Origin of the sequence: Nocardia sp. NPDC047648, from assembly GCF_040642815.1 — a bacterium.
Classification (GTDB): Bacteria; Actinomycetota; Actinomycetes; order Mycobacteriales; family Mycobacteriaceae; genus Nocardia; species Nocardia gamkensis.
Window position 1 is genome coordinate 114,428 of record NZ_JBEYSX010000014.1, and the last position, 57,671, is coordinate 172,098.

A 57,671-nucleotide genomic window follows, 5' to 3' on the forward strand; every position below is an offset into this window, starting at 1 on the left:
CCAGAACATCAACGTGGTCTTGCCGGTCGGCGGCATGTCGAGCTTCTACGCCGACTGGATCGCGCCGAGCGAGTTCCTGGGCATCCCGGCGGGTAGCGGCTCGAGCACCGGTTCCGGCGGGCTGGACGGGTTCGCGGGCGGGCCGGGCAAGAGCTACCGCTACCAGTGGGAGACCTTTCTGACCAACAACCTGCGCTGGGCGCTGCGCGACCGGCTCGGGTTCAACCCGAATCGCAACGGCGCCTTCGGGTTGTCCATGGGTGGCAGCGCGGCACTGACCTTGGCCGCCTACCACCCGGACCAGTTCAGCTTCGCCGGCTCGTTCTCCGGGTACCTGAACAACTCGGCGCCGGGCATGCGCGAGGCGATTCGCGCCGCCATGCTGGACGCGGGCGGCTACAACGTCGACTCGATGGCCCCGCCGTGGAGTCCGCAGTGGCTGCGGATGGACCCGTTCGTGTTCGCTCCCAACCTGGTCCGCAACGGCACCCGCCTGTGGATCGCCGCGGCCAGCGGCCTGCCCTCGGCCACCGACCCGCCCAGCTTCAGCACCCTCAACGGCATGGGTCTGGAGACCCTGGCACTGGCGAACACCCGCGCGTTCCAGGTCCGGATGGCGACACTCGGCGGCGGCAACGCCGTGTACTCCTTCCCGCCGTTCGGGATTCACGCTTGGAACAACTGGTCCGACGAGGCCATGCGAATGATTCCGGATATGTCGGCGAACATCGGGTGAGTTGGATTTCCAGCGCCTGCGGCGCTGGATGTTCGCGGCCCTTTTCGGCTCGCGCCAGAGCGGATGAGACTCGCCCCTGCGGCGCATGCGCTTCCGTTCGCTCTGACGCGAGCCGGGCCGCGAACGGCGCTCGTATGACTCGCACCCCGGGGAGGGTGAGTGAGTGGGGATCTCGCGCCTGTGATGCACCCGTGGTTCGGGAACATTTGTTCGCGTTTGTGCAGTCGTGTTCCTCCTCGGTGAGTGGAGTGCTGTAGGGGCTGGCCCTAGGGGGTATGGGGGTTTTGGGCGGCCGAACTCGGGGACTAGAGGTTGGGCAGAGTAGGGGATTTTAGGGGCGGGAGGGGAGGGCGCGACTGCCCCCGTTTCGTTTGCTGTGGAATCGCTGCGATAAGATCTTCGGAGCTAGAACTGTTAGCTCGAGATCATTCTCGTGGCTATCACGGCAGATCTCGGGGCCGATCACATCTCGGTCAACGGTCCTGCCGGGTCTTCGCGTCGTCGACCGCATGCGCGGTGCGCCGGTTCGGGGGCGAGCCGGACGCCGGGATTGCGAAGATCTCGGGTCGGTGACAGTTCCCGCCAGGAGCGCGAATATCTTGCGATCCAAGACGACATCACCGCGAGAACGCGATAAGGTCACCGCATCATTACCTTGCGCAAACGGACGGATTTCGGCCAGTGGAAAGACCTCGGATCTTGCTAAAGCGAGGACCGTCGAATATCGTCCAGCGAGCGCAAGTGTGACCAGATCGTTGTAGCGCCGTCACGGGGATCGGATTGTCGGGACCATGTCCGTGACGCGCGTCTCGTTGGCAACACGGGTGCCGCTTCGCCCTTCGGGTGGCGAGGTGGGACCACAACAGCAGAAAGAGAGCAGGATTCATGCGTTTCGGCAGGGCGGCCGCGCCGAAGAGAACAGAGTCGGGACGACGAGGCGCGCCTCGCGGTTGGCGTAATCGAATTCTGGCTGTCGGTGCCGCCGCATTGGCGCTACCGATCGCCGCGGGCCTGGCGACCCCGACGCTCGCCACCGCGGCGCCGTCGGCGCACGCGCCGGTGTTGCGAGCGCCCGCGGGTGGCTTCGAGGACCTGATGGTCCCCTCCAGCATGGGCCCGATCAAGGTCCAGGTCCAGTGGGCCGCGCGCGGCGGTAACGCGGCGCTCTACCTGCTCGACGGCCTGCGTGCCCGCGACGACCGCAACGCGTGGTCGTTCGAGACCAACGCGCTGCAGCAGTTCGGCAACGACAACATCACCCTGGTGATGCCGGTCGGTGGCCAGTCCAGCTTCTACACCGACTGGTACGCGCCGTCGAACCTCAACGGCCAGAAGACCACCTACAAGTGGGAGACCTTCCTCACCAAGGAGCTCCCGGCCTTCCTGGAGGGCTACGGCGTCTCGCGCACCAACAACGCGGTCGTCGGCCTGTCCATGGGCGGTAGCGCTGCGCTGGCTCTCGCGGCCTACCACCGCGACCAGTTCAAGTTCGCCGCCTCCTACTCGGGCTACCTGAACATCTCCGCGCCGGGCATGCGCGAGGCGATCCGCGTCGCGATGCTGGACGCGGGCCGCTTCAACGTCGACTCGATGGCCGCGCCGTGGAGCCCGCAGTGGCTGCGGATGGACCCGTTCGTGTTCGCGCCGCAGCTGAAGGGCCTGCCGATGTACATCTCGGCCGCCAGCGGTCTGCCGGGTCAGTTCGACCAGCCGAACTCGGCGGTCGGCGTGTTCAACACCGGTAACGCGATGGCGCTGGAAGCCCTTTCGCTGGTCAACACCCGTGCGTTCCAGGCTCGCCTGAGCTCGCTGGGTATCCCGGCCCGGTTCGACTTCCCGGCCGCGGGCACCCACTCCTGGAAGTACTGGGAGGGCCAGCTGTTCGCCTCCCGCAACATGATCCTGGACGCCACCGGCGCCTGGTGATCTGATCCACCTTCTCGCATTCAGGCCGCACCGTTTCGGTGCGGCCTGAATTGCGTTCGGGGCCAGTGCTGATCGCGGGGCAGCGAACATAGTTTGCTAGGCAGCGCGTGTCTCCCGTAAAGGTCGCTATAACGGGAGTACAAAGCTTCTGTGGCAGGGATTACGCGCGGTAGCTGTGGCATACGCGGGCGTCTCGTCGCTCGTTCGGCACGCGAGCGGCTGATGCTGCTCGCCACCGCGCTGGTGGTCCCCCTAGCCGCGGGCACGTCCGTGCAGGTGCCCGCTGCCGCGGAACCCACGGCGGCCGTGGCCGCGCCTGTGCTGGAGAAGGTCCAGTGGCTCAGCGACCGTCGCGTCGCGCTGTGGGTGACCTCGCCGTCCATGGGCGCGCCGATCCAGGTGCAGTTGCTGCTGGCCAGGGACTGGAACGCCCGCCCTGAGGCCCGGTTCCCCGTCCTGTACCTGCTCGACGGCCTGCGCGCGACCGACGACGAGAACGGCTGGACGAAAGAGGCGGGGGCGGTCGATTTCTTCGCCGACAAGAACGTCACCGTCGTACTGCCCATCGGCGGGCAGTCCAGCTTCTACACCGATTGGCTGGAGCCGGACAACGGCCGCACCTACAAGTGGGAAACCTTCCTGACCAAGGAGCTTCCGCCGCTGCTGGAGAGCCATTGGCGGGCGACGAGCGTGCGGGGCATGGAAGGGCTGTCGATGGGCGGCACGGCCGCGATGCTCCTGGCTGCCCGCAACCCCGGCTTCGTGCGGCACGCCGCCTCGTACTCCGGCTTCTTGACCACCACGACGCTGGGCATGCCCCAGGCCATCGAGTTCGCGATGCGCGACGCGGGCGGGTTCGACTCCGCCGCCATGTGGGGTCCGCAGACCGGACCGGAGTGGGAGGCGCACGACCCGTACATGCTGGCCGACAAGCTGCGGGGCGTCAGCCTGTACATCTCCAGCGGCAGTGGCGCGATCGGACCCTACGACCAGGCGCTCGGCATACCCGGGGTGAGCACGAATATCGCCGGCATGGGTTTGGAGATCCTCGCGCGGCTCACCTCGCAGAATTTCGTGACCAAGCTGTCCAAGCTGGCCATCCCGGCGCAGGTGAACTATCGCCCGTCCGGCACCCACTCCTGGCCGTACTGGGATTTCGAGATGCGCCAGTCCTGGGCCCAGGCCGCCTCCGCGCTGGGTGTCGACCAAGGCAAGCCGGACTGTCAGCCGGGCGGTGCGATCGGCCCGGTGGCCGCCGCGGCGAGCTGGCTTCGCCAATGCCTCACCGGGGAGTACGCGGTGGCGGGAGGCACCGCTCAGGACTTCGCGGGCGGCCGGGTGTTTCACACGCCGGGCAGCGGCGCGTATCCGGTCGGTGGTCTGTTCGGTGCGGGTTACCAGGCGGCAGGGGGGCCCACCGGACCGCTCGGCCTGCCGACCGGCGAGGAGCGCGCGCTGGACGATGGTCGCGGCAAGTACCAGTCCTTCCAGAACGGCTCGCTGTACTGGACGCCGCAGACCGGTGCCCAGGTGGTCCGCGGCGCGATCCTGGAGGAATGGGGCAAGCAGGGGTTCGAACGCGGCCCCGCCGGTTATCCGGTCGCGCCGGAGATCAAGACACCGAGCCGCGACGGCGTCGTGCAAGCCTTCGAGAACGGCCCGTTCTACTACAGCGCAGCCACCGGCGTGCATCGTGTCCAGGGGCTGATCCTCGGCAAGTACGCCCAGCTCGGTTTCGAGAACAGTCCCCTCGGCTTCCCGGTCGACGAGGAACAGGCGCTGAAGGAACTGGGCCGGTTCAGCCGATTCGAAGGCGGCAACATCTACTGGAGCCCCGTCTCCGGCGCTTGGGCGGTGCGCAACGGCCCGGTGCTGGACGCCTGGCGCGAGACCGGCTACGAGAACGGCAAACTCGGCTACCCCACCGGCGACGAGTTCCCCATCTCGGACGGCATGCAGCAGAACTTCCAAGGCGGCTTCATCACGGTGCGCGACGGCAAACCGGAAGTCCACAGCCTCTGAGACGCTCGGATCGTCCGACTCCCGACGGCACCGGCCGAAGGCGCGGCGAAGCCGACCCAGCTAGCCTGGTGGGCGACCCGACCCCCGCTCAGCGACAGATCGAGGACAAGAATTCATGCATCGGACCCGTGGAAAGGTATTCGGCGTAGTCGTGGCGCTCGCCGCGACCGGCCTGCTCGCCGCGTGCGGCGACAATGATTCGACCGCGACGAGCACTCCGTCGACGCCTGCCCGCACCACGACGGCGACGACGACGTCGCCGGCCGCATCGACGCCCGCCGACACCGGTCAGCCCGCTCCCGCGCCGGAGCAGTCCACGACGACGGTGGCCCCAGAGCGTCCGCAGCCGGTGCCGACCGAAGCCGTCCCGCCGGCGGACACCTCGAAGCTCACCGACAAGGACAAGCGGTTCCTGGACGAGCTGGCCAAGCAGGGTGTCACCCCGTCCACCCCGGACATCGCGTTGAGCATCGGCGCGTACGTTTGCCAGGGCACCGCCGCCGGTGCGTCCGATCAGGATCTGATGACCTTCGTCAACGCCATGGCGGGTTCCGATCCGTCCTTCGACCCGGCCAAGATGCCGGTGGAGAAGGCCGGGCAGATCTACATCACCACCGCTCGCGCCACGTACTGCCAGTGAGTTCGCGTTCCCGTTCGACCTCCCGCCGGTTCCGGCCGGCGGGATGTCTGGTCGTGATCGGCGTCGTGCTGCTGATCGTCCTGGTGGTCCTGCTGCTGTGGTATCTGCTGGCGGGGCGTCTGCGCCCGCCCGGCCCCGGCCCGAAGCCGCCGGAGCGGCCGACTTCGCAGCCGGCCAGTTGTCCTGACGTGCAGATGATCTCGGTGCCCGGCACCTGGGAGTCGAACAGCTTCGACGATCCGCACAATCCCACCGCGAACCCGGTGTCGCTGATGCTCAACGTCTCCGGTCCGATCACCCAGCGGTTCCCCAGCGAGCGGGTGGACGTGTACACCGTTCCCTACGTCGCGCAGTTCTCCAATCCGATCGCGATCCCGCCGGACGGCCAGCAGTCCTACAACAACAGCCGGTCCGAGGGCACGGCGCGGATGGTCGACGCCATGGCCGCACGGCATCAGGAGTGCCCGTTGACCACCTACGTGCTCGCCGGGTTCTCCCAAGGTGCGGTGATCGCGGGTGACGTCGCCGCGCGGATCGGCGCGGGCGACGGCCCGGTGCCCGCCGATCTGGTGCTCGGCGTGACGTTGATCGCCGACGGACGCCGCACCGGCGAGAGTGGCCCGGGTCAGGCGATCCAGATCGGCACACCGGTGCCCGGCGTGGGTGCCGAAGTCGCGCTGAAGGGGTTGAACGTGCCCGGCATCACGATGACCGGTCCGCGTCAAGGGGGCTTCGGCGGGCTGGCCGACCGCACCTACACCATGTGCGCGCCCGGGGATCTGATCTGCGATGCGCCACGGGAGGCACTGAGTCCGTGGAACGTCCTGGGCAGCGTGAACACGCTGGTCCGGGCGGCGGGCAACCCGGTGCACACCCTCTACAACAGTTACGTCGTAGACGGCGACGGCACCACCGCGACGCAGTGGACCACCAACTGGGCGGCGGCCCTCATCGAGGCAGCGCCGCATCCGGCCCATTCGTGAGAATTCACAGGCCGTGAGATACCCCGCACCCCCTTGGCGTGACAAGCGCAACTCGAGTTGGGTAGCACGCTGTAAAGTGCGCTGGTGATCGCGACGCCGGGCACCACCGCAGCGCAGACCCCGGGCGGGCGTCGCGCCCGTATTTTCCTTACAGCCAGGAGCATGAGTTCATGACAGAAGCCGCCGCACCGGCCACCACGGCGAGCCGTGACGCGGATGCTGCGTTGTCCGCGCTGGGCACTCCGTTGCGTCCGTTCCGCTTCGCGGCGGCCGGCGAGGGAAACAAGCAGGAGGGCGGTGCGCGCAAGTTCGTGCAGACCGCTCAGCAGGCCGAGGAATACGGCTTCGACACCTTCGTCGTGCCCGATCACCTCGGTGAGCAGATCGGGCCGATCGCCGCGCTCGGCGCGCTGACCCAGGCCACCGAGAAGATCCGGCTCGGCACCTCGGTGCTGGCCAACGGTTTCCGCCACCCCGTCGTGCTGGCCAAGGACCTGGCGACCATCGACGTGCTGTCCAAGGGCCGACTCGAGGTCGGCCTCGGCGCGGGCTGGATCAAGGAGGAGTTCGACAACGCGGGCATCACCTACGAATCGCCCGGTGTCCGGCTGGAGAAGCTGGACGAGGCGCTGACCATTCTCGACGTGCTGCTGCGCGGCCAGGAGTGCACCTTCGAGGGCAAGCACTACCAGGTCCGTGGCATCAAGGGCACCCCGAGGCCACGGCAGGGCCCGCGCCCGCCGATCTGCACCGGCGGTGGCGGTCCGAAGATGCTGCGCTTGGCCGCCAAGCACGCCGACATCATCTCCGTCGTTCCGGTGACCACCAAGAACGGCAAGGGCCTGCTCTCCGGCATCACCATCGAGAAGGCCGTGGAAAAGGTGAATCTGATCAAGGAGGCCGCCGGTGACCGGTTCGCCGACATCGAACTGAACTGGGCCGTCACCGCGGTCGTGATCACCGACGATCGCGAGAAGACCGCGGAGATGGCGCTGTCGGCGTTGGACCGGGGACTGCACCCGAACCTGGAAGTCGATGTTCAGCTGTCCGTCGAGGACATCCTGAACTCGCCCTACGTGGCGATCGGCACATTCGAGGAGATCGCCGAGCAGATCCGCCGTGTGCGGCAGCTCACCTCGATGTCCTACGTCGGTGTATTCCCCACCCAGATGGACGCGTTCGCCCCCGTTATTCCCCTGCTGCGGGACGAGTGAGCCGGTCTTCTCTGTAACATGACTCTGGTTTGAGTACATCTAGCCGATAAGCGGTCACCGCGCAGACCGCACAAAATCTGCAGGCTGGCTCTGCACTTGGAGCACCCGCGGGCGAAAGCGAGTCGGGGCCTCACAGGTAATAGCGGCGATTCGCCGTCTTGCTGCGTGTGCCTCGGAGGAGAAGAAGGAATGGAAGAGACTTTCGACGACTACCTGGACGAAACCGGGAACATCCGTATTCCCGAGGATCACACCCTGGTTGATCACGTCGAGAAGCACACCCGGAACGACGCGAACACCCTGGCGTATCGCTACATCGACTACTCGCGTGAGCGCGACGGCGAGGCGCAGGAGCTGACGTGGCGTGAGTTCGGTATTCGGCTGCGCGCGGTGGCCGCTCGACTGCAGCAGGTGACCAACCCGGGCGACCGGGTCGCGATCCTCGCGCCGCAGGGCTTGGACTACGTGATCTCCTTCTTCGCCGCGATCTACGCGGGCACCATCTCGGTCCCGCTGTTCGACCCGGACGAGCCCGGCCACACCGATCGCCTGCACGCGGTGCTCGGCGACTGTGAGCCCTCGGCCATCCTGACCGCGAGCTCCTCCGCGGCCGGGGTCCGGCAGTTCTTCCGCTCGCTGCCGGCCGCTCAGCGCCCGCGCATCATCGCGGTGGACGCGATCCCCGACAGCGTCGGCGAGAGCTGGGTGCGCCCGGACATCGCGATCGACGACATCGCCTACCTGCAGTACACCTCGGGTTCCACCCGGGTGCCCGCGGGTGTGGAGATCACCCACCGCGCGGTGGGCACCAACCTGCTGCAGATGGTCGACGCGATCAAGCTGGACTGGAACTCGCGCGGTGTCACCTGGCTGCCGCTGTTCCACGACATGGGCCTGCTGACCGTGATCCTGCCCGCGGTGGGCGGCAAGTACATCACCATCATGTCGCCGAGCGCGTTCGTCCGGCGTCCGTACCGGTGGATCAAGGAACTGGCCGCGGTCTCCGACGGCGCCGGAACCTTCGCCGCGGCACCCAACTTCGCTTTCGAGCACGCCGCGGCGCGTGGTCTGCCGAAGAACGGCGAGTCGCTGGACCTGTCGAACGTCATCGGCCTGATCAACGGCAGCGAGCCGGTGACCACCTCGTCGATGAAGAAGTTCAACGAGGCGTTCGCCCCGTACGGCCTGCCCAAGACCGCCATCAAGCCGTGCTACGGCATGGCCGAGGCGACGCTGTTCGTCTCCGCGACCAAGCACGAGGACGAGGCGAAGGTCACCTACGTCGACCGCAAGGAGCTCAACGCGGGCCGCATGGTGAAGGTCGACCAGAGTCACGAGGACGCGATCGCGCAGGTGTCCTGCGGTTATGTCGCGCTCTCGCAGTGGGCGGCGATCGTCGATCCGGAGTCCGTCGAGTCCGGTGGCGGCCGCGAGGTGCCCGACGGGCACGTCGGCGAGATCTGGCTGCACGGCAACAACATGGGCATCGGTTACTGGGGTCGTCCCGACGAGACCGCGGCGACGTTCCAGAACAAGGTCACCGAGCGTCTGTCGGAGGGCAGCCACGCCGAGGGCACCGAGCCGGACGCGAACTGGATGCGCACCGGCGACTACGGCGTGTACTTCGAAGGCGAGCTCTACATCACCGGCCGGGTGAAGGACCTGGTGATCGTGGACGGCCGCAACCACTACCCGCAGGACCTGGAGTTCTCCGCGCAGGAGGCCAGCACCGCGCTGCGGCCCGGCTTCGTCGCGGCGTTCTCGGTGCCGGCCAACCAGCTCCCGGCGGAGGTGTTCGAGCAGGGCAGCCACTCCGGCCTGCAGTTCGACGCCGACGACGCCTCCGAGCAACTGGTGGTCGTCGGCGAGCGTGGCCCGGGTGCGGGCAAGGCCGATCCGCTGCCCATCGCCGACGCGGTGCGCGCGGCGATCTCCCAGCGCCACGGCGTGACCGTTCGAGATGTGCTGCTGGTGCCCGCGGGGTCGATCCCGCGCACGTCCAGTGGCAAGATCGCCCGCCGCGCGTGCCGGGCGGCCTATCTGGAGGGAACGCTGCGGGGTGGTTACACCCAGCAGGCTTTCCCCGATGCACTGGAAGAGTAATTGCCAGGGGCGGCCTCGGACCGACCATCGACGCTCGGCGCCGACCTTCCCACGCGCCGGGCGTCAATTCACGGTACGCCCGGTACGGACACAGGTAGCTTGAGGAATTGATGGCTGACAACGAGGGCACGCCCACCCAGACGACCGACACCACGCCCGTCGAGACCGGCGCCGACGCGGCGGCCCCGGCCGAGTCCGCGAAGGGTGGCGCGCAGACCGACATGTCGGTGGCGGAGCTGCGTGAGTGGCTGCGGCGCTGGGTCTCCGAGGCGACCGGGCAACCGATCGAGCAGATCACCGTGGACCGGCCGATGGAGGAGTTCGGGCTCGCCTCGCGCGATGCCCTCGCCCTCGGTGGGGACATCGAGGAACTGACCGGCGTGATGCTGAACGCGACGGTCGTGTACCAGCACCCGACCATCGCCTCGCTGGCCGAGCGGATCGTCAACGGCGAGCCGGACGTGCCGGAGGAAGCCGCGGACGACGCCTTCTACACCGCGGGCTACCGTCCCGGCGAGGCGCACGACATCGCCATCGTGGGTTTGTCGACCCGGCTGCCCGGCGCGGGTGACACCCCGGAGTCGACCTGGGATTTCCTCATCGGCCGCGGTGACGGCATCCGGGAGCTGCCCGAGGGACGCTGGTCGGAGTTCCTGGCCGAGCCGCAGCTGGCCGAGGCGATCGCGCAGGCGAACACCCGGGGCGGCTACCTCGACCAGGACGTCGTCAAGGGCTTCGACGCGGAGTTCTTCGCCATGTCGCCGGTCGAGGTCGAGCGTGTCGATCCGCAGCAGCGACTGGCGATGGAACTGACCTGGGAGGCGCTGGAACACGCGCGGATTCCGGCCAGCGATCTCAAGGGCGAGCCGGTCGGCGTGTTCATCGGCTCCTCGGGCAACGACTTCATGCTGCTCGCGGCGCTCGGGCTGGGCAGCGAGCGCGATCCGAACGTGCCGGTGTCGGCCGAGGCGTACGCGATCATGGGCAGCGTCAGCTCGATCATCCCGAACCGGGTCTCCTACTTCTTCGACTTCCGTGGCCCGTCGGTGTCCATCGACACCGCCTGCTCCTCGACCCTGGTCGCGGTGCACGAGGCGGTGCAGGCGCTGCGCGGCGGCGAGGCCGACCTGGCGTTGGCCGGTGGCGTGAACATGTTGCTCGCGCCGATGGCCACGCTCGGTTTCGACGCCAACGGCGGCCTCGCCAAGGACGGGCACATCAAGGCGTTCTCCAGCGACGCCGACGGCATGATCCGCTCCGAGGGCGGCGGTCTGGTGGTGCTGAAGCGCCTCGCCGACGCCGAGCGCGACGGCGACACGATCTACGCCGTGATCAAGGGCTCGGCGGTCAACAACGACGGGCGGTCCAACGGCCTGCTCGCCCCGAACCCCGACGCTCAGGCCGAGGTGCTGCGCCGCGCCTACCGCGACGCGGGTATCGCGCCGTCCTCGGTCGACTACGTCGAGGCGCACGGCACCGGCACCCTGCTCGGCGACCCGATCGAGGCGGACGCGCTCGGCCGGGTGGTCGGCCGCGGCCGCGACGCCGACAAGCCCGCGCTGCTCGGTTCGGCCAAGACCAACTTCGGTCACCTGGAGTCGGGCGCCGGTGCGGCGAGCCTGGCGAAGGTGGTCATGTCGTTGCAGCACAACGTCATTCCGCCGAACATCGGCTATGCCGGTCCGAACCCGTACATTCCGTGGGACCAGGCGCACCTGAAGGTCGTCGACGAGCCCACCGAGTTCCCGCGCTACAGCGGCACGGCGACCATCGGCGTCTCCGGCTTCGGCTTCGGCGGCACCAACGCCCACGTCGTCGTCCAGGAATACGTGCCTGCCGCCGCCGACACCCAGGCTCCGTTCTCCGAACTCGAGACCCAGTTGGACGAGGACGCGGTGGAGGAGACCACCGACACGCTCGCGGCGTCCGATGCCCTCGTCGCCGTGGCCGAGGCGGCCGAAGCCGCCGCGCCCCCTGCCGAATGGACCGCCGAGCGCACCGAGCCGCTGCCGCAGATCCTGCCGGTGTCGGGCTACCTGCCCTCGCGGCGCCGCCGTGCCGCGGCCGAGCTGGCCGACTGGCTGGAGTCCGAGGCGGGCGCGAAGACCCCGCTCGCCGATGTGGCGCGGTCGCTGGCCAAGCGCAGCCACTGGCGTTCGCGCGGCGTGGTGCTGGCCAAGACGCACGAGGAGGCGGTCGCCGGACTGCGCGCCATCGCGGCGGGCAAGCCGGGTACGGGCGTCTTCACCGCCGACGCGCCCGCGGCCATGGGCCCGATGTGGGTGCTTGCCGGTTTCGGCGCACAGCACCGCAAGATGGGCAAGCAGCTCTACCTGGAGAACTCGATCTTCGCCGGGGCCGTCGACGAGGTCGACGAGCTGGTGCAGGACGAGGCCGGATACTCGGTGCGCGAGCTGTTCCTGGACGACAGCCAGGACTACAACGTCGGCACCTCGCAGGTCGGCATCTTCACCATCCAGATCGGCCTGGCCGCGCTGCTGCGTGCGCACGGCGCCGAACCCGACGCGGTGGTGGGCCATTCCATGGGCGAGGTCGCGGGCGCGTACATCGCCGGTGGTCTCTCGCTCGAGGACGCGGTGCGCGTGATCTGCGCCCGTTCCCGCCTGATGGGCGAGGGCGAGCAGATGATCAGCGACGACGACGTGCGCAACATGGCGCTCATCGAGTACAGCGCCGAGGACGTCGCGAGCCTGCTGCCGGACTACCCGGACGTCGAGGTCGCGGTGTACGCGGCGCCGACCAACACGGTGATCGGCGGTCCGCAGGATCAGGTGGCGGCGATCGTGGCGCAGGTGGAGGCGGCGGGCAAGTTCGCCCGGGTGCTGCAGACCCGCGGCGCGGGCCACACCTCGCAGATGGACCCGCTGCTCGGCGAGCTGGCCGCGGAACTGGCCGGCATCGAGCCGACCAAGCTGAAGACCGGCTTGTACTCGACGGTGCACAAGGAAGAGTTCTTCCGCGCGGGCAACGACCCGATCCACGACGAGGACTACTGGGTCAAGAACATGCGCCACAGCGTGTACTTCACCAACGCGGTGAAGCTCGCGGTGGACGCCGGCCACACCACGTTCCTGGAGCTGGCGCCGAACTCCGTCGCGTTGATGCAGGTGCTGGGCACCACCTTCGCCGCAGGCGTGCACGACGCGCAGCTCATCCCCACGCTCAAGCGCAAAGAGGACGAGTCCGCGGGCGTTATCGCCGCACTCGCCCAGCTCTACGTGCACGGACACAAGGTCGATCTGTCTTCGCTGCTCGGCCCGGGTGAGTACGCCGACGTTCCGCGCACCACGTTCGTGCGCAAGGAGTACTGGCCGAATGTCCGGCTGGCCACGGGCGGCAACGGCCGGTTGCCCGGCGCGCACGTCGCGCTGCCCGACGGCAGGCACGTCTGGGAGGTCCAGGCGTCCTCGGTCACCGATCTCGCCGGACTGGTGCGTGCCGCGTCGGCGCAGGTGCTCAGCGACGTCTCGCTGGGCGCGTCGATTCCGCACGCGCCGATCCCGGCGGCGGGCACGCTCACCACCACGCTCACCCCGCATCCCGGCGGCGCCTCGGTGCAGGTCCACGCCAAGGAGGGCAACGCCTTCCGCCTGGTGTTCGACGCCGTGGTGACCTCCGGCGCCCCGCTGCCGGAACCCGTCGCGGCCGAGCCGGTCCCGGCGATCGCCGCGCAGACGAGCAGCGACGCCGACCTCGAGGTCGTGGAGACCTTCGGTGACCGGTGGGATCCGAACGGCACGCAGACCGTCGAAGAGCGGCTCGCGCTGATCGTCGCGGAGTCCATGGGTTACGCGGTCGAGGATCTTCCGATGGAGATCCCGCTGATGGAACTCGGCTTGGACTCGCTGATGGCGATGCGCATCAAGAACCGGGTCGAGTACGAGTTCGACATCCCGCAGCTGCAGGTGCAGGCCGTGCGGGACGCGAGCCTGCACGAGGTCGGCAAGGTGCTGCGGTACGCCATCGAGCACCGCGACGAGGTGCAGGCGATGGCCGACCAGCAGGCTGCCGACAAGGCGGCGGGCGGCACGGGCGAGCTGGCCGTGGACGCCGATTTCATCGCCACGGCCCGTGCGGCCCTGGCCACCGGCGCCGATCCGGTCGCCGCGGTGGCGGGCGCTGCGCCGGACACCGGTATGGCCGACGAGTCCGCCGGCGCAACGGAAACCGCTGCGGCCGAGGCCGATCCGGCTTCGGCGGCAGCGCCTACCGCGAGTCCGGAGAAGGTCGTCGAAAGTGACGCTTCCGCCGGGCAACCGGTCGCCGCGGCTGCGGCCGCGCCCGCCGCCGTCTTCGGCGGCGCTGGGCAGACCGCCGACGAGGACGACGTTCCGCCGCGCGACGCCGCCGAGCGCCTGACCTTCGCCACCTGGGCGGTGGTCACCGGGAAATCGGCCGGAGGCATCTTCAACACGCTGCCGATCCTGGACGAGGACACCGCGGAGAAACTGGCCGCGCGCCTGACCGAACGGGTCAAGGCCGAGGTCACCGTCGACGACGTACTCGACTGCGAGACCATCGAGCAGCTCTCCGACATCGTCCGCGACCTGCAGGACAGCGGCGCGGATGTGGACGGCTTCGTCCGTCCGCTGCGGCCGCGCGCGGAGGGCTCGAACGCGGTGCCCGTCTTCGTGTTCCACCCCTCGGGCGGCAACACGCTCGTGTACGAGCCCCTGTTGAAGCGGCTGCCCGCCGAGACGCCGATGTACGGCCTCGAGCGGGTCGACGGTTCGATCGAGGAGCGGGCGCGCCAGTACCTGCCCGAGCTGCGCAAGATCCAGGGCGACGGTCCGTTCGTGCTGTACGGCTGGTCGCTGGGTGCGGTGCTGGCCATGCAGACCGCGCAGTTGCTTCGCGCCGAGGGCGCGGACGTGCGCACGGTCGGCTTGATCGATCTGGCCATCCCGACTCAGGGCGAGGACAACAGTCCCGAGGAGCGCGTGCGGCGGATCGAGCGCTACCAGGTGTTCGCCAAGAAGACCTATGGCGTCGACGGTGAATTGGACCGCGAGCAGCTGGAGACGCTGGCCGCGGCGTCGGACGAAGAGCAGTTCAAGATGATCAGCGACCTGATCAAGATCAGCGGCGCGAAGATCCCCGGCGGCGTGCTCGAACACCAGCGCACCTCGTGGATCGATAGCCGTCATCTCGCCCGGACCCAACCCACGCACTACGACGGCAACGTCGTGCTCTACCTCGCCGATCGCTATCACGACGGGATGATCGAGCTCGAGCCACGCTTCGCCGTCCGGGTGCCTAACGGCGGCTGGGACGAGTACATCCCGAATTTGGAGGTCGTCCACATCGCCGGCGACCACCTGCAGATCATCGATGAACCGCGGATCGGGAAGATCGGGGCCGACCTGACCGCGAAGCTCGCCGCGATCGAGGCGAAAGGGGCCAAGTGAGCACGACTGCCGAAAAACTCGCCGACCTGCGCAAGCGCCTGGATTTGGCGCAGGAGCCCGCGGGTGAAGCGGGGATCGCCAAGCGGGCGAAGAAAGGCATACCCAGCGCCCGCGACCGGATCAACATGCTGCTCGATCCGGGAACCTTCGTGGAGATCGGCGCGCTGGTACGTAAACCGGGCGATCCCGCCGCGCTCTACGGCGACGGCGTCGTCACCGGGCACGGCCTGGTCGAAGGCAGGCCCGTGGCGGTGTTCTCGCACGACCAGACCGTCTACGGCGGTTCGGTCGGCGAGATGTTCGGCCGCAAGGTCGCCGGGATCCTGGAGTACGCGGCCAAGGTCGGCTGCCCGGTGGTCGGTATCAACGACTCCGGCGGCGCCCGCGTGCAGGAAGCGGTGACCTCGCTGGCCTGGTACGCCGAGCTGGGCCGCCGCCAGGAGCCGCTGTCCGGCCTGGTTCCGCAGATCTCGATGATCCTCGGCAAGTGCGCGGGTGGCGCCGTCTACGCCCCGATCAACACCGACGTGGTGGTGGCGACCGAAGAGGCGTACATGTTCGTCACCGGCCCGAAGGTGATCCGGGAGGTCACCGGCGAGGACGTCAGTCTCGAGGAACTCGGCGGGGCGCGCAGCCAGGCGGAGTACGGCAACATCCACCACGTGGCCAAGGACGAGGCGGCCGCGTTCGAGTGGGTGCGCGATTACCTGGGCTACCTGCCGACCAGCTGCCAGGAGCTGGCGCCGGTCGTGAATCCCGGCCTGGAGCCGGAGACCACCGACAGCGACCTGGAACTGAACTCGATCGTCCCGGACTCCGACAACTCCGGGTACGACATGCACGAGATCCTGTTGCGCATCTTCGACGACGGCGCCTTCCACGAGGTCGGCGCGTCGGCGGGCCGCAACGTCATCACCGGATTCGCCCGGGTGGACGGGCGCAGCGTCGGCGTGGTGGCCAACCAGCCGATGGTGTACGCGGGAGCGCTGGACGCCCGCGCCTCGGACAAGGCCGCGCATTTCGTGCGGCTGTGCGACGCGTTCGAGATCCCGCTGGTGTTCGTCGTCGACACACCCGGGTTCCTGCCCGGTGTGGAACAGGAGAAGATCGGCGTCATCAAGCGTGGCGGACGGTTCCTGTTCTCCTATGTGGAGGCGTCGGTCCCGAAGGTCACCGTGGTGATCCGCAAGTCCTACGGCGGCGGCTACGCCGTGATGGGCTCCAAGCAGCTGGGCGCCGACGTGAACCTGGCCTGGCCCACCGCGCGGATCGCCGTCATGGGCGCGGAGAGCGCGGTCAGCCTGATCGGAGCCAAGCAGATCGAGGCCGCGCCCGAGGACCAGCGCGCCGCGATCCGCCAGCAGATGATCGACTTCTACAACGCCACCGTGGCGACCCCGTGGGTGGCCGCCGAGCGCGGATACGTCGACGCGGTCATCGAGCCCGCGACGACCCGGCTGGAAATCCGTCGTGCGCTCCAGTTGTTGCGGGACAAGGCTATTGCCCGCAACCCGCGCAAGCATCACCTGCTGCCGCTGTAGGCTGTGGAACACGATCGGGCCGCACCCCTCTGGGGCGCGGCCCGATTCGCGTCATGGGCGCCGAATGATCAGCTGACGGTGGCAGATTCGATGACGACGTCGCTCACCGGGACGTCCTGGTGCCCGCCGGCCGAGGCCGTGGCGACGCCCGCGATCTTGTCGACCACGTCGGTACCTTCGGTCACCGCGCCGAAGACGGTGTAGCCCCAGCCCGCCGCGGTGGGCGCGGAGTGGTTGAGGAAGTCGTTGTCGGAGACATTGATGAAGAACTGCGCGGTGGCCGAGTGCGGGTCGTTGGTGCGGGCCATCGCGACGGTGTACTTGTTGTTCTTCAGGCCGTTGTTCGCCTCGTTCTGAATGGGCGCCTGCGTGCCCTTCTGGCGCAGGCCGGGCTCGAAGCCGCCGCCCTGGATCATGAAGCCGGGAATGACGCGGTGGAAGATCGTGCCGTTGTAGTGGCCCGCGTTCACGTAGTCCACGAAATTGCGCACCGTGTTCGGCGCTTTCTGGTCGTCCAGTTCGAGGACGATCTGTCCGTAGTTCGTCGAGAGATTCACCTTGGTCATAGGCCCACCTTTCCATTGTGGTCGGTTGCGGTCAGCAGGACGGGGTCGATTGGTCGTCGGACGCCGTTTCTCCGGCCCGTCGGCACAACATTCTGGCAGTCTGCTCCGAACATACTGAGGACCCGCGATTTCTCCCGGCGGCGCGACGCCCGCGCGGACAGACGGGCAGATAGCATTGCCAACCGTGCCCGACGCCGCAACCGCTGTTCTCACGAAACCCCCCGCCGCCCCCGCGGTGACCCCGAACGATTTCCGGACCGCTCGGCTCATCGGATTGCTCGCCGGTCTGCTCGGCGCGCTTTTCGCGCTGGCGACTCCGTTCCTGCCGGTCACGCAGACGACCGCGGTGCTGAAGTGGCCGCAAGGCGGGACGCTCGGCAACGTGCAGGCGCCGCTGATGTCGCAGGTCCCGATCGACCTGACGGCGACGATCCCGTGCGAGACCATCGCCCAGCTGCCCGAGCGGGGCGGCATGCTGCTGGCCACCGCGCCGCCGCAGGGCGACCGGGCCGCGCTGGAGGCGATGTTCGTGCGGGTCTCGGAGACCTCGGTCGACGTGATCGATCGCAACGCTGTGGTGGTGTCGGCCGACCGCAGCCGAATGGGCGAGTGCACGTCGCTGACCATCAGCTCGGACAGCGAGCGCACCCACGCCGCGTTCGCCGGGCTCACCAAGCAGGTGGAGCGGCCGGTCGAGGGTGCGGCGCCCGGCACGACCGAGCTGGTCACCGTGCCGGTGGAGGGGCAGCTCGGCGGCGATCTGCGGCCCCAGGTGGTGGGTGTGTTCTCCGACCTCAAGGGCGCGGCGCCCGCGGGGTTGTCGTTCGACATGACGGTGGACACCCGTTTCTCGTCCAGCCCGACCGCGATCAAGCTGATCGCGATGATCGCGGCGGTGTTGTGCACGCTGATCGCCCTGGCGGCGCTGGCCCGGCTGGACAGCAGTGACGGGCGCGGGCACCGCCGGTTCCTCCCGGCGAACTGGCTGAAGCCGACCTGGGCGGACGGCGCGGTGATCGGCACGCTGCTGCTGTGGCATTTCGCGGGCGCCAACACTTCCGACGACGGCTACATCCTCAGCATGGTGCGGGTGGCGCCGCACGCGGGCTACATGGCCAACTACTTCCGCTGGTACGGCGTGCCGGAGGCGCCGTTCGGCTGGTACTACTACGTGATCCAGGTCTTCTCGGAGATCTCCACGGCCAGCCCCTGGGTGCGGTTGCCCGCCCTGGCCTGCGCGATCCTCTGCTGGCTGGTGATCAGCCGCGAGGTGGTGCCGCGCCTGGGCCGTGGTGTGCGCACCAGCAAGGTGGCGCTGTGGACCGGCGGACTGGTGTTCCTGGCGTTCTGGCTGCCGTTCGACAACGGATTGCGCTCCGAGCCGGTCGTCGCGCTCGGCGCGCTGCTGACCTGGGTGTCGATCGAGCGGGCCATCGCGACCGGGCGGTTGCTGCCCGCCGCGGTGGCCATCCTGGTGGCCGCGTTCACCCTGGCGGCCGCGCCGACGGGCCTGATGTGCGTGGCGGCGCTGCTGGCCGGTATCCGTCCGATGGTGCGCATCGTGGTGCGCAAGCACCGGCACTTCGCCGCGCTGGGCGCCGGGCGGTGGGGCTCGACGCTCCCGTTGCTCGCGCCGATCGCCGCGGCGGGCGTTCTCGTGCTCACCGTGGTCTACAGCGACCAGACCTTCGCGGGCATCCAGGAGGCCAACCGGGTGCGCCAGGTGACCGGGCCGAACCTGGCCTGGTACGAGGACTACCTGCGCTACTACTACCTGTTCGTGGAGACCGTCGACGGTTCGCTGTCGCGCCGCTTCGCCTTCCTGGTGATGCTGCTGTGCCTGTTCACCACCATGCTGGTGCTGCTGCGGCGCAGGCAGGTGCCGGGTATCGCGAGCGGGCCGACCTGGCGGCTGATGGGCGTGGTCTTCGGAACCATCTTCTTCATGATGTTCAACCCGACCAAGTGGACCCACCACTTCGGCGCGTACGCGGGCATCGCGGGCTCGCTGGCGGCGGTCACCGCCGTCGCGGTCTCGGCGAGCGCCCTGCGGGCCCGCAAGAACCGGGCCATCTTCCTGGCCGGATTGCTGTTCGTGCTCGCGATCGCGTTCTCCGGCATCAACGGCTACTGGTACGTGTCCAGTTTCGGCGTGCCCTGGTTCGACAAGCGCATCTCGCTGCACGGTTACCAGTCCAACACGGTCATGCTCGTGCTGTTCGGCCTGGCACTGGCGCTGGTCGGCTGGTACGCGCTGCGGGAGGACTACACCGCGCCGCAGCCGTCGGCGAAGACGGCGCGCGGCAGGCGGATCCGCCGGTTCGCGGCGATCCCGCTGACCGTGGTCGCCGCGCTGATGGTCGCGCTCGAAGTGCTCTCGCTGGTCAAGGGCGCGGTCGCGCAGTATCCGGCGTACTCGCTGGCGCGGTCGAACTTCGACGCGCTCGGCGGCAGCACCTGCGGTCTGGCCAACGACGTGCTGGTCGAGCCGGACCCGAACGGCGGCAGGCTCGCGCCGATCACCGATCCGGCGCATCCGCCGACCGATCCGGCCGACCCGCTGGCCGGCGTCGATCCGGTCGGCTTCGCTCCGAACGGCGTGCCCAACGATCTGTCCGCCGACAGCGTCGAGGTGAAGCCGGGCACCGGCAACACCTCCACCCAGTCGGTCGGCGCGGCGTTCGCGGAGGGGCAGAGCGCGGGCACCGGCGGCGGTCAGGGCGCGCTCGGCGTCAACGGCTCCACCGTCGCCCTCCCGTTCGGCCTCGACCCGGCCACCACGCCGATCCTCGGCAGCTACCAGAACGGTGTGCAGCAGCCGGCGAACGTCACCTCGAGCTGGTATGAGCTGCCCGCTCGTTCGGCGGACAGGCCGCTGGTGGTGATCTCGGCCGCCGGTCGCATCCTCTCCTTCGACGACACCGGCGCGATGAAGTACGGCCAATCGCTGACCGTCGACTACGGCAAGCACCTGCCCGACGGCAGCGTGCAGAAGCTCGGCACCTATCTGCCGCGCGACATCGGCCCGTTCCCGTCCTGGCGCAACCTGCGGGTGCCGTTGGACGAGATCGCGCCCGACGCCGACGCTGTGCGCATCGTCGCCAACGACCCGATCCTGATCGGGGACCAGTGGCTGGCGTTCACGCCGCCGCGGATGCCGAAGTTGCAGACGCTCAACAGCCTGCTGGGCTCCCAGCAGCCGATCCTGCTGGACTGGGCGGTGGGCCTGCAGTTCCCGTGCCAGCGCCCGTTCGACCACGAGAACGGCGTGGCCGAGGTGCCCGGCTACCGCATCCTGCCGGACCGCCCGCTGGCCATCAGCTCGACGAACACCTGGCAGGCCGAGGAATTCGGCGGCCCGCTGGGCTTCTCCCAGATGCTGGCCAAGTCGGTCACCGTGCCCACCTACCTGAAGGACGACTGGGCGCGCGACTGGGGCTCGCTGGAGCGCTACGACCAGTACGACCGCAACGCCGTCCCCGCGAAGCTGGAGACCGGTACGACCACTCGTTCCGGGCTCTGGTCGCCGGGTAGTTTGCGGGTCTTCTGATCGCTCGGACGAGCTGACGGGGCCGCCGCGTCGGACACTGATTCTGCACGGCGGTCCTGCCCTCTCCTGGCGCGGCCGCGTGGCGCCCGCGCCACCCACCTGGGTGCGTGTACACATTTCGGGTATGCATACTCCTCGTATGGCTCGGCTCGAAAAGACCGCGACCTCGGCTTGGCTGGCCGAGTTCGGCGACGATCGCCCCGACGTCCCACACGACGCCATCGCGGCCGCGATCGACTCCGCGCGGGACGAGTTGGACGGGGGAACCGGCATCGGACAGTGAGCGGTGCAGTCCGTACCGTGATCTGCCCCAGCCTGCCGGTAGTCTCAGGGCATGACGAGCGGTGCACCCAGCGACTGGTACCGCTGGATCCCCGACCAGATCACGGCGCGGGACTACGAACTGCTGCCCGTTGAGTTCTGCCGGACCATCGAGGTTATCGACGGCCATATCGTGAAGTGCGAAAGTCCATCACGTCTGCACAATCGCGTGGCGCGGCGCATGGCCGCACATATGGAAGCGGCACGGAAGCCGGAGCCGTGCTTGATGGTCGAGACCGACGTGGACGTCCGGCTCAGCGATGTTCCGCTCAGCCTCCGTCGACCGGATGTCGTCGTGTATCGCTGTCTGGACGACGACGCACGGTTGTATGCCGATGACACTGTGCTCGTAGTGGAGATCGTTTCTCCCGATAGTTCTCACCACACCGACACGGTGGAGAAGAAAGCCGCATATGCCGCGGCCGGTATCCCGGTCTACCTCATCGTCTTTCTCACCGAGCCCGGCGATGGCATCGAGCAGATCGAGGAGTACCGCCTGTCCGAAGGCCGGTATCACCTCGTGTACTTGCACACCCGTCGACTGACCGTGGACGTGCCGATACCCGTCGATGTCGCTTTCGGCGAGCTGGCTACGGGATAGATACCCGAACACAGGGCCGCCGCGCAGGTGAACCCTGCGCGGCGGCCCTGCCGTATTCAGCCGGTGCGAACCGGGCGCTCAGACCTTCAGTCGAAGACCGAGCTCGCGCCGGAGCACCTCTTGCGAAGGGAGGCGGCCGAGCACGCGCAGCACCGCAGGCCGCAGCTCCCGTTGTTCCTCTTCGCTGAGCAGTCCGACAAGATCGCGCAGATCCATTTCATCGAATGCCGTTGTCATGGCAATCAGATTAAGGCCATCGACCCGATTCGTCCTGCGATGTTTAGCCACAGGTGGGAGCACATTTTCAGACCGGACAACCGGTTTACTTACCGATCCCGTCGTAGCGTGCCCGCGCGGCGATGACGTCGTCCATGCGCGCCTCCGCCCAGGTTTTGACGGCGCTCATGACCGGCTGGAGGCTGTGCCCGAGCGGGGTGAGTTCGTAGTCGACGCGCACCGGCACTTCGGCGGTGATCCGCCGCTCCACCAAGCCGTCGCGTTCCAGTCCTCGCAGCGTCTGGGTGAGCATCTTGGGGCTCACGCCCGCGATGATCCGGTTCAGTTCGGCGTAGCGCAAAGGGCCCTCGGCCAGCGCGGCGAGCACGAGGCTAACCCATTTGTCGCTGATCCGGTCCAGCAGCTGCCGGGTCGGGCACTCGGCGATATACGCGTCGTAATGCTGTTTGGCCAGTTCACGGCGCTGCGCCGCGGTCTTCGTCGCCATCGGGGATACCTCGCCACCTCTAACGCACTCTCGGGTAACTACTACCCGGCAGATAGTAACGCCTCGTAAGTTGGTCGACAGCCGAGAGGAAGGAACGTCATGCGCGCAGTAGTGGTTCACCGGCCGGGACCGGAAGCCGAGGTGGAGATCGTGGAAGTGCCGACGCCGCAACCGGGGCCGGGCGCGATCAGGATCGCGGTCGCGGCGGCGACGGTGAATCCGGTCGACCTGATGGTGCGTGCGGGCGTGGGCGGCACGCCGTTCGCCGCGCCGCGCGACCGATGGGGCGTCGGCTGGGACGTCGCGGGCACGGTGGACGCGCTCGGCGCGGGCGTCACGGGGTTCACGGTGGGGCAGGCGGTGATCGGCATCAGCGACCGGCTCGACGTCTCGCTCGGCGCGCAGGCCGACTACGTGGTGCTCGAGGCCGGAAACGTCGCGCCCGCTCCGGTTTCCGTGCCTCCGGTGCAAGCGGCCACCATCCCGCTCAACGGCCTCACCGCGATCCAGGCACTCGACGCGCTGGATCTCACCTCCACCGACACGCTGCTGGTGACCGGCGCGGCGGGGGCGGTCGGCGGCTTCGCCGTCGAACTCGCCGCCGCGCGAGGCGTGCGGGTGATCGCGTCGGCCTCGCCCGCCGACGAGCACACGGTCCGCGCGTTGGGCGCCACCGATTTCGTGCCGCGCCAGGCCTACCTGCCGGATGCCGTCCGCGCCCTCGTCCCCGGCGGAGTGGACGCCGCCCTCGACGCGGCCGCACTCGGCCCCACGACGCTCGCGGCGGTGCGCGGCGGCGGACGGTTCGTGTCCATCAGCGTCCCGAACACCCCGATCCCGTTGCGCGCGACCGTGGTCCGCACGGTGCTGGTCCGCGCCGATCGCGCACAACTCGACCAACTGGTCGCCCACGTCGACGCGGGCGAACTCACGCTCCGCGTAGCCGAAACCCTTCCACTCGCCTCCGTCGAAGCCGCCCAGAAGCGCCTCGCGGCAGGCGGCCTACGCGGTCGCCTCGTCCTCTATCCCGTGACGGACCACGGGTGGCACGTGTCCCGTGCCACCCGTGGATAGCGGAGTCCGGATGCCGGTCAGCGGATGCGGATGGGGTCGTCGGTGTCGAGGCCGGTGCGGGTCTGGGGAGAGATGTGGATGGTGGCGGGGGTGGCGTCGGGGGCGTAGAGGGTGAATTTCTCGAGGGAGCCCCAGTCGCGGGCCCAGTCGTGGTCGAGGTAGGCGGGGACGGTTTGGGACTTCAGCAGCAGGCCGGTCCAGCCGAGGGGGCCGCCGCCGATGTCGTCCTGCCAGGCGTTGGAGGCGTCGGAGCCGACCCGGTCGGGCAGGATGCGCCACCGCGGGATCTCGCCGACGCCGTCCTTGTGGTCGAACGGCCGCTGGCACGGGAAGGCCAGGCCGACGTGCCAGTCGAGCAGCACCGGATCCTGCGAGCCGACCACGGAATTCAGCGTGGCCAGCTTGGGCAGCCGGGGCGGGGTGACGGCCAGCCACTGCTTGGGCGTGATGTCGTTGTCGACCGCGACCAGCCGCACCGCGTTCACTTCCCCCGGCAGTCGATCCAGCGGCACCCGCAGGTTGCGCCAGGACGGCGCGGGGCCGATGTCCAGCGGATCGATCGAGCCGAGCGTGCGCACCTCGCCGTCCGCGCCGCGGACGCCGTACTCCAGGTGCAGCTCCTGTCCGTAGGTGAGCACGCCGTCGGCGTCCACCGACCGGATCCGGCCCGCCGCGGTGATCGCGAGCACCTGGTAGGCCGGGTCGTGGCGCATGCTGTCGGTCAGATCGAGCCGGTACCACTGGGTGGTCAGCTTCGCCTGCTGCTGCTCGCCGTCCTGGTAGCTGCCCAGCACCGGGGTCTTCGCCGCGTCCAAGCCGAACGGTAGCGCGACGGTACTGCCGTTGATGCCCGCCTGCGCGGTGGTGCCGCCTCCGGTGCCCGCGCCGGTGGTCTTGCTGGTCTTGTTCTCGGAATCCTTATCCACCGAGTTCGCACCACCGGAGACGGTCTCCTCGGCGTCGGCGGTGAGGTCGCTGGCCACCCCGTTCGGAGTGAAACCCTTGTTCTGCGCGGCCAATGAGTCCGCGGGCGATCCGGTGAAGGGTTGCAGCAGCGAATCGGCGGTGTCGGTCTCCACCAGCACCTCGTTGGCCAGCGCGCACGAATCCCCGCCTACCGACTCCACGTTCGACTTGGTGATCGAGTACGCGGGGTACTGCGTGGCCGCGGCCTTGGCGAGCGAGGCGACCTCGAACACCACCAGCAGCGCGGCGGCGACGGTCAGCGGAGCCGAGGCCCACCGGTCGAAACGCCGTGGCGCCATCGCCCGCTCGCGCCGATACGGTTCCCGGTAGTGCAGCCAGATGGCGATCAGCAACGCGACGCCGCTGAGTCCGAGGAACAACGTGGACAATCCCTTGCCCGCGATCAGCGGCGCCTTGTCCCACCACGGGACACCGTAGCTGGACACATACCACCACCCGTTGGAGCCGGTGAAGGTCACGGCGAGCAGGAACAGCACGGCGGCGGCGAACAGCGCGCGGTTGCGCGGCGAGCGAATGCCGCTGGTGCCCACCGCGACCGCCGCGAGCGCGGCCAGCGATCCGGCCAGTCCGGCGTACACGCCGAAGTGGTGCGTCCACTTGGTGGGGGTGAACATCATCAAGAACAGCGACGCGAACACGATGCCGAGAATGCGCACCGAAGGACCGCGCGATGTGCCCGGAATCCGGCCCTTGCGCAGCACTTGCAGCACACACACCAGCAGGCACAGCAGCATCACCAGCACGCCGAACCGCCGCGCGAGTGAACCGTCCGGCGAGAGCATGAGCAGCGAATCCCAGCGGGTGCGCTCGTCGAACCACGCGACGTTCGGGCCGACGATCGTGCGGACCCGAGTGGCTTCCAGCACCGTCGACAGCGTCTGGTCGGCGAAGATCACCACCAGCACCAGCGTGCCCGCGGCCAGGCCGGGGGCCAGCAGCGCGGCGAACCGGAAGACCGTCGCCGCCCGGGAGGTCTTGCGCACGTTCCCGGGCGCGTTCACCGCTGCCACGGCCTCGGCGGACCCCGCGGCGGCCGCGTCCGCGTCGGGTCCGGTGCGGGCCGGGATCACACCGCGCGCACGCTTGATGATGATCAGCAGCACCGGTCGTGACCCGGCGATCAGCGCCGCGATGCAGATCAGACCGGTCGGGCCCGCAGCAAGGGAGAACGCGGCGATCAGCACGGCCACCGCCGCGGGCAGCAACCGGCCGGTCGCGATGGCGCGTTCGATCGAGCACCAGGTGAGCAGCGCCCCCGCCGCGATCAGCGGTTCGGGGCGCAGTCCGTTGTCGTAGGGCAGCCAGAACGCGAGGAACACCAACCCGGCCGTCCACAGCGCCACCTTGTTGCGGCGCGCCCGGGCGCCGAGGCGGGGCAGCACCTCACGGCTGATCACCAGCCAGCAGACGACCCCCGCGAGCAAGGTGGGCAGCCGCATCCACAGGCTCGCGTCGGAGATCCGGGCCATCCAGGCCAGCACCTCGTAGGACCAGCCGAACGGAGCCTCGGGGACCGCGAACCAGCGGTAGTAGTTCGCCATGTAGCCCGCGTGCTCGGAGGCTCGCGCCATGTTCAGGATGTAGCCGTCGTCGGAGGTGTTCGCCCCGATGACGTGCCACAGCGCCAGGATGCCCAGCACGACGCCGTCCGCCGGGGTGACGCGCCACCAGTGCGCGGGCAGGAACCGCCGCGCTTTGCGCCCGTCGGTGGTGTCCAGCAGATGCAGTGCGACGAGTGCGATCAGCGTGAACACAGCGGCGGCGAGCATGGCGGCCAGCTTCAGCGGCGTCGGTGTCGAGGAGAAACGCGAGTCGATGTCCGCGTGCACCTGCGCTCCGGCGAGCCGCCCGGCATCCAGGTCGGTGAACATGCCGACCAGCTGCGGCCGCACGTCCCGGCCGATCGTGGTCCGGAACGGCGTGCCGTCCTGGCGGGTGACGCCGGTGAGTTCGAGGGTCGTCGCGGTGGCGTTCGACTCGATGCCGATCGTCGCGCAGGACCCGACCTCCGCCAGCGGCGCGGACAGCAGCGGGATGTCCCGGAGCACGGCCGAGAGGACGCCGTCGGCGACCGAGACCACCAGACCTTTGGTCGCCGCCTGGCCGGAGGCCACCGGGACGGTGGACAGCACGGTGCCGCCCGCGCCGAGCTCGCTCACCAGCGAGCAGGGCAGCGTCGCGCGCAATCGCAGCGGTTCGTAGGACACCAGCGGCGCTGCCACGCTCGCGGCACCCGGCTCGGGCCAGTCCAGGCTCGCCCGATCCTGCCGCACCGGCAGGATCGGGGTCAGCAACGCCAGCAGGAATCCGAGAAGCCCGGAGAGGAGGGCGATCAAGCGGATACGGGTGAACGCTCGAGAAGATCGGTCCGGTCGCACGGTGGTTGATGCTAGCTACCGGCCGGTGTGATTCCGACTGCCCCCGACGCACGCAGCGTATGAACGTCCCACAGCCAGACGTCCTCGACGCGCGTCGGCGTGAATCCGAGCAGCTGCGTGACCGTCTCGCGCAGTACCTCGCCGTTCCTCGTCGCGGGCAGCACGAGGACGTCGGCGCGCCAGAACCGCAGATCATCCAGCGCGCGGGCGCGCACGTCGGCGTCGATCCGTGGCACCACCCCGGTGTCCTGCGCCTGCACCAGCAGGGCGGTGGTCGGACGGGCCTCGGGGCCGTAGATCCCTTTCTTGGTCGTACCGGTCGGGCCGACGAAGTAACCTCCCGCGAGGGGGAAGCTGAACTCGGCGTCGGCCTGCCAGCGCAGCGCTCGCGCGTCGGGCGGCCGGGGCGGGGGTACCAGAACCACCGATCCGTCGCCGACGTAGCGGCGTACGGTGCCGTCGGCGAAGAAATCCGGCGTCGGCGTCCGTTCGACCACCGGCAGGATCGTCGGGATCAACGGCAGCAACGCGCAGGCGAGAGCGCCGAACCACGCGAGCGGCTTCCAGTCCACCGCCGATAGCGTCCAGGTCCGCACCGCCCGATCGCTGGCCAGCGCGAGCACGACCGCGATGGCCGGGATCGCGGCCATGCTGAGCCTGCTCTCCAGCACCGTGTTCAGCAGCGGGACCTGTTCGGCCCAGCGCCACGGCAGCGCGATGCCGGTCGGCCGCTTGCCGATCGTGGCGACCGCGCCCAGCGACAGCACTCCGAAGACCGCGATCACCACGGCCGCGGCCCGCACCACCCGGTCGCGCCACAGCAGCCCCACGGTGAACACCACGAGCAGCAGCAGCGGCCAGCCGAAGTACGCGTTCTGCTCGGTCGGGTTGATCGCCACGTTCTGACCGGGAGCGAACACGCCACCCAGCGACTCGGATGGGAACTGCACCAGCGCTTCGAGGTCGTTGCCCATCGGGCCGTGGTCGATCGAGCGATAGCTCTGCGGGCCGAAGAACTGCCACCACAGCGGGATCTCGGCGAGCGCCAGGGTGATCACCGCGCCCAGCACGAGGGTGGGGGCGATCGTCCGCGCCACGCGCAGCCCGGCGCGTGGCGCAGGCAGGTAGTAGACGAGCGCGAACAGGCCGAACGCGAGTGCGAAGATCAGCAGCGGTTCCTCGCCGAGCGCGATCTGCATGGCGACCAGAAGGCCGAGGATGACGGCATCGCGCGCCCGCCGGCGCGGCTGCGCTGCTCGCCGCGTCATCCGGATCAGCAGGCCCGCGATGATCGGAAGCAGCGGCAGCACGACGAAATTCGGGTGTGCGTTGGCGTGCGAGATCATCCCGGGCGCGAAACCACAGAACAGGCCGCCGATCACCGCGGCGACCCGGGTTCGGACGAGTTCGCGGGAGAACAGGTGATACCAGGCGAACGCCGTACCGGCCAGGCCGATGGTGAGCACGAGCACGAACGTGACGGTGGGTCCGAAGAGCAAGGTGACGGGCGTCAGCGGCACGCCGACGCCGAACATGGCCGTATTGGCCATCATGTTCACCCCGGCCGGAAAGTTCTGCAGGTCGGTGCCGAGCGGGTTCTGCGAGTTGGCGACCGAGTGCGCGGTGACGGCGAAGAACCACTCCCACATCGTCTGGTCCTGACCGCTCTTGATCAGATACCCGCTGCCGGTGTCGCGCCACTGACCCGACAGCACCGCCGCGGCCAGTGCCAGGTAGCCGAGACCGACGAGCAGATCGGCGCCACCGGCCCGGAGGCGGGGAAGCCGGATTCGCGCGGGACTGGTGAGCACTCCGGCCGCTGTCGCTTCCGTCGCGACCGCGACCTCCGCCGATTCCGTCTCTGCGCCGGTTTCGACGTCCTGTGCACGTGTCACCTGCGCATCACTCCTCGACAGCGCCCTCCATACCAACCACGCTGTGCGTGGACCGACAAACGGAAGGGGTATCCACTTTGCGCGAGTTCAACCGTGGCGAATTCGCCGCATCGGTCAGCGGCGGACGGTGACCAGCGTGAACGGCCCGATATCCGTGCTGGTGAAACGCGAGTCGGCGAACAGTTCCTTGGGGAAGCTCACCGAGTAGCGCGCCACGTTCGGGTCGTTCGGGTAGACGTCCTCGGCCAGCCGCAAGGTGTAGCTGTCACCGCTGCGCCGGAACAGGAACGCGTCCGGCGCACGCCACGGGCTCGCCGCCATCGCGTCGAGCAACTCCCGCGACGTCTTCAGTTCGCTCCAGCGCTTGATGGTGGCCCCGCGCTCTGCGAAATCGGCGAGCGGATTGGCGTAGTGCGAGGTGAGCGCCTGGAAGCCGAAGTAGGGGTAGAAGGAAAGGAAGCTGGTGTCGGCGGTGAGCACCACCGTCTCCGATCGGGGTCGCCCGGTCTGCGCGGTGAGTGCCCGATCCACCTCGCGGTAGTGCGTAACCGCTGAGGCGGCTCGCTGGTCGGCCCGGTTTCCGTCACCGTCGGTGTCGGTGTAGGCGGTGGTGATCTCGGCGGTCAGCACATGCGGGATGTCCTGAGCGAAAGCCAGCGCGCCGATCGTCGCGACGACGATCGCCACCAGCCGGAACCGGGCGGGCTCGTTCAACGCCTGGTAGATCGCCCGCGCGCCCTCCACGAACCCGAACGCGCCCGCGACCGACAGCAGCACCAGCAGCACCGGCTCCAGCCGGAACGACAGCAGCGTGGTGCCCGCGGCGGTCGCCACCATGGACAGCAGCGTCCACAGGTAGATCGCCGCCACCCCGATACCCAGCGCCTGCGCCCTGCGCGACGACGCCCCGCGCAGCACCAGCCAGATGGTGCCGATCAGGCACAGCGCTCCGAGCAGCGAGAACTGGAACATCGGCAGGGGCAGCTCGGCTCCCGCCTCCGGCAGGTAGTGCAGGGCGGTTCCGGAGCTCGCGGTGGTCCCGCGCAGCGCCTTCGCCAGGTACGGGGCCCACACGACGAGCGCGATCAGTCCGGCGATCGCCGCGATCACCACCAGCCGCGTCAGCGGCGGCACCGCCGCGCGCCAAGGGCGGCGCGCCGAGGCCGTCGCCACGCGAGCGCGACGCGGCTGGTCGGCGGCGCGCCGCGCGCGCACCGCCAGGAAGGCCGCCAGCAGCCCCATCAGAGCGACCGCGAAGGCGGCCACGAGGAAGTAGAGGGTGTAGAACGTGGCCGCCCAGCCCAGGAACAATCCGGTACCGACGACCGCGCCCCACCCACCGGCGGTGCGATGCTCGGTGTCGTCCGCCTTCACGTCCTCCAGGGGTCGATACAGCGCCCCCCAGGCGAGCACCAGGGCGGGCGGAAGCAGCAGCACGATGACAGCGCTGTACGCCTCGGGCGCGGCGTAGGCCAGGGTGACCGCCGTGCTCGCCGCGGCGACGCCCACCGCCCAATCCGCGCGGATCAGCTTCGACCACAGCACCAGCGCGACGACGGCGGCCACCGCGAGGAAGCCGATCGCGTACGGCTTGAACACCTCCCAGCCGTCCATCCCGAGCAGATTCGCGACCCGCCCGCCGATCCAGAACCAGCCCGCGGGGTAGAAGGACGGCAGATCCGCGTACGTCATATCGCGCAGCGCGGCGGAATCGGTGAGCCGCGTGAGGAACTCGGTGCGGAACTCCTGATCCACCGAGACGCCGAACAGATACAGCTTCGTCGCCGCCAGCGGCATGCCGAGCGTGAACGTGACGAAAGTCGAAAGACCGATCCAGGACAGCGGTTTCGCTACCCAGGGCCACTTGCGCAGCCGCAGCAGCGCGATCGCGACCGCGAGCATGACCGCGGCGGCGACCTGCCCGACCGTGGTCAGCGCCCGCGTCACGTTCGATGCGTTGAAGGCGGGCCACTGCACCAGCGAGAACGCGACGAGCCCGACGGCGGCCACCACCGCGGCGACGATCGCCGCGAGCGCGGCCTCACCGACGCCGGAGGCGATCTGCCGCATCGCGAGCGACCTCCGTCCCGGCGCCGGGGCCGGATCGGCGGGCCGCGGCGGCGCTTCGTCCGTGGCGGTCACCGTGCTCAACGGACCGCTCCGCGCTCGTCGCACTGGATTACTCGCATGGCGCCTCCGGGTTCACAGGGTCCACTCCGTCAGACGATAGGTGCCCGCGCGATCACCGATCACGCGGGCACCGAGTTCGTTCGCCGAGGGTCAGATCGGCAGTCTGCGGAAGATCGCGCGCGGGACGTGCCGCAGCACCATCATCACGTAGCGGAAGCCGCCCGGCGCCCAGACCAGTTCCTTCCCCCGCTGCGAGGCCGCGACCGCCAGCGCCGCGACATCTTCCTTGTCGACGGTGAGCGGAGCCTCTTTGACGTGCGCCGAGAACTTGGTGCGCACCATGCCGGGCCGGATCACCAGCACGCGCGGGCCGTGCGGCCGCAGCGCTTCGCCGAGCCCGAGGTAGAAGCCGTCCAGGCCGGCTTTGGTCGACCCGTAGACGAAGTTCGAGCGCCGCACCCGCTCACCGGCGACCGACGACATCGCGATGATCCGGCCGAAGCCCTGCGCCTTCATCTTCTCGCCCACCAGCACGCCGACGGAGACCGAGGCGGTGTAGTTGATCTGGGCGACCCGCACGGCCTTGCTCTGGTTCTGCCACAGCTCCTCGGGATCTCCGTCGAGGGCGAAGGCGACGATCGCGACGTCCACGTCACCCGCGTCCCACGCGGCGTCGATCACCTTGGGGTGGCTCTCGGTGTCGAGCGCGTCGAAGTCGATGACGTCGACCTGGCTCGCGCCCGCGGCCTTCATCTGGGCGACCGCGCCCTCCCGCAGCGGATCACCGGGCAGCGCCGCGAGGGTGATGCGCGCGGGCCCCTTCTTCAGGTACTCCGCGCAGATTGCCAAGCCGATCTCCGAGGTGCCACCCAGCAGCAGAATCGACTGCGGGTTGCCAACGGCATTGATCACTGCAGCTCCAGCCTTCTCGCCATATCGGACATGAACACGCCTGTGGGGTCGACGCTGCGGCGGACCTTGATCCACTCGTCGATCCGGGGATACATCTTGTGGAAGGTCTCGGCGGTGGTCCGCGAGTCCTTCGCGGTGTACAGCCGCCCGCCGAACTCGAGCACCCGCCGGTCCAGTTCGCCGACCAGCTCGTTGAGGCCCGGCTTGATCGGGAAGTCGACGCAGATGTTCCAGCCGGGCATCGGGAAGCTCAGCGGGGCCTGATTGCCCGGGCCGAACAGCTTGAACACGTTCAGCGCCGAGTAGTGCCCGGACGCCTGGATGTCCATGATGATCCGCTTGAACTCCTCGACCGCCTCGGTGGGCACCACGAACTGGTACTGGAGGAAGCCGTTGGAGCCGTAGCCGCGGTTCCACTCCGCGATCATGTCCAGCGGGTGATAGAACTGCGTCAGGTTCTGGACCTTGCCGGTGTAGTTGCCGCCCATCCGGTAGTACGCCTCGCCGATGGACATCAGCGTGACTTTGTTCATCGTCCAGTTCGGGAAGATGTCCGGGACGGTCATCAGCTGCGGCGCGTCGAACTTCAGCGGCTTGCTGCGCAGCCGCTTGGGCAGTTCGTCGAGCTTGGCCAGCCTGCCCCGGGTGATCGTGGCGCGGCCCAGCTTGGGCAGCGGGCTGATCACGTCGAACCAGGCGCTCGAGTAGGTGTAGTTCGCCTCGCTGCCGTCGCTGTGCGCGGCGATGGTCTCGTCGAGGGTCGTGGTCTTCACGCCGTCGTTGAGGAAGTAGGCGGTCTCCGTGGGCACCATCTCGATGGTCGCGCGCAGGATGATGCCGGTGAGCCCGTTGCCGCCGACGGTCGCCCAGAACAGCTTGGCGTTGCGCTTCGGCGTGATGTGCTGCACCTGCCCGTCGGCGGTGAGCAGATCGATCGAGCGCACGTGATTGCCGAAGCTGCCCTCGCTGTGGTGGTTCTTGCCGTGGATGTCGGAGGCGATCGCGCCCCCGATCGTCACCTGGCGGGTGCCGGGCAGCACCGGCACCCAGAGCCCGAACGGCAGCGCGGCCTTCATGAGCTGGTCCAGGCTGACGCCGCCGTCCACGTCCACGATGCGGGTGTCGCGGTCGATCCGATGGATGTTGTTCAGCGCGGTCATGTCGACGACCAGGCCGCCCGCGTTCTGCGCGTGGTCGCCGTAGGAGCGGCCGAGACCGCGGGCGATCACGCCGCGGCGCAGGTGGGCGGGCTTGCCGTCGTTGTCCTCGGCGACCATGGCGACTGCCTTGGCGATCAGTTCGGGATCGCTGGTCGAGAGCACTTCGGAAGAGGTGGGTGCGGTGCGACCCCACCCGGTCAACGTACGGGTGCGCGTCGGAAGGTCGAACGCGTTCCCCGCGGCCGGGCCGTCGTTCGTGACGCCGGCGCCCTTGTCGTTCCCGGTTGTCTTGGTGGCGGTCGGAGCTTTCGTGGACATCGGCATAGAGGCTACAGGTATGACGCCAGATGGGAACGGGGTCGCTCTACCGATGGGTAGTGGCGTACACGTCGGATCAACGCCGAATCCCGGTCATCGCCGGTTCGACGCTACGCTCGTCGGCGTGCAAGCCGAACCCCACCTGCCGCTTCCGGCGGAGTTGCCGCTGGTCGACGAGCCCGGCGGCAGCGATGTCGACCTCAAGACGCAGATCATCCGGTTCACCCTCACCGGCGGGTTCTCGGCCGTCGTCGACTACGGGCTCTACAGCCTGCTGCTCAACCTGGTGGGCCTGCCGGTCATCGTCGCCAAGTCGATCAGTTTCGTGGCGGGCACCACAACCGCCTACCTGATCAATCGCCGCTGGACCTTCCAGGCCCCGCCCAGCCGCGTCCGCTTCCTCGCGGTCGTCGCGCTGTACGCGGTGACCTTCGCGGTGCAGGTCGGCATCAACAACCTGTTCTACTTCACCCTCCCGGGCGAGTGGTGGCGCCAGCCGCTGGCCTTCGTCATCGCCCAGGGCACCGCGACCGTCATCAACTTCGTCGTCCAGCGCTTGGTGATCTTCAAGATCCGCTGACTATTCGCTCGTCGCGCCGCGCTGGGTCAGAAAGGTCTCGACCAATCGGTTGACTTCGTCGGGGATCTCCGCTGCCGCGAGGTGTGCGGCGCCGTCGACGACCACGAGTTCCGCGCCGGGGATGGAATTCGCCATGACCTCGAGTTCGGGCACGGGGAACGTGCGATCCTCGCGGCCTCCGACGATCAGTGTGGGGCAGGTGATCGAGGCGAAGCGGCCCCGTTGGTCCGGGCGGTCGATCACCACCGATCGCACGGCGTGAGCGACCGATGCCGGATCATTGCGACGCGCCACGTCGACGACCTTCCGGACCACCTGCGGGCGGGTGCGTTCGGTTGTCGGGCCGAGAAACGCGCGAACCACCGATCTGGTGAGCGGTGGGCGAATCCCGCCGAGAATCCGGATCACCATCAGCAGCGTCCGGTATTGCAGCCGCTGGCCGAGCGGTGCCGATGACGCCGTGCCGTTCATCAGAACGGCGGACTCGACGCGATCAGGGAATGCGGCGGCGAGGGTGCCGCCGATCATCGCGCCCCAGGAGTTCCCGATGAAATGCGTCCGAGGTAATCCGAGCTGATCGAGGATGTCGACCACACAGCCCGCGCACTCGTCGAAGGTGAAGGGCCGCTCGAGACGACTGGACCCGCCGTGGCCGGGCGGGTCCACGGCGATGGTCAGGAAATTTTGTGCGAAGTGCGCGACCTGGGCGTCCCAGAGGGCGGCGTCCATCAGGAGGCTCGGCCACATGACGATCGGATGGCCGCTGCCGGTCAGCACGACGCGCAGCAACCCGAGCCGAGTCTGTATGTGGATATGCCTGCGGTCCATGACAGTGCTCATTCCTCGCTGAGCGGCGGGCCGGTGCCCGGCCGGGTCGTCTTCCCGCTACGTCGAACGGGTCCCGCCGCCGGCTGCGACGCGCCGATGTTCTGGGCTGTGATCTGTACGATCGGACTCTCACGTTAGGCGTGGACCCATGCGCGCTCGACCTGATCCGTGCACGGGCCTGACGGAAGCGCGCACGCCGGTCTGGAGGATGCTCGTGTCGATCACCGAGCCATATCGCGTGGAACGAGTCGATACCGGCGCGGTCCCGCCCCGCGAGTCGGCCGACTTCTGGGCCGAGCACGTCTGTCGTAACCAGGGCACGTTGCAGTGCCGCTTCGCCAGTCCGGCGTCGTTCCGTGGCGCTACGGCCGTGCAGCGATACGCGGGCTATCAACTGATCGATTTCTGGTCCGACAGCATCGTCTACGCCAGAACCCGTGCGGACATCCGGCACGACGGCGATGAGAGCCTGCGGGTGATGATCCCGGTCGCGGGCGCATTGCGTCTTCGGCAGGACGACATCACCGCCCAGGTGGTCCCGGGGCACGGCGCGGTGGTCACCAAGACCCGTCCTGTCGAATTCCGCCAGCCCACGGCCGCGCGCGGCTGGGTGTTGAACGTCCCGGCGGGCGCGCTGCCCCTCGCGCTCGGCGCCGGACCCGCACTGATCGACCTGCGGGAAGGACTGGGATCGGTGGTCACGGGCATGATCACCGAACTCGGCAAGCAGCGCGCGGCCGTCGACGGTCCCGAGTTCGCCTCCGCCTGTGACACGATCGTCGATCTACTCGGCCTCTGCCTGCGCCGCCGCGACGCGATGCCCACCGTACTGGCCACCGTGGACACCGCGGTCCGCGATCACGTCCGCCGTCACGCCGACGACCCGAGCCTGACGCCCACCGCGATCGCGCGAAGCCTCGGCTGGTCACTGCGCCAGATCCAACTGGCCTTGCACCACACCGGTACGACACCGAGCGACCTGATCCGCGCCGAACGCCTCGACCGCGCGCACCGCCGCCTCCGCGAAGCCCCACGCGACCGCACCGTCGCCGACATCGCGTACGCCAGCGGTTTCCGCTCGCTCAGCGCCTTCGGAGCCGCGTTCAAGGCGCGGTTCGGGGTGAGTCCGCAGGAAGTACGACCGCACTTTCCCCGGGCCCCGCGACCGTCATCGGATTCGTCGTCCAGCGCTTGGTGAGCTTCAAGATCCGCTGAACACCGCACGGCCGCCCTCTGCCGCGCAGCGGGCGGCGAGTTCAGTCGTTGCCGCATTGCTGCCAAGCGTGATTCTGTCCCGAATTAATGGAACCGACGCGGAGCCGAGCGCGTCATAGATTTTGAGTGGCCATCCTGGATCACTCGTACACAGCCGGTTGGAGTCAGCGATTCTGCGATGCCAACGGCATGTGCGGCGGCTAGGGCCGAATTCGGCAAAGGGGGACTGTGTGGGATCACGTCAGTCGGAAACTCGCTGTATCACTAGGTCGTGGGTGCTGAGGGGGCTGGGTGTGGTCCTTGCGGTGCTTGCGGCGAGCATCTCGATAGTCGCACTCGCCCCCGGAAACGCTTCAGCCGGTCCGATAGTACGGCGCGGCTGCACCTGGCAAGACCCGTCGGGCTGCCGAGCACATGAGGGTATGGAGGAGCAGATGACGCTATATCAGTACGGACAGCGTGGGCTCGATGACGTTCTGGGCTCGCCGCCCGGCTCTCGCAGACTGTTGATGACGTGTAGTTCATATCGGCACATGATGGACGATCACGATGCTGATGAGGATCCGCGAAATTTTCTGCACTGTCTCGCCCTTGTCAACATGAGAGGCTCGGAGAGCCCCGGGAGCAAGCTCCCGTACGTGGTTGTCTCCTGGAGGAACTCGAAGTCCGGTGTCTCGGGGAACATTGTTTATGATCCGACGAAGAACAACGCCATGGTCACCGCTTACACGTCCGGTAATCGTGGGAATGACTGGGGAGGTTGTGCACGTGGCCAAGGGTGAGTTGCGGTCGTGGATCGGCTGTGGGCGGTGATCGGTACCGATCGAGAGATCGTGTGGCGATGGGCGATGGCGGGCCATATACCGCTCACCGCCGTGGACGATTTTCGCAGGCAGTCGCCGATCGAACGCGACTTCGTGGATGGACTGCTCCTCCGGTTGAGTGGAGCCCATCTCGATGATGGAACGTTAGATAGCTTCACTGTTCCCGTCATGCTCTACAGCCGATTCATTCGGGAGGGCTGCTGGTCGGGAGAACGAGTTCTCCCGAAGTCGGTAACCGGCGAATTGGCGCGGCTGGCCTTATCATCAGCGCCAAGCCGCCCAGTTCTTCCCGCCCAGGCGACCGAATTCATGGTCCGTATCGCGGATAACCCGCTCCCGAGAGAGGCTGCCCTCACGATTCGTGCCGCAATCTTCGCCAGCCGGATATCAGAAGATCTCGTGCACCCGATCGTTGGAGCCCAACGCTGGCCCACCCCGATGGCGGAGTACGACGAGGACTCGCCCGCTGCCGCGACGATGCGCCAGTTGCCGAGCCTCGTTGATCGCTGGCTGCACGACGTCGTGTCCCGGGACTCGATCGAAGCGGAGGTCAGGCGACTGGCAGCCGCGCACCGGTGGCGTTGACCGATCTCATCCGGCGACCGGCAAGTTCACCGAGGAGCGGAAGGCGGCGATTGACAGTCCGATCAGCTGCCGTGAACGGGTGGATGGTAGCCGCCGCGAGGCGAGACAGCCCGGCTCCCTGACGTTCACGTCGGTGGGCCGGGCCGATGCGGTCAGTGACGGTTGAATTCGCCGTGCGTCACGTCTGCGGTGAAGGTGTCCCACTCGCCAGGGGTGAACACCAGCGCGGGGGCGGTCGGTCGGGGTTCTTCGAGTCGCGAACGCCTACCATGCCTCCATCGAGATAGGCGACCTCCACGCAGTCCCCGCCTGCGGTGGCCCTGTTTTCCGTCTGCGGCACTGCCCGACGTCCGGTTCCGACGGCCGACCCGCCGGTAGAGTTCGGATGCGGGCATCGCCGAGCGCGGATCGGGCGTTGGGACGGTCGGCGAGATGAGGAGGCTCCGATCGAGACACCCCGTGCGCTTGACGGGCATACCGAGGGTGGTCAGAGCGCCGCCACCGCCCCCCGGGGGCGCGGTCTTGGCGGGAACAGTCCTCGGTGTTGCGGTTCTCTTATGCGTCCATCTGGATTGGGCGCCGTTTGCCGGTGACCCGACCGGGCCGGATCGGCTCGTCGGTTCGGTGGTCGGCGGGATGCTGCTGGGACTTTCCCTGCTGGTGTGGGCGATCAAGACGCTGTATCTGGTCGGCAGAGAGCATCGGTGGTCCTGGAAGGTCGCCGTTGTGCCAGTGGTTGTGCTCGCAGGACTGTTGATGGGGTCGGTCTTTCGGCCCGCGGGCTTCGACGCCGCACGTCCGGAGATGGAAGAAGTCGCGGTCGAGATGCTGCGCGAGACCGGGCCGAGTACCCGCCGAGATCTGAACTTCGGTGGGCTCGAGATCAGTTCGGCGCAGCGCCGGTCAGATGGTTCGGTCTACTTCTACGACGCCGATGGGTTCGTGGGCTCGACCGTCCACGGGTGGGTCTACTCGCCGAGCGCCGAGCCGGTGGGGAGCGGCACCCGTCGGTTCGAAAAGCTGTCCGGACACTGGTATTCGTTCGTCTTCGCCAGCGACTGAGGTCGCGGGCGGCGAGACAAAATCTCCTCGACGCCATCGACGACCAGCGCACCTACGGCACCACCGTCGCCGTCTCCTCGTGATCGCCAGTGGGCGTCCTGTCCGGCGAGGGTGGCACATGGTCGCGGCATTTTCCGAGAAGAGGTCTCCAGGGTGTGCCACTCGTGGGTCGACCATGATGAAGTCGCACGTTTGGGGTGGGGGGTGCGGCCTCTGCGCTGGGGCGACGTCCTATCGGGATAGCGACCCGATCGCAGAGGGCCACTGGTACGGAATCGGCCCGGCTCCTGACGTTTCGAGTCAGTGGGCCGGGCCGTGTCGGTCGATGTGGTCAGTGGCGGTGGAATTCGCCATCCGTCACGCCTGCGGTGAACGCGTCCCATTCGCCGGGGGTGAATATCAGCGCGGGGCCGGTCGGGTTCTTCGAGTCGCGTACGCCGATCGAGCCTCCGTCGAGATGCGCGATCTCTACGCAGTCGCCGCTAGGTTGGCTGTAACTACTCTTGAACCAGCTCGCGTCGGATAATTCCCTGGTCACGCGCCGTGGTGGCCTTACGGTCCCGCACCGCGCCCGCGATCAGTCGAGGAGCGACTGATGCTGGGCGCGCTGGGCCCCGTACCTACCCTTATGACCCGCTGACGAGCGACTCGGCCAGTTCGTTCTTCTCCGCCTTCGCTCCGAAGTAGTCGCCGCCCTTGGCTCGCACGTTGTCTGTGCCCCACTCACGCTGTTCGCGTGGGGCGGGGACCAGGTGCGGGATGTGCTTGCGGCAGTGGATATAGGCCTCTTCCACGCGGACCACGACCCAGTGTTCGGCTACGCGGCCCTTGTGGTTGACCGGCAGGTCGGAGACGACGTTGCGCAGGGCGTGGTCGGTGACGATGTGTGCCGAACCGTTGATGTGCAGTCCGATGAGGTCGCGCACGAAATCGAGAAGCAGTATCCCGACGTGCGCGTTCTCCAGGATATTGCCGAGGCTGGCCATGACGCCGTTGCCACGGTATTCCGGATAGGCGATCGTATGTTCATCGATGACGTGCAGAAAACCGGGCGGTCCGGCACGGAAACTCGAGTCGCATTCGCCGCTTTTGTCCGCCGTGGCGATGAACGCCATATCCATCCGGCCGATGAAATCGATCATCGTCGGGTTGAGCCGATCGAGCATCTGATCGTCGTAGAACCGCTGTGCTCGATCTTGTGTTCCGTACTGTTCCTGCAGCTCACGCTCGCCGCTGCTGCCACCGTGCATGCCGGGCATCGCCGCCCCCTCTGGTCGCCGGAATCCGGGGTCCACCAGGCTCGACATTGAACCGCGGTCGTACCGAGATCGTGTCGATTTTAGATGAGGATCGCTAGGTAAAACGTGGAAATCGGCATCCGAAATCCCGCCGATTTTCGTACGTACCAAGCATTTCGGACGATTAGCTAAAAGCCGACCGGCCGGAACTGTTTCCGGCCGGTCGGCATTTGCGGGAGTGGTTCGCGGTGTGTCAGGCCGGGGTCAGCGTGACCGGAACCCCGTTGAACACGGCGTTGCCGGAGGGCGCGTCGACCACCGAATCATCGGTGAGCACATTGGCGTTGACACCCGCGTGCGCGCGGGCCACGGTCTGGCCGCTGTCGGCGTGGCCCCACCCGTGCGGCAGGCTCACCACGCCGGGCATGATGGCCTCGGTCGGCTCCAGCGGAACCGTCAGGGTCCCGGCGGCCGACTTGACCACCGCTTGATCGCCGAGCCCCAGTCGTGCCATGTCGGCCGGATTGATGTGCAGTGTGCAGCGATTCGACCCGCTCACCAGCGGCGCGATGTTGTGCATCCAGCTGTTGTTCGACCGCAGCTGCCGCCGCCCGATCAGCACGATCTCCGGCGCCTCGTCGGCCAGGCGCGCGCGCATCCGCGCCACGTCGTCGAGCAGGGGTTGCGGAGCCAGGTCCACCCGGCCGCTCGCCGTGCGCAGGACGCCCGGCAGGCGCGGCCGCAACGGGCCGAGGTCGATGCCGTGCGGATTGTCCAGCAGCGCTTGCAGATTGAGCGTGCCGCCGTTCCATTCGCCGTACGGCCCGAGGCGCAGCATCAGGTCGATACGCTGCTCGGTGCTGTTCTCGCCGATCAGGTCGCCGCGCCGCTCGGTAAGCCCGGCCTTGTGCAGCAGGCCCGCGATGACGAGTTCGTCCATGGCGGTGAGCGGATCCATCCCGTCGGAGCCGTTGTGCGGCCTGCCGGTGAGCGCGGCGGCCAGACGCGCCAGGACGGCGGGCTCGGAGGGCCGGTCACCCAGTGGCACCAGCGGGCGCGAGTAGCGGGTGTAATTGCGCACGGCGAATTGCAACAGCGCGAAATCGTAGTGCGGGGATTGGGTGGGACGCGGGGGAGGCAGGATCACATCGGCGTGCCTGGTGGTCTCGTTCACGTAGCGGTCCACGCTCACCATGAAGTCGAGCTGGGCGAGGGCCTCGTCCAGGCGGGCGCCGCTCGGCGCGGACAGTACGGGATTGCCCGCGACCGTCACCAGGGCGCGGATCTGCCCCTCGCCGGGCGTGGTGATCTCGTCGGCGAGCGTCGCGACGGGCAGCTCGCCCATCGCCTCGGGTAGCTCGCGGACCCGGCTGGTCCAGCGCCCGGCACGGAACGGCTTGGTCCGGGGGATGCCGCCGGCGGCAGCGGTGGCGAACATCGCGCCGCCGGGGGAGTCGAGGTTGCCGGTCAGCGCGTTGATCGCGTCGACCAGCCATTGCGTGATCGTGCCGAATTCGGCGGTGCAGGTGCCGATGCGGGCGTACACCGCGGCGGTCGGCGCCGCCGCGAGCTCGCGGGCGAGCCGCACGATCGTGGACGCGGGCACACCGGTGCGGGCCGCGACCGTGTCCGGGTCGAACGCCGCGGCGGTCGCGCGCAATTCGTCCACCCCGGTGACGTCGACGCGCAGATCGGTCAATTGCTCGGCGAAGAGCGTGTGCACGATGCCGAACAGCAGGTAGGCATCGCTGCCCGGCCGGATGAACAGGTGCTCGTCGGCGAGTTTCGCGGTGCGGGTCACCCGAGGGTCGACCACCACGAAGCGGCCGCCCCTGGCGCGCAGGGCCTTCAGCCTGCCTGGGAAATCCGGTGCGGTGCACAGCGAACCGTTCGATTCCAGCGGATTGGCGCCCAGCATCAGCAGATAATCGGTGCGGTCCAGGTCGGGCACCGGCACGGTCAGCGGGTCGCCGAACATCAGCCCACTGGCCACCTGCTTGGGCATCTGGTCGGCGGTGCTGGCCGAGTAGATGTTCTTGGTGCCCAGCGCGCGCAGCAGCATCGGCACGTACAGCGTGCCGGCCACGGTGTGCGCGTTCGGATTGCCCAAGTAGGCCGCGGCCGACTGGTTCCCGTGCTCGGCCACGACGGCGGGGAACCGCGCGGCGATGTAATCGAAAGCTTCGTCCCAGGTCGCGGCGCGCCAGGCGCCGGTCGCGCGGTCGCGGATCAGTGGTTCGGTCACCCGGTCCGGGTCCTCGTCGAGATGGCCGAAGCTGGCTCCCTTGGGGCAGATGAAGCCCTTGCTGAAGGGATCGCTGCGGTCGCCGCGGACCGAGGTCACGTGGTCGTCGGCGTCCAGGGTGATGTCCAAGCCGCAGACCGCCTCACAGAGTGGGCAGGTCCGCAGCAGATTGCGCGCTTGCGTGATCGGGGCCATACCCCATCTTGTCGTCCGGCGGTGGAACTGAAAAGAGAACGCTCGATATCGGCAACGCCAAACGACCGGTACCCGGCGGCGCTCCGGGGTGGGGATCCGGAGCGTCAGGACGGATACCGGTCGCAAACAGGCCGGGTAGCGCGGCCCCGGCCCGCGATCAGCAGGTTCATCCGATCAGGGAGGCGTTGCTCAGCAGGCGATGGTCAGCAGGCGATGGTCAGCTTGGTGCGGCGCGCGGAGGTGGCGGCGCGCACGGCTGCGGCGAGGGCGACGACCGGCGGCACCCAACGCGCCTCGGCGGGAGCGACGCCCCAGCAGGCCGAGCCGGCCGAGAGCTGGGTGGGCGGCAGCGGGATGCCGGCGCCGTCGGAGTACACGGTGGCCCCGGCCTCGCGCAGCGCCTGCAACGCCATCGCGGCCTTGCGGACGCCGGTGACCAGGTGGATCTCGCGACGCTCCGGGCCGGGGATCTCGATCACCGCGCCGGACAGGTTGTTCGCGCGCAGGAAGCGGCGGACCTCGCCGGCCAGTTCGCCGGTGACCTCGATGCCGGACAGGTCGTCGTCGGTGATCAGGCTCAGACCGTTGGCCGTTTCGGCGACCGTCCACCCGCGCTGGTTGTAGTCCTGCGCAGCGGCGGTCAGTTCGGCCGCCGTGACGGAAGTCGGAAACGTGGTGCGCACTGTCTTCTCCATTCCCCGGTAGATCTTTGGGTCCTGCATTCATGGGTCGTATCGGCGGGGGCCGCCACGGGCGTTACGCGTTCTCCGAGAAAATTTCCGGAGTGTCGCCTACGTCTCATTTCCGAGAGGTTCGTACGCGTCTCGCCGGGCATCCCGAGGTGGCTCGCCATGGTTGCCACGCAGCTACTTTCGACCCCGGACCTGGCCACTCGCTGCGCCGGAGCTGTGAGGTCGCTGTGGATGCCCCCCTGGGAGTCGCGGGTGCGAAAACATACCGGTGGCGTGCGTTTCCGGCTGGATCGGAGCGCCCCGGGCAAGGAGGATTCTCGGCATGAGTGACGAACCCCACGGCGCCGGAGCGCCCGCGGACCGCGTAACCGCGGACGTCGAGGAGTACGAGGCCGAGTCGCGCTGGCTCACGTGGAAGGAGTCGGCGGCCAAGCGGCTCGCCGGGGCCGCCTCCGACGAAGAGGAACCCGCCGAGCCGTTCCGCAGTCCCCGCGCGTTCGCGCAGTGGAGCGCCGCCGCCGCGCGCGCCCTGCTCGATGTGCAGTTTCACCGCCCGGCCACCCGCACGCTCTTGCCGCTGGCCTACATCCTGGGGCTGGTGTTCGCCTTCGCCGTGCCGATCACGCTGACGGTGGCGGCGTGGCGGGTGTCCGCGGCGCTCGGCGTGCTCGCCGCGCTGCTGGGCGTCCCGCTCGGCCTCACCATCGCGGCCGCCGTCCGCCTGATGCTCGAGTTCCTGGTGAACGCCGCGCGCCTGGCGACGAGGGTGGAGCACATCAGCGAGCTGGCCGACGACCTGTTCCAGGCGTTGTCGGACGTGGCCGAGCCGGTCAATCAGTTGTCCGAAGACGTTCGAGCGGTGCAGTTCTGGCGCTTCCGCAAGCGCACCCCGCGCAGGTAGGGACGAAAACGCGGCGTACGGAAGTGGTTTGACTCGCGCAAGCCATCGGCCTGGCTGAGACGCGCGCCGTGACCGCTGTGAGTTTCACTGTGAACAATGCTGTTCGGATACCCGGCACATCCACCACGGGTCTCCGGAGAGGGCGCGCCGCGCCGCAGGCCGCGCGAACGCACGGTGCGGGCGGTGTGCGGCTGGACAGGGGGGAAGCATGGCCTTACCACAGGGAACGACCGGATCGACGATGCCGCGACGGCAGCTCGGCAGGCATTTGCGCGATCTGCGCACCCGTGCCGGGATGACCACGCGGGTGGCCGCGCAGCAGCTGGAGTGGTCGGAGGCGAAGATCTGGCGAATCGAGACCGGCCAGACCTCGCTGCGTGGTCTCGATGTCGAGGCGATGTGCAAGGTCTACGGCGCGCCGCCCGACTTGGTCGACCCGCTGCGCGCGCTGGCGCGCGACACGAAGGCCAAAGGCTGGTGGACCGCCTACGGCGACGTGATCCCGGAGGGCTTCGACGTCTACATCGGGCTGGAAGAGGCGGCCACCCGGCTGTTCACCTACGAGAGCGAGCTCGTCCCCGGGCTGCTACAGACGGAGGGCTACACCCGCGCGGTGTTCACTGCGGCGCACCCGGAGTTGTCCGCGGGTGAGATCGACCGCAGGGTGCGGTTGCGCCAGGCCAGGCAGGCGCTGGTCACCCGCGCCGCCGCGCCGCTGCGGGTGGACGCGCTGATCGACGAGGCCGTCTTGGGACGGCGCATCGGCGACCCGGAGGTCACCGCGGGGCAGCTGGACCACCTGCTGCGCATGACCGAACTGCCGAACGTCCGGCTCCGGGTGGTGCCCACCGAGTGCGGTTACCACGACGGCATGACGTCGGGCCGGTTCGTGCTGCTGGAATTCCCCGAGGTGGGCTCCGGCGGGCCGTCCGAACCGCCGGTGGTCTACCTGGAGGCGTTCACCGGGCCGCACTACGTGGACAAAGAACACGAGATCGCGCGCTTCCGGACGGCCTTCGCGAGCATCGAGGCGGCGGCGGTCGACGCGCGAGCACGCATCGAAGACGCCCGGAAATCGCTCTGACCAGGCCTATCCGGCGCTGATCAGCACTTCGGCGGCCCCGGCACGTCCCAGGTGTCGCGCAAGACCTCCCGGTGGGTGGGCAGGGCCTGCTCGTAGACCTCGCGGCCCTTCTCGGTGAGGCACACGAACACGGCGCGGCGGTCTTGCGCGCACATGGTGCGCTGGACGAGACCGTCGCGCTCCAGCCGGGCCACCGCCCGCGAGAGCGCGCTCTGACTGAGGTGGATGTCGTTGGCCAGGTCGCTCATGCGGTAGTCGCCGCAGTTAGCGTCCACCAGCCGGTCCAGCGTCTCGAATTCGCTGAGCCCGATGTGATGCCCGTTCTGCAGCGCCTTCTCGAGTGCGCAACTCACCGCCGCGTGCCGGTCGAGCAGCTCGCGCCACTCGGCAACCAGCCCGGCTGGCGCGGGAGCGCGCCGGACTGTGCTCACGGTGGTCGGCTTCGACATGGCCCCATCTTAGTGGGCCCGGCTAGTGTATGCAACCGCATTAAATGTGTTGGCATTTAATGCACGCGCATGTAATGTTCCCCGCATGACTTCACCAGCGACGCTCTCGGCCGCTCAGGCGACCGATCCGGCCAGATGGTCAGCCCGGCTCTGGGGCATGCTGATCACGCTGTGCATCGTGTTGTTCCTCGACGGCCTCGACGTTTCGATGATCGGTGTCGCACTGCCGTCCATCGGCGCGGAACTCGATCTGTCCACCTCGACCCTGCAATGGCTGGTCAGCGGCTACGTGCTCGGCTACGGCGGGCTGCTGCTGCTCGGCGGCCGCACCGCCGACCTGCTCGGACGCCGCAAGGTCTTCCTGATCGCCCTCGCGGTCTTCGCGGTCGCGTCGCTGGCCGGCGGTCTGGTCAGTTCGGGTCCGCTGCTGATCCTCACCCGCTTCGTCAAGGGCCTCGCCGCCGCGTTCACCGCGCCGACCGGCTTGTCCATCATCACCACGAACTTCGCCGAGGGCCCCGCCCGGAACAAGGCGCTGTCCATCTACACGGTGTTCGGCGCGGGCGGCTACTCCATGGGCCTGCTGTTCGGCGGCCTGATGACCGGCGTCGGCTGGCGCTGGACCTTCCTGCTGCCGGTGCCGATCGCGCTCGCCGCGCTGGTCTCGGCGTACGTGCTGGTGCCCAAGGACAAGCCCGCCGAGGAAGGCGGTCACGACCTGCTGGGTGCGCTGCTGTCCACCACCGCCATGCTGCTGCTGGTCTACACCGTGGTGGCCGCGCCGGAAGCCGGCTGGGCGTCGGCGCGCACCATCGGCTCGTTCGTCGCGGTCGTCGCGCTGTTCGCCGGGTTCGTCGCGGTGGAGAAGCGAGTGCGCTACCCGCTGGTCCGCCTCGGCATCCTGCGCAAGTCCTCGCTGGTCCGCGCCAGTCTCGCGATCGTCGCGGTGGCGGGTTCGTACTTCAGCTGGCAGTTCATCGTGACCCTGTACATGCAGGACACCCTCGACTGGTCCCCGCTGAAGCTGGCGATGGCGCTGCTGCCGGTCGGTCTGCTGGTGGTGCTGTCGGCGTTCTTCTCCGACAAGCTGGTGGATCGTTTCGGCACCGGGCCGGTGATCGCGGTGACCATGGTCGTGATGGCCGTCGGTTACCTGCTGTTCCTGCGGCTGGACACCGCCCCCTCCTACCTGACGATGCTGCTGCCCGCGGTGCTGCTCATCGGCATCGGCTGGGTGGGCTTCCCCGCCATCAACATCCAGGCCACCAACGGCATCGAGGACGAGGAGCAGGGTCTCGCGGCCGGCGTGCTGCAAACCTCCATGCAGGTCGGCGCGGCCATCGTGCTCGCAGTGACCACCGCGATCATCTCCTCCGGCGCACACGCCGACATCTCGGCCGCCGGGATGCTCGACACCTACCGTCCCGGTCTGGAGTTCGCCGCGGGCGTGTCCATCGTCGGAGCGCTCGTCGCTCTGCTCGCCTTCGCGCCGCGATTCCGGGCCCGGGAGCGGGTGGTGGACGAGTCGAAGGAACTGGAACTCGTCGGCTGAGCGCCGCCCGGACGCCGAGCGCCGTCACCTCGCACCGGGGTGTCGGCGCTCGGCGTTATTCGGCTTTCCGCCTCCGCTCGGCCCGGCGCGGGTTCCGACAGGACGGCGCCCGGGTTCGCCCCGGCAGGGCTGCCTCGCCTCGCTCGCCTGCCATGGGCTGCCCGGGACTCGTCTCGAAGGTGGCCGCCCAGCCCGCGTGGCGCGGGCACCCGCCGGACCGGGTCCGCTGTGCCTCGAGCGGCCGCCGCACCCTTGCTCGGCCGGTGCGAGGGGTATCCGGCCGAGCTTGTGCGGATCAGGAGAACGGCGGGGCCGCGGTATCTTTCGCCGAACGGACGAAGGTGAGTTCGCTGCCGTCCCGCCCCACGCGCGGCCATTCGATGCCCAGCGTCGGATCGAACGCGTCCATGTCGTGGTCGAACTCCGGCTGGTACTCCAGTGAGCACAGGTAGGTGACGGTCGATCCGTCCTCCAGCGACAGGATCGCGTGGCCGAGTCCTTCGGACAGGAACACCGAGCGCCGGTCGACGTCGTCGAGCAGCACGCTGTCCCAGCGGCCGTAGGTCGGCGAGCCGGGGCGCAGGTCGACCACCACGTCGAGGAACGCGCCGCGCACGCAGGTCACGTACTTGGCCTGGCCCGGCGGGTCCTCGGTGTAGTGGATGCCGCGCAGCACCCCGGCCGCCGACACCGAGCAGTTCACCTGCCGCAGGTCGAACGGGCGCCCGGTCGCCTTCTCGAACTCCGAGGCCTTGAAGCCCTCGAGGAACATGCCGCGATCGTCGCCGTGCTGGCGAGGCGTGACCACCCACGCGCCCGGCACCGCGAGCTCTCGGAACTCCATGCTCACCAGTCCCGTCCGCGTTCGAGCAGATCGAGCAGGTAGCGGCCGTAACCGGAGCGGATCATCGGTTCGGCCAGTCGGCACAGCTGCTCGTCGTCGATGAAGCCCATCCGCCAGGCCACCTCTTCGGGGACGCCGATCTTGAGGCCCTGTCGCTCTTCGATGGTGCGCACGTAGTTGGCCGCGTCCAGCAGGGAATCGAAGGTGCCGGTGTCCAGCCACGCGGTGCCGCGGGCGAGTACGTCCACGCTCAGGCGATCCTGTTCCAGGTAGGCGCGATTGATGTCGGTGATCTCGTATTCGCCGCGCGCGGAGGGTCGCAGCGACCGGGCGATCTCCACCACGTCGTTGTCGTAGAAGTACAGGCCCGGAATGGCGTAGTTCGACCGCGGCGTCTTCGGCTTCTCCTCGATGGACACCGCTCGCCCCTCGGTGAACTCCACCACGCCGTAGGCGGTGGGATCGGAGACCCAGTAGGCGAACACCGCGCCGCCGTCGATCCCGTGGAAGCGATTCAGGCTGGTGCCGAGGCCGGGGCCGTGAAAGATGTTGTCGCCGAGCACCAGTGCGGCGCAATCCGTGCCGATATGGTCGGCGCCGAGGACGAAGGCCCTGGCCAGGCCGTCCGGCTCGGGCTGCACCACGTAGTCGAGCGACAGGCCGAACTGCGTGCCGTCGCCGAGCAGCCGCCGGAACGCCGCGGCGTCATCGGGTGTCGTGATCACCAGGATGTCCCTGATCCCCGCGAGCATGAGCGTGGAAAGGGGGTAGTAGACCATGGGTTTGTCGTAGACCGGGACCAGCTGCTTGCTCACCCCGCGCGTGATCGGGTGCAACCGGGAGCCGGTGCCGCCCGCCAAGATGATTCCGCGCATGCATGGAGTCTGCCAGTTTCACGACGCCGGGATTCGGTGAGGTTCCGAGTAGTCCTCGATTCGGTCACGGTTGTTTCGCCGCGGCGCGGATCGAGCGATTCTGTTGCGTAGGTCACGATGCGCATGGTGTTCTGAAAAGACACCGCGTGAGATGTCAGCGCCGACAGCTCGCCTGGGCGACCTCGGTCCGGTCGTGATTCGGCGCACCAGTTGTGAGGTAGGTGCGCGATGGCGACCAGAGACGGCGAGCCCGGCGTGGTGATGAACCCGAAGGGCCCCAGTGCGCAATCGCGGCTGCTGCTGGCCACCTGTATGGGCGTGGTCCGGCCGGTGCTGCGAACCTTCCCGGTCACCAGGACGACCATTCCTCTCGGCGCCGCCACCGTCGACGGGCTGGCGCGGTTGCGTCCTCGGCCGCAGGGCATCGATCGGGAGCAGGTGTCGCTGCACGGTCTTCGCCTGGAGATCATCCGCCCGGCCGGTGCGTCGCGTGCGCTGCGCCACGGCGCGGTGCTCTATATGCACGGCGGCGGCTTCGCCATCTGCAGTACCCGCAGCCACCGCCCGATCGCGGCCAGCCTGGCCCGCCGTACCGGTCTGCCCGTGATCAACGTCGAGTACCGCCAACTGCCCGGCACGCGGATCACCGACTCGGTGCGCGACTGCCTCGCCGCGTATCGCTGGCTGCTGCGGCACGGCGCCGATCCGGGGCGGATCATCTTCGCGGGCGACTCGGCGGGCGGATACCTCACCTTCGCGACCGCGCTGCTCGCCCTGGAATCGGGTCTGCCCGCGCCCGCCGGGTTGGTCGGCTTGAGCCCGCTGCTCGACCTGGACTACGGGGCGAAGCGCGACTATGTGAATGTGACGCGCGATCCGTACATCCCGCTGTCGGCGCTGGAAGCGGTGGTGCGCATCGGCGCGGAGATCGACGGGGCGCTCGATCCGAGTCTGTCGCCGGTCAACGCGGTGCTGTCCGCGCTGCCCCCGGTGCTGCTGATCGCCGCCGAGGACGAGGTGCTGCGCTTCGACTCCGAATTGATGGCACAGCGGCTCACCGCAGCGGGCGTGCCGAACGCGCTGGAACTGTGGCGCGGTCAGGTGCACGCCTTCATGAGCATCGCGCCGGGCCTGCCGGAGAGCAGGGCGGCGCTGGCGCGGGTCTCGCGGTTCGTGCGGGCCCGCATCGAGGACGACCAGCAGGCACGGACGGCTTGACCGCCCGGCCTTTCGAGGCGAGCCTCGCCCCGCATCTCAGACGGGACGGGGCTCGCGTCCTGTCCGGAGTGCTGCGCCGCACCGGCCGCGATTGCTTCCGGATCGAAGTTATCTGTCCTTGATCAGGGGATAATTTTTCTTTTTGTTCAGCATTTGTTCATCTTCCGGCCGTCATCGGAAAAAGCGAAGCCCCGTCCACGCGGTCACGCGGACGGGGCTTCGCTGATTTTCAGTTGGACGTTCGTTCGCGAATTACTTCGGCGCGTTGAACGGCTGGTTGATGGTGCTGAAGTACTGGATCGCAGCACCGATCGCGACCGGGGCGGTGACCAGCAGCTGGCCCGCGAGGGTGCCGAGGGCGCCGACGGCGATGATGCCGCCGAGGCAGCCGATGGCGGCGGCCGGGATGAACGCGCCGAACAGGCCGATGATGGCCGCCGAGGCGACGGTGGCGCCGGCGATGCCGCCGAGCACGCAGCCGACTGCGGCGCCGCTGAGGCCACCGACCAGGGTGCCGATGGTGGCGCCGGTCGAGATGGTGTCCTTCATGCGGTTGAAGGCGGCCGTCTCACGGTCGTACTCGGTCTTCCACGGCGCCTTGTCCTCGAAGGGGAGGGCGACCGGCTTGTAGGTCGCGTGCGCCATGTCGAACTGGGGGGTAAGGGTGGCGGTCCGGTCCGCGATCTCGGCAGCGATCGGGAACTCGAAGTCGTCGACCCGGAAGGTCAGCGGCATGCCGGTCAGCACGTCGCCGTTGGCGGCCTTGACCTTGAAGGTGCCATCCTCGACGACCATGGAACCGGCGTCGGTCGTGATGATGGACTGGGTGTCGGTCGCGTGGGCGGTGAAGTTCACCGCGCCATCGGCCTCGGGGGCCGGAGCCGCGTTCACGGTGCCGGCGGTGATGCCGAGAGCGGCGATCAGCAGTGCCGACGTCGCGGCGAATTTCCTCATCAGCATTTTGTTTCGAACCTCGATTGGAACGTTCGGAGGGGACTAGACGAGCAAAATCTAGACCAGCTAACGCGTGGTGAACCGCTTGTGACTGTTTATTCAAATTTTGTTCACCACCGAGACCCACGGCTCGGTGGGGTCTCGGAAATGTGGGCGCTGACCGGGGTTTTCCGGAACAAAACAATCCGAGAATTCCATTCGCTGGGAAGTCAATGAGACGAACGTCACAGTTCGAAATACCGGAGTGGCCTCGGCCGCACCGGGTTTCGAGTCCTTCGCCGGTTCGGCGCGGCCCCACGTACAGTCATGGGGTGCGATTGCTCGTCACCGGCGGCGCCGGGTTCATCGGCGCGAACTTCGTCCAGCAGACCGTGTCCGACCACCCGGACGCGACCGTCGTCGTCCTCGACGCCTTGACCTACGCCGGGAACCGGGCCTCGCTCGACCCGGTGGCCGACCGCATCCGCTTCGTGCACGGTGACATCGCCGACCTCGATCTGGTCGACGAACTGGTCGGTGGGGTCGACGCGGTGGTGCACTTCGCCGCGGAATCACACAACGACAACTCTCTCGCCGAGCCGTGGCCGTTCGTGCAGACGAATATCGTCGGCACTTATGCCCTGCTGCAAGCCGTGCGCAGGCACGACGTGCGCTACCACCACGTGTCGACCGACGAGGTCTACGGCGACCTGGCCCCCGACGACCCGGCCTTCACCGAGACCACCCCGTACAACCCGTCCAGCCCCTACTCGGCCACCAAGGCCTCCAGTGATCTGCTGGTACGCGCGTGGACCCGTTCGTTCGGCGTGCGCGCTACCATCTCCAACTGCAGTAACAACTACGGGCCCTACCAGCACGTGGAGAAATTCATCCCGCGCCAGATCACCAACTTGATCGATGGGGTGCGCCCCCGGCTCTACGGAGCGGGGCACCAGGTGCGCGACTGGATTCACGTCGAGGACCACAACCGCGCCGTGTGGGAGATCCTGCGCCACGGCCGGATCGGGCAGACCTACCTGATCGGCGCCGACGGCCAACTCGACAACAAGTCCGTGGTGCGGATGATCCTCGCCGAGTTCGACCGCGATCCCGACGATTTCGATCACGTCACCGACCGGCCCGGCCACGACCAGCGCTACGCGATCGACGCGACGTTGCTGCGTTCCGAACTCGGTTGGCGGCCCCGCTACGCGGACTTCCGCGCCGGCCTCGCGGCGACCATCCGGTGGTATCGGGACAACGAGTCCTGGTGGCGCCCATACAAGGCGGCCACCGAGCAGGCCTACAGCGCGGCGGGGGAGCGGACGCTCAGCGCGACGGGCGACTGAAACGACAACGGCGCCCCGGGGACCAGCCCCGAGGCGCCGCGATCGATGTTCAGCCCCAGACGATGGTGTAGTACTTCGCCGCCGCGGCGATCAGCGCCACACTGGACGCCACCAGCACGGTGACGGCCGGGCCCACCGACGGGGTCTTGCCCGTCGAATCGGTGAGCCGCAGCGGCATCCAGCGCAGCAGCACCGCGAGCGTCACGATCGCCAGCGGCACGAAGTAGCGGCCCTGCACGCCATCGATGATGTAGTAGCCGACCGGCGTGAACGACATGTACAGCGTCACGTAGATCATCGCGACGCTGGCGGCCATGGTGAGCGCGACGATCAGGGTGCGGCGGAAGGCCGGGGCCGTCGTCCGTTCGGCGATGCCGAGACTCACCGCGAACGCCAGCAGACAGGCCAGCATCGACAGGGCGGGCACGTCGACGTAGGCGAAGCCGAGTTCGCCGAAGAACTGGCTGAACCAGCGCTGGTCGCGCAGCGCGATGCTCTCGCCGAACACGTGCGCGAATTCCGGTGGGTCGCGCAGGATGCCGCTGAGCTGATCGCCGGGACGCACCGAATGCCACTGGTGCGGCCGCCGCATCAGGCCCATCCCGTCCCCGGTCGGAGCCGCGATCTTCATCCACACCGCGAAGGCGAGCGCGCCGAGCGCGGCGAAGATCCACGGGATCCCGCGCCGCGGGCCGGTGAAACCGAAGCGCTCGGCGGGCACCAAGGCCACCAGCAATGCCAGCAGCACATAGGTGGGCTTGCTCACCGGCAGCAGGATCGTCGCGGCCAGCAGCGCGCCGATCTCCACCCGGCCCAGTCGCTCGCCGAGGAACATGGCCTTCACCAGCAGCGCGGAGACCAGGATGGCCAGCGCGTTGGTCATGGTGTCGGCGGTGACCGTGCCCGCCTGGAACACCGCGATCGGCAGCACGGCGACGGTGAACGCCAGCCACTGCACCCGGTGCGCGCGCAGGGCGTACAGGCCGAACCCGACCACCGCGAGGTAGGCCACCAGCCCGGCCAGACGGGTGAGCAGCAGCAGGCCGCCCACATCGAGCCCGAAGAGTTCGCCGAGGCGGATGCCGATGGCGGCGGGAATGTAGGGGACCGGGGAGTAGGCGGCGGTGTTGGTGAACCAGACCGGTTCGGTGGCATCCGACACCGCGGCGCTCGTCAACCGGTCGTAGCGGGCCGGATCGCCCACCATCGGATCCGGCTCGTCCGGGTTGGTGGTGTAGTCCTGCAACGCGTAGCCCATCAGCACGGTGATGCTGGACGGGATGTCGCCGCCGTAGGCGATGCCGCGATCGTCGTGGATCCGCTGAGGCAGGAAACCGCCGTGCGCGACCTGGTAGGCGCGGCCGAACTGGGTGATCTCGTCATGACCCCAGAACGGCGGGGTGAGGACGGTGAACAGCGCGCCGAAGATCGTCGCCAGCAGGGTGAAGGCGATCGTCGCTGCGCCCAGCCGGGCCACCATGCGGCCTGCGAAGCCTTGCGGGCCCCGGTCCGTGCCGGAAGCAGTCTCCGCCTCGGCGTCGACGGCGGGTAGCGGCGCGGTGTCGGTCGCGGGTAGTGGTGCGGTGTCCGTCGGCTCGTCCAGATCCTTGTCCGGCGTCGAGGTGGGATCCGCCTTGGTCGTCAACGCCCGGCTCCGGCGTCACGGGTGGCAGCGCCGGCGCCGGTGATCCTCGGGTCGTCCGCGCCCACCGCGGTGTAGCGCAGGTAGACCAGGCGCGCGGCCTCGTGGCGGGAGCGGCGGATGCCGTCGAGGATGAGGCCCGCCGTCCAGGCGAGGCTGCCCAGCAGCAGCAGGGTGAAGGCGAGGAACAGCGTCGGGAACCGGGGCACCGTGTGGGTGTTGTAGAACTCGACGATTATCGGAATGGTCAGGACGATCGAGACCAGCCAGCTCAACGTGCCGAACAGGCCGTAGAACGCCACCGGCCGCTCGTGCCGGGCCAGCCCGATGATCAGGGCGAGGATCTTGAACCCGTCGTGATAGGTGCGCAGCTTGCTCTCGCTGCCCGCCGGACGATCGCGGAAGCCGACCGGCACCGCTGTCTGCGGCACCCGCAGGTGCAGCGAATGCACGGTGAGTTCGGTCTCGATCTCGAACTCCCGGGACACCGCGGGGAAGCTCTTCACGAAACGACGGGAGAACACCCGGAAGCCGGAGAGCATGTCCTCGACGTTCTCTCCGAACACCTTCCCGACCACGCCGTTGAGCACCCTGTTGCCGGTCTCGTGGCCCGCGCGGTAGGCGGAGGCGCCCTCGTCCTGCTTGCGCACGCCGAGCACGTGATCGTAGGGGCCGTCCAGCAGCGTCTTGATCATCAGCGGCGCGGCCGACGCCTCGTAGGTGTCGTCGCCGTCGACCATCAGGTACACGTCGGCTTCGATATCGGCGAAGGCGCGGCGCACCACATTGCCCTTGCCCTTGGTGTGCTCGTGCCGCACGATCGCTCCGGCCTCCCGGGCGCGCTCGGCGGTGGCGTCCGTACTCAGATTGTCGTAGACGTAGACGACGATTCCCGGCACGGCGGCCTGCAGATCGGCCACGACCTTGGCGACCGAGGCCTCTTCGTTGTGACACGGAACCACGGCGGCAATACGGAGCTCGGTGGAGTCCACCCGGGTCAATCCTCGCGATCGGTGGTGAATGTGGGAACACGGGGAGGGTACAGGGAACTCACAGCTTGTGCGTGGCCGACCTCACCGTGCGCGGGAGCCGATTTTCCCGTCGCGGGCGGTTGCCCGAGGCTGCGGTACCGTCGGGCCGTGCCATCCAGTGAGTCCACCGCACCCGCGGGCCAGCCAGTGACGCCGGAGACCGCGACGGTCGTGCGCAAGGTGCTCACCGCGCTGCGCAGAGGCGGGGCGTTCCTGGTGGTCGGCGCGATCGGCTTCCTGGTGGACGCGGGCACGTACAACCTCCTGGTCTTCTGGGGCGGCGAGGGCGTGCTGTATCACTACCCGCTTCCGGCCAAGATCATCGCGATCGCGGTGGCGACGGTGGTGACCTACTTCGGCAACAAATGGTGGACTTTCGCGCACAAGCAAACCGACAATCCCGGACGCGAGTACCTCCTGTACGCCGTGTTCAACGTCGCCGCGATCGGCCTGCAACTGGGCTGTCTCGGCTTCTCCCGCTACGTGCTCGACCTGTCCAGCCCGCTGTCGGACAACATCTCCGGTACGTTGATCGGGCAGATCGTGGCCGTGGTGTTCCGGTTCTGGGCTTACGACAAATTCGTCTTCACCGGGGCGCGGGCGGGCACGAGCGGCGCTACCGACAACGAATCGGCGAACGTTTAGCAATGGTTCGAGTACACGTCGGCATGGCTGTACGGCGGGCAAGCGCACAGGGCGGTTGATATCCTCACCCCCGCCGTGAGGCATCGAGGGGCGTGTCTGTCCCGTCCGGCACAATGAGAAATTTCGAGGATTTCATGGATCAGTCGGCTATCGAGGCCGTTACCGAAACAAACGATCGCTCGACGGCCGCTGAGGCGCCTGCCGCGCTGCGCGCCGACCATCGGGCGCCGGACCGGCTCGTGCTCCAGCGCGGCATCTTCACCGGTCCGTCGGCGAAGGTGAGCGACGAGCTGTATGCCGTCGTGAAAGGCGGCGCGCACCGGGAACGCCAGACCCTGCGGTTGGACAAGGGCGCGACCGCGCACACGAACACCTATTTCGGCCGGTTCGCCGCCAGCTACTGGCAGCGCTGGACCACGGTCACCGAAGTGCGGGCGACCATGGTGCTCGAGGTGGTCGCCAAGGCGAGGATTCGGCTGGTGGCCTCCGACATCGCGGGGCATCGCCGGATCATCGACACCGCGCGGGTCGACGCGAGCGGTTCGGTCACGCTGACCGCCCCGCTCGACCAGTACGTCGACGGCGGCGCGCTGTGGCTGGAGTTCGACGCCATCGGCGGCGCGCTCGGCATCGCGGAGCTGAGCTGGACCGCCGTCGCGCCGGAGCGTGTTCGCCCGGTCGCCATCGCGATCTGCACCTTCAACCGCGCGGCCGACTGCGCCGAGACGGTCGCGGCGCTCGCCTCCGACCCGACCGTGCTCGCCGCGATCGACGCGGTGTACGTGGTCGACCAGGGCACCGATCTGGTCGAGAACCGGCCGCGCTACCAGGAGGTCGCACCGGTGCTCGGCGAGAAGCTGCGCTACCTGCGCCAGCCGAATCTCGGCGGCGCGGGTGGTTTCACCCGCGGGCTCTACGAGGTGTCGGCGGTCAACGAGCACGCCGACGTCATCCTGATGGACGACGACATCCTGTGCGAGCCGGAGACGGTGCTGCGGCTGAACGCGTTCGCCAACCTGACGGTCGAGCCGACCCTGGTCGGCGCGCAGATGCTGTTCCTGCTCAACCCCGACTACCTCAACGTCGGCGCGGAGGAGGTGCACCTGAACCGGCTGCGGCACGGCCAGAAGGTGCCGAAGGCGCTGCGCAACACCAGCATGTTGAAGAAGAACCAGGAGCGCCGCGTCGACGCGGGCTACAACGCCTGGTGGACCTGCCTGATCCCGGCCGAGGTGGTCGCGAAGATCGGGCTGCCGATCCCGATCTTCTTCCAGTGGGACGACGTGGAATACGGCGTCCGGGCGCGCGAGCACGGTTTCGTCACCGTCACGCTGCCCAACGCCGCGGTCTGGCACGCGGACTTCTACTGGAAGGACTACGACGACTGGGCGCGCTACTTCAGTACCCGCAACTCACTGATCGTCGGCTCGATGCACACGGAGCTGGACGGTAAGGAGATCAGCCGCAAGCTGTTCCGGGAGATGTCCGAGCAGCTGGTCGCGATGCAGTACGGCCTGGTGCACACCACCTTGCAGGGCATCGAGGACTTCCTGAAGGGCCCGAAGGTGCTGCGGGACGGCGGTATCGAAGCGCTGGCCGCCGCGCGCACGAGCCGGGCGGACTACGCCGAGACGATCAAGCACCCGGCCGCGACGCCGCCGGTGCGCTCGGCCGACATCCAATTGCGCCGTGCGGGTGGCGAACCCAGTCGCGTGCTGCTGGTGCTGATCAAGCGCGCGATCAATCAGTGGCTCGGCCGTACCCAGCACGGCATCATCGGCGTCACCAGGGAAGACGCCTACTGGTGGCATGTCTCGCTGTTCGACCACGTAGTGGTCACCGACGCCTCGCAGTCCGGTGTCCGGGTGCGCAGGCGCGACAAGGCCCGCGCGCTTCAGTTGCTGCGCCGGATGGTGCGCGTGCTGCGTCGTCTGCGGCGGGAACTGCCCGCCTTGCAGGCGCAGTACCGCGCCGCCATGCCGGAACTGACCAGCCGGGAGAACTGGGAGCGGCTGTACGGGATCGAGGGGCCCGCCACTCCTCGCACGTAGGCCGGAGACCGGGCGCCCCCCGAAGCCGCGAACGGCCTCGGGAGCGCCCGGCACTCTTCACGAGACCGGTTGCCGCGCGAGCGTTCTCGTCGCGGCAGCCGGCGAGTCAGAGAAAGAGATCTGTGGTGAGTTCGCCGTCGCCCGGGGTGACGCGGTACTTGTCCAGATCGGTGATGCCGTGCGCGGCCAGGACCTCGTCATCGATGAAGAAGTTGCCGCTGGTCTCCTTGCCGGGCGAGGTGAGCACCAGGTAGGCGGCGTCGGCGTAGATGTCGGGGGTGCGTGAGGTAGAGACCATCTCCTCGCCGCCGAGCAGGTTCTTCACCGCGGCCGTCGCGATGGTGGTGCGCGGCCACAGCGAGTTGACGCCGATGCCGTCGCCCTTGAGTTCCTCGGCCAGGCCCAGCGTGGTCAGCGACATGC

The 57,671-nt window shown here is 68.5% G+C and carries 44 protein-coding genes and 1 pseudogene (2 of these 45 running past the window's edge); 24 read left to right on the forward strand and 21 right to left on the reverse strand.

Going from position 1 to position 57,671, the window contains the following annotated elements; genetic code table 11:
- The 9 genes from ABZ803_RS26595 to ABZ803_RS26635 form a co-directional block, all read left to right on the forward strand.
- Positions 1 to 736, forward strand: partial view of an alpha/beta hydrolase family protein gene (locus ABZ803_RS26595; RefSeq protein ID WP_357043298.1) — the 3' portion only. 326 nt of this gene lie to the left of the window's left edge; 736 of the gene's 1,062 nt are visible here — the last part of the coding sequence; its start codon lies beyond the left edge, outside the window; the stop codon is at positions 734 to 736.
- A gap of 885 nt (positions 737 to 1,621) precedes the next feature.
- On the forward strand, positions 1,622 to 2,662 hold the full coding sequence (locus ABZ803_RS26600; RefSeq protein WP_245548770.1) for an alpha/beta hydrolase family protein: 1,041 nt from the start codon (positions 1,622 to 1,624) through the stop codon (positions 2,660 to 2,662).
- A gap of 222 nt (positions 2,663 to 2,884) precedes the next feature.
- Positions 2,885 to 4,684, forward strand: a complete 1,800-nt coding sequence (locus tag ABZ803_RS26605) for an alpha/beta hydrolase-fold protein (protein ID WP_357043454.1) — start codon at positions 2,885 to 2,887, stop codon at positions 4,682 to 4,684.
- A gap of 115 nt (positions 4,685 to 4,799) precedes the next feature.
- The gene (locus ABZ803_RS26610) at positions 4,800 to 5,324 is read left to right on the forward strand and encodes a DUF732 domain-containing protein (RefSeq protein ID WP_040864249.1); all 525 of its coding nucleotides are present in this window, start codon (positions 4,800 to 4,802) and stop codon (positions 5,322 to 5,324) included.
- Positions 5,321 to 6,307: a cutinase family protein gene (locus ABZ803_RS26615; protein ID WP_357043300.1), complete on the forward strand. Its 987-nt coding sequence runs from the start codon at positions 5,321 to 5,323 to the stop codon at positions 6,305 to 6,307. Before ABZ803_RS26610 ends, ABZ803_RS26615 begins: the two co-directional genes overlap by 4 nt.
- A 170-nt stretch (positions 6,308 to 6,477) precedes the next feature.
- The gene (locus tag ABZ803_RS26620; protein WP_357043302.1) at positions 6,478 to 7,521 is read left to right on the forward strand and encodes an LLM class F420-dependent oxidoreductase; all 1,044 of its coding nucleotides are present in this window, start codon (positions 6,478 to 6,480) and stop codon (positions 7,519 to 7,521) included.
- Positions 7,522 to 7,710: 189 nt separating this feature from the next.
- The gene (fadD32, locus tag ABZ803_RS26625) at positions 7,711 to 9,624 is read left to right on the forward strand and encodes a long-chain-fatty-acid--AMP ligase FadD32 (protein WP_357043304.1); all 1,914 of its coding nucleotides are present in this window, start codon (positions 7,711 to 7,713) and stop codon (positions 9,622 to 9,624) included.
- Between the two features lie 110 nt (positions 9,625 to 9,734).
- Positions 9,735 to 15,053 (forward strand): polyketide synthase Pks13, encoded by a 5,319-nt coding sequence (gene pks13, locus ABZ803_RS26630; protein ID WP_357043306.1) that lies wholly within the window; start codon positions 9,735 to 9,737, stop codon positions 15,051 to 15,053.
- Positions 15,050 to 16,594, forward strand: coding sequence for an acyl-CoA carboxylase subunit beta (locus tag ABZ803_RS26635; RefSeq protein ID WP_040864253.1), 1,545 nt, complete (start codon positions 15,050 to 15,052; stop codon positions 16,592 to 16,594). Before pks13 ends, ABZ803_RS26635 begins: the two co-directional genes overlap by 4 nt.
- Before the next feature lie 68 nt (positions 16,595 to 16,662).
- Here the strand turns inward: ABZ803_RS26635 and ABZ803_RS26640 are convergent, their stop codons facing one another.
- Positions 16,663 to 17,160, reverse strand: a complete 498-nt coding sequence (locus ABZ803_RS26640; RefSeq protein WP_357043308.1) for a peptidylprolyl isomerase — start codon at positions 17,158 to 17,160, stop codon at positions 16,663 to 16,665.
- 235 nt (positions 17,161 to 17,395) lie between these two features.
- On the opposite strand from ABZ803_RS26640, the gene ABZ803_RS26645 reads away from it, so the two are divergent.
- The 3 genes from ABZ803_RS26645 to ABZ803_RS26655 all read left to right on the forward strand — a co-directional run bounded on the left by ABZ803_RS26645 (position 17,396) and on the right by ABZ803_RS26655 (position 21,632).
- The gene (locus tag ABZ803_RS26645) at positions 17,396 to 20,710 is read left to right on the forward strand and encodes an arabinosyltransferase domain-containing protein (protein WP_357043456.1); all 3,315 of its coding nucleotides are present in this window, start codon (positions 17,396 to 17,398) and stop codon (positions 20,708 to 20,710) included.
- 139 nt (positions 20,711 to 20,849) lie between these two features.
- Positions 20,850 to 20,993: a hypothetical protein gene (locus tag ABZ803_RS26650; protein ID WP_357043310.1), complete on the forward strand. Its 144-nt coding sequence runs from the start codon at positions 20,850 to 20,852 to the stop codon at positions 20,991 to 20,993.
- Between the two features lie 51 nt (positions 20,994 to 21,044).
- Positions 21,045 to 21,632, forward strand: a complete 588-nt coding sequence (locus ABZ803_RS26655) for a Uma2 family endonuclease (RefSeq protein ID WP_357043312.1) — start codon at positions 21,045 to 21,047, stop codon at positions 21,630 to 21,632.
- Between the two features lie 78 nt (positions 21,633 to 21,710).
- Here the strand turns inward: ABZ803_RS26655 and ABZ803_RS26660 are convergent, their stop codons facing one another.
- Positions 21,711 to 21,869, reverse strand: a complete 159-nt coding sequence (locus ABZ803_RS26660) for a hypothetical protein (protein WP_168434190.1) — start codon at positions 21,867 to 21,869, stop codon at positions 21,711 to 21,713.
- 85 nt (positions 21,870 to 21,954) lie between these two features.
- Positions 21,955 to 22,356, reverse strand: a complete 402-nt coding sequence (locus ABZ803_RS26665) for a helix-turn-helix domain-containing protein (protein WP_357043314.1) — start codon at positions 22,354 to 22,356, stop codon at positions 21,955 to 21,957.
- A 99-nt stretch (positions 22,357 to 22,455) separates the two neighbouring features.
- Here ABZ803_RS26665 and ABZ803_RS26670 point away from each other — a divergent pair, with 99 nt between their 5' ends.
- On the forward strand, positions 22,456 to 23,430 hold the full coding sequence (locus tag ABZ803_RS26670; RefSeq protein WP_357043316.1) for an NADP-dependent oxidoreductase: 975 nt from the start codon (positions 22,456 to 22,458) through the stop codon (positions 23,428 to 23,430).
- A 17-nt stretch (positions 23,431 to 23,447) separates the two neighbouring features.
- On the opposite strand, the gene ABZ803_RS26675 is transcribed toward ABZ803_RS26670, so the two are convergent.
- From ABZ803_RS26675 to ABZ803_RS26695, 5 genes are all read right to left on the reverse strand, one after another.
- Positions 23,448 to 26,795 carry an arabinosyltransferase domain-containing protein gene (locus ABZ803_RS26675; protein WP_357043318.1) on the reverse strand — a complete coding sequence of 1,116 codons (3,348 nt, stop codon included), beginning with the start codon at positions 26,793 to 26,795 and terminating at the stop codon, positions 23,448 to 23,450.
- A gap of 11 nt (positions 26,796 to 26,806) precedes the next feature.
- A complete protein-coding gene (locus tag ABZ803_RS26680) occupies positions 26,807 to 28,690 on the reverse strand; it encodes a DUF6541 family protein (protein WP_357043319.1) in 1,884 nt (627 codons plus the stop codon).
- 114 nt (positions 28,691 to 28,804) lie between these two features.
- Positions 28,805 to 30,760, reverse strand: coding sequence for a galactan 5-O-arabinofuranosyltransferase (locus ABZ803_RS26685; protein WP_357043458.1), 1,956 nt, complete (start codon positions 30,758 to 30,760; stop codon positions 28,805 to 28,807).
- A gap of 210 nt (positions 30,761 to 30,970) precedes the next feature.
- Complete coding sequence (locus ABZ803_RS26690; RefSeq protein ID WP_040864261.1) at positions 30,971 to 31,732, reverse strand: decaprenylphospho-beta-D-erythro-pentofuranosid-2-ulose 2-reductase; 762 nt, start codon at positions 31,730 to 31,732, stop codon at positions 30,971 to 30,973.
- Positions 31,729 to 33,216 (reverse strand): FAD-binding oxidoreductase, encoded by a 1,488-nt coding sequence (locus tag ABZ803_RS26695; protein ID WP_357043322.1) that lies wholly within the window; start codon positions 33,214 to 33,216, stop codon positions 31,729 to 31,731. Before ABZ803_RS26695 ends, ABZ803_RS26690 begins: the two co-directional genes overlap by 4 nt.
- 118 nt (positions 33,217 to 33,334) lie before the next feature.
- Between ABZ803_RS26695 and ABZ803_RS26700 the strand changes: the two genes are divergently transcribed.
- Positions 33,335 to 33,790 (forward strand): GtrA family protein, encoded by a 456-nt coding sequence (locus tag ABZ803_RS26700; RefSeq protein ID WP_245548774.1) that lies wholly within the window; start codon positions 33,335 to 33,337, stop codon positions 33,788 to 33,790.
- On the opposite strand, the gene ABZ803_RS26705 is transcribed toward ABZ803_RS26700, so the two are convergent.
- Positions 33,791 to 34,630, reverse strand: a complete 840-nt coding sequence (locus ABZ803_RS26705; RefSeq protein ID WP_357043324.1) for an alpha/beta fold hydrolase — start codon at positions 34,628 to 34,630, stop codon at positions 33,791 to 33,793.
- A gap of 202 nt (positions 34,631 to 34,832) precedes the next feature.
- On the opposite strand from ABZ803_RS26705, the gene ABZ803_RS26710 reads away from it, so the two are divergent.
- Positions 34,833 to 35,816: an AraC family transcriptional regulator gene (locus ABZ803_RS26710; protein WP_357043326.1), complete on the forward strand. Its 984-nt coding sequence runs from the start codon at positions 34,833 to 34,835 to the stop codon at positions 35,814 to 35,816.
- Between the two features lie 808 nt (positions 35,817 to 36,624).
- Complete coding sequence (locus ABZ803_RS26715; protein WP_357043329.1) at positions 36,625 to 37,242, forward strand: hypothetical protein; 618 nt, start codon at positions 36,625 to 36,627, stop codon at positions 37,240 to 37,242.
- Between the two features lie 152 nt (positions 37,243 to 37,394).
- On the opposite strand, the pseudogene ABZ803_RS26720 reads toward ABZ803_RS26715, so the two are convergent.
- Positions 37,395 to 37,582 (reverse strand): annotated as a pseudogene (locus ABZ803_RS26720) (DUF397 domain-containing protein).
- Between the two features lie 182 nt (positions 37,583 to 37,764).
- On the opposite strand from ABZ803_RS26720, the gene ABZ803_RS26725 reads away from it, so the two are divergent.
- Entirely contained in the window at positions 37,765 to 38,304 is a 540-nt protein-coding gene (locus tag ABZ803_RS26725) for a hypothetical protein (protein WP_357043331.1), read from the forward strand.
- 331 nt (positions 38,305 to 38,635) lie between these two features.
- Here the strand turns inward: ABZ803_RS26725 and ABZ803_RS26730 are convergent, their stop codons facing one another.
- The 4 genes from ABZ803_RS26730 to ABZ803_RS26745 form a co-directional block, all read right to left on the reverse strand.
- Positions 38,636 to 38,842, reverse strand: a complete 207-nt coding sequence (locus ABZ803_RS26730; protein ID WP_357043333.1) for a DUF397 domain-containing protein — start codon at positions 38,840 to 38,842, stop codon at positions 38,636 to 38,638.
- Positions 38,843 to 38,930: 88 nt separating this feature from the next.
- Positions 38,931 to 39,563 carry a pyridoxamine 5'-phosphate oxidase family protein gene (locus ABZ803_RS26735; protein WP_357043460.1) on the reverse strand — a complete coding sequence of 211 codons (633 nt, stop codon included), beginning with the start codon at positions 39,561 to 39,563 and terminating at the stop codon, positions 38,931 to 38,933.
- Between the two features lie 232 nt (positions 39,564 to 39,795).
- Positions 39,796 to 41,982 carry a molybdopterin-dependent oxidoreductase gene (locus tag ABZ803_RS26740; RefSeq protein ID WP_357043335.1) on the reverse strand — a complete coding sequence of 729 codons (2,187 nt, stop codon included), beginning with the start codon at positions 41,980 to 41,982 and terminating at the stop codon, positions 39,796 to 39,798.
- Positions 41,983 to 42,185: 203 nt separating this feature from the next.
- The gene (locus tag ABZ803_RS26745; RefSeq protein ID WP_357043337.1) at positions 42,186 to 42,704 is read right to left on the reverse strand and encodes a hypothetical protein; all 519 of its coding nucleotides are present in this window, start codon (positions 42,702 to 42,704) and stop codon (positions 42,186 to 42,188) included.
- 292 nt (positions 42,705 to 42,996) lie between these two features.
- On the opposite strand from ABZ803_RS26745, the gene ABZ803_RS26750 reads away from it, so the two are divergent.
- Together ABZ803_RS26750 and ABZ803_RS26755 are read left to right on the forward strand one after the other, a co-directional pair.
- Positions 42,997 to 43,575 (forward strand): DUF4282 domain-containing protein, encoded by a 579-nt coding sequence (locus ABZ803_RS26750; RefSeq protein ID WP_357043339.1) that lies wholly within the window; start codon positions 42,997 to 42,999, stop codon positions 43,573 to 43,575.
- A 241-nt stretch (positions 43,576 to 43,816) separates the two neighbouring features.
- Positions 43,817 to 44,659 (forward strand): helix-turn-helix transcriptional regulator, encoded by an 843-nt coding sequence (locus ABZ803_RS26755; RefSeq protein ID WP_357043341.1) that lies wholly within the window; start codon positions 43,817 to 43,819, stop codon positions 44,657 to 44,659.
- A 20-nt stretch (positions 44,660 to 44,679) separates the two neighbouring features.
- Here the strand turns inward: ABZ803_RS26755 and ABZ803_RS26760 are convergent, their stop codons facing one another.
- The gene (locus ABZ803_RS26760) at positions 44,680 to 45,108 is read right to left on the reverse strand and encodes a MarR family transcriptional regulator (RefSeq protein ID WP_357043343.1); all 429 of its coding nucleotides are present in this window, start codon (positions 45,106 to 45,108) and stop codon (positions 44,680 to 44,682) included.
- A gap of 85 nt (positions 45,109 to 45,193) precedes the next feature.
- Between ABZ803_RS26760 and ABZ803_RS26765 the strand changes: the two genes are divergently transcribed.
- Positions 45,194 to 46,660, forward strand: coding sequence for an MFS transporter (locus ABZ803_RS26765; RefSeq protein ID WP_357043345.1), 1,467 nt, complete (start codon positions 45,194 to 45,196; stop codon positions 46,658 to 46,660).
- A gap of 295 nt (positions 46,661 to 46,955) precedes the next feature.
- Here ABZ803_RS26765 and rfbC read toward each other — a convergent pair whose 3' ends face one another.
- A complete protein-coding gene (rfbC, locus tag ABZ803_RS26770) occupies positions 46,956 to 47,504 on the reverse strand; it encodes a dTDP-4-dehydrorhamnose 3,5-epimerase (RefSeq protein WP_040864275.1) in 549 nt (182 codons plus the stop codon).
- A gap of 2 nt (positions 47,505 to 47,506) precedes the next feature.
- Positions 47,507 to 48,379: a glucose-1-phosphate thymidylyltransferase RfbA gene (rfbA, locus tag ABZ803_RS26775; protein WP_357043347.1), complete on the reverse strand. Its 873-nt coding sequence runs from the start codon at positions 48,377 to 48,379 to the stop codon at positions 47,507 to 47,509.
- Positions 48,380 to 48,607: 228 nt separating this feature from the next.
- On the opposite strand from rfbA, the gene ABZ803_RS26780 reads away from it, so the two are divergent.
- The gene (locus ABZ803_RS26780; RefSeq protein WP_357043350.1) at positions 48,608 to 49,597 is read left to right on the forward strand and encodes an alpha/beta hydrolase; all 990 of its coding nucleotides are present in this window, start codon (positions 48,608 to 48,610) and stop codon (positions 49,595 to 49,597) included.
- 252 nt (positions 49,598 to 49,849) lie between these two features.
- On the opposite strand, the gene ABZ803_RS26785 is transcribed toward ABZ803_RS26780, so the two are convergent.
- Positions 49,850 to 50,557, reverse strand: coding sequence for a hypothetical protein (locus ABZ803_RS26785; RefSeq protein WP_357043352.1), 708 nt, complete (start codon positions 50,555 to 50,557; stop codon positions 49,850 to 49,852).
- A gap of 305 nt (positions 50,558 to 50,862) precedes the next feature.
- Here ABZ803_RS26785 and rfbB point away from each other — a divergent pair, with 305 nt between their 5' ends.
- The gene (gene rfbB, locus ABZ803_RS26790; protein ID WP_357043354.1) at positions 50,863 to 51,879 is read left to right on the forward strand and encodes a dTDP-glucose 4,6-dehydratase; all 1,017 of its coding nucleotides are present in this window, start codon (positions 50,863 to 50,865) and stop codon (positions 51,877 to 51,879) included.
- Positions 51,880 to 51,928: 49 nt separating this feature from the next.
- On the opposite strand, the gene ABZ803_RS26795 is transcribed toward rfbB, so the two are convergent.
- Both ABZ803_RS26795 and ABZ803_RS26800 read right to left on the reverse strand, forming a co-directional pair.
- Positions 51,929 to 53,524, reverse strand: a complete 1,596-nt coding sequence (locus ABZ803_RS26795; RefSeq protein ID WP_357043356.1) for a DUF2142 domain-containing protein — start codon at positions 53,522 to 53,524, stop codon at positions 51,929 to 51,931.
- Positions 53,521 to 54,513: a glycosyltransferase gene (locus ABZ803_RS26800; RefSeq protein ID WP_357043358.1), complete on the reverse strand. Its 993-nt coding sequence runs from the start codon at positions 54,511 to 54,513 to the stop codon at positions 53,521 to 53,523. Before ABZ803_RS26800 ends, ABZ803_RS26795 begins: the two co-directional genes overlap by 4 nt.
- A gap of 147 nt (positions 54,514 to 54,660) precedes the next feature.
- Here ABZ803_RS26800 and ABZ803_RS26805 point away from each other — a divergent pair, with 147 nt between their 5' ends.
- Positions 54,661 to 55,197 carry a GtrA family protein gene (locus ABZ803_RS26805; protein ID WP_357043360.1) on the forward strand — a complete coding sequence of 179 codons (537 nt, stop codon included), beginning with the start codon at positions 54,661 to 54,663 and terminating at the stop codon, positions 55,195 to 55,197.
- A gap of 134 nt (positions 55,198 to 55,331) precedes the next feature.
- Positions 55,332 to 57,248 (forward strand): glycosyltransferase, encoded by a 1,917-nt coding sequence (locus ABZ803_RS26810; protein ID WP_357043362.1) that lies wholly within the window; start codon positions 55,332 to 55,334, stop codon positions 57,246 to 57,248.
- 106 nt (positions 57,249 to 57,354) lie between these two features.
- Here ABZ803_RS26810 and ABZ803_RS26815 read toward each other — a convergent pair whose 3' ends face one another.
- A protein-coding gene (locus tag ABZ803_RS26815; RefSeq protein WP_040864280.1) for an NAD(P)-dependent oxidoreductase crosses the window boundary here: on the reverse strand, positions 57,355 to 57,671 show its 3' portion. Its footprint extends 535 nt past the window's final position; the window shows 317 of its 852 coding nt (coding positions 536-852); the start codon falls outside the window, past its right edge; the stop codon is at positions 57,355 to 57,357.

Bases quoted from the DNA above. Each gene is read 5' to 3' on its own strand.
- ABZ803_RS26600 (WP_245548770.1), top strand. From the start codon at position 1,622: ATGCGTTTCGGCAGGGCGGCCGCGCCGAAGAGAACAGAGTCGGGACGA.
- ABZ803_RS26605 (WP_357043454.1), top strand. From the start codon at position 2,885: ATGCTGCTCGCCACCGCGCTGGTGGTCCCCCTAGCCGCGGGCACGTCC.
- ABZ803_RS26610 (WP_040864249.1), top strand. From the start codon at position 4,800: ATGCATCGGACCCGTGGAAAGGTATTCGGCGTAGTCGTGGCGCTCGCC.
- ABZ803_RS26620 (WP_357043302.1), top strand. From the start codon at position 6,478: ATGACAGAAGCCGCCGCACCGGCCACCACGGCGAGCCGTGACGCGGAT.
- fadD32 (WP_357043304.1), top strand. From the start codon at position 7,711: ATGGAAGAGACTTTCGACGACTACCTGGACGAAACCGGGAACATCCGT.
- pks13 (WP_357043306.1), top strand. From the start codon at position 9,735: ATGGCTGACAACGAGGGCACGCCCACCCAGACGACCGACACCACGCCC.
- ABZ803_RS26640 (WP_357043308.1), bottom strand. From the start codon at position 17,160: ATGACCAAGGTGAATCTCTCGACGAACTACGGACAGATCGTCCTCGAA.
- ABZ803_RS26650 (WP_357043310.1), top strand. From the start codon at position 20,850: ATGGCTCGGCTCGAAAAGACCGCGACCTCGGCTTGGCTGGCCGAGTTC.
- ABZ803_RS26655 (WP_357043312.1), top strand. From the start codon at position 21,045: ATGACGAGCGGTGCACCCAGCGACTGGTACCGCTGGATCCCCGACCAG.
- ABZ803_RS26660 (WP_168434190.1), bottom strand. From the start codon at position 21,869: ATGACAACGGCATTCGATGAAATGGATCTGCGCGATCTTGTCGGACTG.
- ABZ803_RS26665 (WP_357043314.1), bottom strand. From the start codon at position 22,356: ATGGCGACGAAGACCGCGGCGCAGCGCCGTGAACTGGCCAAACAGCAT.
- ABZ803_RS26670 (WP_357043316.1), top strand. From the start codon at position 22,456: ATGCGCGCAGTAGTGGTTCACCGGCCGGGACCGGAAGCCGAGGTGGAG.
- ABZ803_RS26685 (WP_357043458.1), bottom strand. From the start codon at position 30,760: ATGCGGCAGATCGCCTCCGGCGTCGGTGAGGCCGCGCTCGCGGCGATC.
- ABZ803_RS26695 (WP_357043322.1), bottom strand. From the start codon at position 33,216: ATGCCGATGTCCACGAAAGCTCCGACCGCCACCAAGACAACCGGGAAC.
- ABZ803_RS26705 (WP_357043324.1), bottom strand. From the start codon at position 34,630: ATGAGCACTGTCATGGACCGCAGGCATATCCACATACAGACTCGGCTC.
- ABZ803_RS26735 (WP_357043460.1), bottom strand. From the start codon at position 39,563: ATGCCCGGCATGCACGGTGGCAGCAGCGGCGAGCGTGAGCTGCAGGAA.
- ABZ803_RS26740 (WP_357043335.1), bottom strand. From the start codon at position 41,982: ATGGCCCCGATCACGCAAGCGCGCAATCTGCTGCGGACCTGCCCACTC.
- ABZ803_RS26745 (WP_357043337.1), bottom strand. From the start codon at position 42,704: ATGCAGGACCCAAAGATCTACCGGGGAATGGAGAAGACAGTGCGCACC.
- ABZ803_RS26750 (WP_357043339.1), top strand. From the start codon at position 42,997: ATGAGTGACGAACCCCACGGCGCCGGAGCGCCCGCGGACCGCGTAACC.
- ABZ803_RS26755 (WP_357043341.1), top strand. From the start codon at position 43,817: ATGCCGCGACGGCAGCTCGGCAGGCATTTGCGCGATCTGCGCACCCGT.
- ABZ803_RS26760 (WP_357043343.1), bottom strand. From the start codon at position 45,108: ATGTCGAAGCCGACCACCGTGAGCACAGTCCGGCGCGCTCCCGCGCCA.
- ABZ803_RS26765 (WP_357043345.1), top strand. From the start codon at position 45,194: ATGACTTCACCAGCGACGCTCTCGGCCGCTCAGGCGACCGATCCGGCC.
- rfbC (WP_040864275.1), bottom strand. From the start codon at position 47,504: ATGGAGTTCCGAGAGCTCGCGGTGCCGGGCGCGTGGGTGGTCACGCCT.
- rfbA (WP_357043347.1), bottom strand. From the start codon at position 48,379: ATGCGCGGAATCATCTTGGCGGGCGGCACCGGCTCCCGGTTGCACCCG.
- ABZ803_RS26780 (WP_357043350.1), top strand. From the start codon at position 48,608: ATGGCGACCAGAGACGGCGAGCCCGGCGTGGTGATGAACCCGAAGGGC.
- ABZ803_RS26785 (WP_357043352.1), bottom strand. From the start codon at position 50,557: ATGCTGATGAGGAAATTCGCCGCGACGTCGGCACTGCTGATCGCCGCT.
- ABZ803_RS26810 (WP_357043362.1), top strand. From the start codon at position 55,332: ATGGATCAGTCGGCTATCGAGGCCGTTACCGAAACAAACGATCGCTCG.